This is a genomic window from Streptomyces sp. KL116D (assembly GCF_030766975.1).
In the GTDB taxonomy this organism is placed as follows: domain Bacteria; phylum Actinomycetota; class Actinomycetes; order Streptomycetales; family Streptomycetaceae; genus Streptomyces; species Streptomyces longispororuber_A.
On record NZ_JASERH010000155.1, the window covers coordinates 1 to 45,062 of the forward strand.

At 71.0% G+C, this 45,062-nt stretch carries 14 protein-coding genes and 30 pseudogenes; 22 read left to right on the forward strand and 22 right to left on the reverse strand.

Annotated elements, in window-relative coordinates:
• Positions 1–478: pseudogene (locus RBJ77_RS61380) on the forward strand (4Fe-4S dicluster domain-containing protein); the annotation flags it as partial.
• A 397-nt stretch (positions 479–875) separates the two neighbouring features.
• Here the strand turns inward: RBJ77_RS61380 and RBJ77_RS61385 are convergent.
• The 4 genes and pseudogenes from RBJ77_RS61385 to RBJ77_RS61400 all read right to left on the reverse strand — a co-directional run bounded on the left by RBJ77_RS61385 (position 876) and on the right by RBJ77_RS61400 (position 3,933).
• The gene (locus tag RBJ77_RS61385) at positions 876–1,481 is read right to left on the reverse strand and encodes a DUF4132 domain-containing protein (RefSeq protein ID WP_372352851.1); all 606 of its coding nucleotides are present in this window, start codon (positions 1,479–1,481) and stop codon (positions 876–878) included.
• 118 nt (positions 1,482–1,599) lie between these two features.
• Positions 1,600–1,848, reverse strand: a pseudogene (locus RBJ77_RS61390) (DUF4132 domain-containing protein); the annotation flags it as partial.
• Positions 1,849–3,058: 1,210 nt separating this feature from the next.
• Complete coding sequence (locus RBJ77_RS61395) at positions 3,059–3,298, reverse strand: hypothetical protein (RefSeq protein WP_372352843.1); 240 nt, start codon at positions 3,296–3,298, stop codon at positions 3,059–3,061.
• A gap of 186 nt (positions 3,299–3,484) precedes the next feature.
• A pseudogene (locus tag RBJ77_RS61400) lies at positions 3,485–3,933 on the reverse strand (Lrp/AsnC family transcriptional regulator).
• A 149-nt stretch (positions 3,934–4,082) separates the two neighbouring features.
• Here RBJ77_RS61400 and RBJ77_RS61405 point away from each other — a divergent pair.
• From RBJ77_RS61405 to RBJ77_RS61430, 6 genes and pseudogenes are all read left to right on the forward strand, one after another.
• Positions 4,083–4,952, forward strand: a pseudogene (locus RBJ77_RS61405) (SMP-30/gluconolactonase/LRE family protein).
• Positions 4,953–4,988: 36 nt separating this feature from the next.
• Positions 4,989–5,455, forward strand: a pseudogene (locus RBJ77_RS61410) (VOC family protein).
• A 100-nt stretch (positions 5,456–5,555) separates the two neighbouring features.
• Positions 5,556–5,956, forward strand: a pseudogene (locus tag RBJ77_RS61415) (hypothetical protein); the annotation flags it as partial.
• 133 nt (positions 5,957–6,089) lie between these two features.
• Complete coding sequence (locus RBJ77_RS61420) at positions 6,090–6,575, forward strand: DUF393 domain-containing protein (protein WP_372352852.1); 486 nt, start codon at positions 6,090–6,092, stop codon at positions 6,573–6,575.
• Positions 6,518–7,218, forward strand: a pseudogene (locus RBJ77_RS61425) (TetR/AcrR family transcriptional regulator). The gene RBJ77_RS61420 and the pseudogene RBJ77_RS61425 overlap by 58 nt, the downstream one beginning before the upstream one ends.
• Before the next feature lie 57 nt (positions 7,219–7,275).
• A complete protein-coding gene (locus RBJ77_RS61430) occupies positions 7,276–8,241 on the forward strand; it encodes a D-alanyl-D-alanine carboxypeptidase (protein ID WP_372352844.1) in 966 nt (321 codons plus the stop codon).
• A 192-nt stretch (positions 8,242–8,433) separates the two neighbouring features.
• On the opposite strand, the pseudogene RBJ77_RS61435 reads toward RBJ77_RS61430, so the two are convergent.
• Positions 8,434–10,867 (reverse strand): annotated as a pseudogene (locus tag RBJ77_RS61435) (MMPL family transporter).
• A 159-nt stretch (positions 10,868–11,026) separates the two neighbouring features.
• On the opposite strand from RBJ77_RS61435, the pseudogene RBJ77_RS61440 reads away from it, so the two are divergent.
• From RBJ77_RS61440 to RBJ77_RS61450, 3 genes and pseudogenes are all read left to right on the forward strand, one after another.
• Positions 11,027–11,746 (forward strand): annotated as a pseudogene (locus RBJ77_RS61440) (response regulator transcription factor); the annotation flags it as partial.
• A 259-nt stretch (positions 11,747–12,005) separates the two neighbouring features.
• Positions 12,006–12,194, forward strand: a complete 189-nt coding sequence (locus RBJ77_RS61445; RefSeq protein ID WP_372345872.1) for a hypothetical protein — start codon at positions 12,006–12,008, stop codon at positions 12,192–12,194.
• A gap of 311 nt (positions 12,195–12,505) precedes the next feature.
• Positions 12,506–12,604 (forward strand): annotated as a pseudogene (locus RBJ77_RS61450) (hypothetical protein); the annotation flags it as partial.
• Positions 12,605–13,433: 829 nt separating this feature from the next.
• Here RBJ77_RS61450 and RBJ77_RS61455 read toward each other — a convergent pair.
• Together RBJ77_RS61455 and RBJ77_RS61460 are read right to left on the reverse strand one after the other, a co-directional pair.
• Positions 13,434–13,828 (reverse strand): annotated as a pseudogene (locus tag RBJ77_RS61455) (ATP-binding protein); the annotation flags it as partial.
• 194 nt (positions 13,829–14,022) lie between these two features.
• On the reverse strand, positions 14,023–14,286 hold the full coding sequence (locus tag RBJ77_RS61460; RefSeq protein WP_372352845.1) for a hypothetical protein: 264 nt from the start codon (positions 14,284–14,286) through the stop codon (positions 14,023–14,025).
• A gap of 1,532 nt (positions 14,287–15,818) precedes the next feature.
• Here RBJ77_RS61460 and RBJ77_RS61465 point away from each other — a divergent pair.
• Positions 15,819–15,992 (forward strand): hypothetical protein, encoded by a 174-nt coding sequence (locus RBJ77_RS61465; protein ID WP_372345873.1) that lies wholly within the window; start codon positions 15,819–15,821, stop codon positions 15,990–15,992.
• Positions 15,993–17,331: 1,339 nt separating this feature from the next.
• On the opposite strand, the pseudogene RBJ77_RS61470 reads toward RBJ77_RS61465, so the two are convergent.
• A pseudogene (locus RBJ77_RS61470) lies at positions 17,332–17,555 on the reverse strand (SCO4848 family membrane protein).
• A 794-nt stretch (positions 17,556–18,349) separates the two neighbouring features.
• Here RBJ77_RS61470 and RBJ77_RS61475 point away from each other — a divergent pair.
• Positions 18,350–19,039, forward strand: a complete 690-nt coding sequence (locus RBJ77_RS61475; protein WP_372352846.1) for a hypothetical protein — start codon at positions 18,350–18,352, stop codon at positions 19,037–19,039.
• A 302-nt stretch (positions 19,040–19,341) separates the two neighbouring features.
• Here RBJ77_RS61475 and RBJ77_RS61480 read toward each other — a convergent pair.
• From RBJ77_RS61480 to RBJ77_RS61495, 4 pseudogenes are all read right to left on the reverse strand, one after another.
• Positions 19,342–20,183: pseudogene (locus tag RBJ77_RS61480) on the reverse strand (YhjD/YihY/BrkB family envelope integrity protein); the annotation flags it as partial.
• Positions 20,184–20,462: 279 nt separating this feature from the next.
• Positions 20,463–20,884: pseudogene (locus RBJ77_RS61485) on the reverse strand (GtrA family protein).
• Positions 20,885–21,217: 333 nt separating this feature from the next.
• Positions 21,218–22,105 (reverse strand): annotated as a pseudogene (locus RBJ77_RS61490) (decaprenyl-phosphate phosphoribosyltransferase).
• A gap of 282 nt (positions 22,106–22,387) precedes the next feature.
• A pseudogene (locus tag RBJ77_RS61495) lies at positions 22,388–22,909 on the reverse strand (phosphatase PAP2 family protein).
• Between the two features lie 308 nt (positions 22,910–23,217).
• Here RBJ77_RS61495 and RBJ77_RS61500 point away from each other — a divergent pair.
• Together RBJ77_RS61500 and RBJ77_RS61505 are read left to right on the forward strand one after the other, a co-directional pair.
• Positions 23,218–24,608: pseudogene (locus RBJ77_RS61500) on the forward strand (FAD-dependent oxidoreductase); the annotation flags it as partial.
• A gap of 298 nt (positions 24,609–24,906) precedes the next feature.
• Positions 24,907–25,663 (forward strand): annotated as a pseudogene (locus RBJ77_RS61505) (SDR family NAD(P)-dependent oxidoreductase); the annotation flags it as partial.
• Positions 25,664–25,744: 81 nt separating this feature from the next.
• On the opposite strand, the pseudogene RBJ77_RS61510 reads toward RBJ77_RS61505, so the two are convergent.
• Both RBJ77_RS61510 and trpS read right to left on the reverse strand, forming a co-directional pair.
• A pseudogene (locus tag RBJ77_RS61510) lies at positions 25,745–26,321 on the reverse strand (2'-5' RNA ligase family protein).
• Positions 26,322–26,380: 59 nt separating this feature from the next.
• Positions 26,381–27,421 (reverse strand): annotated as a pseudogene (gene trpS, locus RBJ77_RS61515) (tryptophan--tRNA ligase).
• A 205-nt stretch (positions 27,422–27,626) separates the two neighbouring features.
• Here trpS and RBJ77_RS61520 point away from each other — a divergent pair.
• Positions 27,627–28,114 (forward strand): annotated as a pseudogene (locus tag RBJ77_RS61520) (RNA polymerase sigma factor); the annotation flags it as partial.
• A 2,280-nt stretch (positions 28,115–30,394) separates the two neighbouring features.
• On the opposite strand, the gene RBJ77_RS61525 reads toward RBJ77_RS61520, so the two are convergent.
• Positions 30,395–30,853 carry a hypothetical protein gene (locus RBJ77_RS61525; RefSeq protein WP_372352847.1) on the reverse strand — a complete coding sequence of 153 codons (459 nt, stop codon included), beginning with the start codon at positions 30,851–30,853 and terminating at the stop codon, positions 30,395–30,397.
• Positions 30,854–32,000: 1,147 nt separating this feature from the next.
• On the opposite strand from RBJ77_RS61525, the pseudogene rocD reads away from it, so the two are divergent.
• Both rocD and RBJ77_RS61535 read left to right on the forward strand, forming a co-directional pair.
• Positions 32,001–32,123: pseudogene (rocD, locus tag RBJ77_RS61530) on the forward strand (ornithine--oxo-acid transaminase); the annotation flags it as partial.
• An 85-nt stretch (positions 32,124–32,208) separates the two neighbouring features.
• Positions 32,209–32,981: pseudogene (locus RBJ77_RS61535) on the forward strand (aminotransferase class III-fold pyridoxal phosphate-dependent enzyme).
• 222 nt (positions 32,982–33,203) lie between these two features.
• Here RBJ77_RS61535 and RBJ77_RS61540 read toward each other — a convergent pair.
• Both RBJ77_RS61540 and RBJ77_RS61545 read right to left on the reverse strand, forming a co-directional pair.
• Positions 33,204–34,385: pseudogene (locus RBJ77_RS61540) on the reverse strand (glutathionylspermidine synthase family protein); the annotation flags it as partial.
• Between the two features lie 7 nt (positions 34,386–34,392).
• Positions 34,393–34,774, reverse strand: a pseudogene (locus RBJ77_RS61545) (hypothetical protein).
• A 204-nt stretch (positions 34,775–34,978) separates the two neighbouring features.
• Here RBJ77_RS61545 and RBJ77_RS61550 point away from each other — a divergent pair.
• Positions 34,979–35,870 (forward strand): annotated as a pseudogene (locus tag RBJ77_RS61550) (hypothetical protein).
• Positions 35,871–36,098: 228 nt separating this feature from the next.
• Here RBJ77_RS61550 and RBJ77_RS61555 read toward each other — a convergent pair.
• A pseudogene (locus tag RBJ77_RS61555) lies at positions 36,099–37,573 on the reverse strand (PLP-dependent aminotransferase family protein).
• A 46-nt stretch (positions 37,574–37,619) separates the two neighbouring features.
• On the opposite strand from RBJ77_RS61555, the gene RBJ77_RS61560 reads away from it, so the two are divergent.
• The 4 genes and pseudogenes from RBJ77_RS61560 to RBJ77_RS61575 all read left to right on the forward strand — a co-directional run bounded on the left by RBJ77_RS61560 (position 37,620) and on the right by RBJ77_RS61575 (position 40,046).
• Entirely contained in the window at positions 37,620–37,826 is a 207-nt protein-coding gene (locus RBJ77_RS61560; protein ID WP_372352848.1) for a hypothetical protein, read from the forward strand.
• Positions 37,827–38,280, forward strand: a pseudogene (locus RBJ77_RS61565) (carboxymuconolactone decarboxylase family protein); the annotation flags it as partial.
• A 138-nt stretch (positions 38,281–38,418) separates the two neighbouring features.
• Positions 38,419–38,562: a hypothetical protein gene (locus tag RBJ77_RS61570; protein ID WP_372352849.1), complete on the forward strand. Its 144-nt coding sequence runs from the start codon at positions 38,419–38,421 to the stop codon at positions 38,560–38,562.
• 758 nt (positions 38,563–39,320) lie between these two features.
• A complete protein-coding gene (locus RBJ77_RS61575; RefSeq protein ID WP_372352853.1) occupies positions 39,321–40,046 on the forward strand; it encodes a hypothetical protein in 726 nt (241 codons plus the stop codon).
• A 200-nt stretch (positions 40,047–40,246) separates the two neighbouring features.
• Here the strand turns inward: RBJ77_RS61575 and RBJ77_RS61580 are convergent, their stop codons facing one another.
• The 4 genes and pseudogenes from RBJ77_RS61580 to RBJ77_RS61595 all read right to left on the reverse strand — a co-directional run.
• Positions 40,247–40,417: a hypothetical protein gene (locus tag RBJ77_RS61580; RefSeq protein ID WP_372352854.1), complete on the reverse strand. Its 171-nt coding sequence runs from the start codon at positions 40,415–40,417 to the stop codon at positions 40,247–40,249.
• Positions 40,418–40,742: 325 nt separating this feature from the next.
• Positions 40,743–42,628: pseudogene (locus tag RBJ77_RS61585) on the reverse strand (ABC transporter permease subunit); the annotation flags it as partial.
• 527 nt (positions 42,629–43,155) lie between these two features.
• Positions 43,156–44,058, reverse strand: a complete 903-nt coding sequence (locus RBJ77_RS61590; RefSeq protein WP_372352850.1) for an ATP-binding cassette domain-containing protein — start codon at positions 44,056–44,058, stop codon at positions 43,156–43,158.
• Positions 44,059–44,074: 16 nt separating this feature from the next.
• Positions 44,075–44,948: pseudogene (locus RBJ77_RS61595) on the reverse strand (GMC oxidoreductase); the annotation flags it as partial.
• Between the last annotated feature and the right edge of the window lie 114 nt (positions 44,949–45,062).

Sequence of the window (45,062 nt, forward strand, 5' to 3'; positions counted from 1 at the left end):
CTCATCAAGCGACATCAACCCTGAGAAGCCGATCACGGTCGAGGCCATCAAGGGCCTCACCGTGCTGAAGGACCTCGTGGTCGACATGGACCCGTTCTTCCAGGCGTACCCGCGACGTCATGCCGTTCCTCGTCACCAAGGGCAACGAGCCGACGCGTGAGCGTCTGCAGTCCGCCGAGGACCGTGAGCGCTTCGACGACACCACCAAGCGCATCCTGTGCGCCGCGTGCACGTCGTCCTGCCTCGGTGTTCTGGAACGACGGCCAGTACTTCGGTCCTGCCGCGATCGTGAACGCCCACCGCTTCATCTTCGACTCGCGCGACGAGGCCGGGGAGCAGCGCCTGGAGATCCTCAACGACCAGTGACGGTGTGTGGCGCTGCCGCACCACCTTCAACTGCACGGACGCCTGCCCTGCGCATCGAGGTCACCAAGGCGATCCAGGAAGCGAGCGCGCGCTGATCACGCGCCGCTACTGACCTTCCGTGTCACACCTGCTGGTTCAGGGACCCCTGCTCCCTTCGGAGCAGGGTCCACGCCCGTTCTCAGCGGCGTATCTGGCTGAGGATCGGGGTCCGTGATCCTCGTGTCGTCGGCCAGCATCATCGCCTTGCTGAGCACCACCGCCAGGGTCCGGTCGCCCTCGAAGGGGAGGTAGCCGGCCTGCGGGCGGCGCCCCGCGCCGGACTTGGGGACGATGCACAGGTACTGGTCGGTCCGGCGTCATCAGGATGTTCCCCGAACCCAGGTGGATCTTGTACGTGTGCAGCTCTCCCTTGACGTGCAGGAAGCGGCCCTCGATCGTGCACCACCGGTCGGCGACGGCGAGCGGCACCAGCCGTTCGAGCAGCACGCGGCGGGTCTCCGCGCTCTGGTTCAGCTCACCGGAAGCCGTACGACGCCCAGTACTCGCGGGACCGGCCGCCGGGGCCGCCGTCCTGCCACGTCGGGTCGTTGCCCACACTGGCCACGCCCACGAACAGGGTCCACGTCGCGCAGGACTCTCGGACAGGACGAGCGGCGGGACGTCGGTGAGCGGCAGCGGCTCGACGGGGTCCGCGCCGTCGCTGCAGCCACTGCGGTACTCGCCGCCGTAGCAGTGCGCCGAGTTCTCCGGGGCGCCGATCGGGTAGAAGCGGACCTGGTCGGTGCGCAGCCGCAGATAGCTGCCGGACTCGGTGGTGTCCGTGCCGTACCCCTCCCCGTCCCCCTCGATCCAGTACTGGGCGCGCAGCCCCCACTGCGGCAGCTCGCGGGTGGCGGGCGGCGCCTCGTCGTCGACGCACAGCCGCAGCTTGCGCGCCAGCCGCGGACCGCGGCGAGGGAGTGGAACTGGTGCTGGCGGACGATGTGCGCCGCGAACCGGTTCGAGTACGTGCCCGTCGTGCGCTCGGCGTCGGTGAGCAGGTACACCTCGCGGTGGGCCTGCTTGAACGGCTGGGTGATCGCGTGCCGCTCCAGCCAGTCGCGCCAGGCGACGATCTCGGCGGGAGCTCGCGGTCGACGGGGGTGCCAGAGGGTGACCCTCGGTGCCGTCCGCCACCGGGTCGTCCGTGAGGGTCCGCAGGGCGCCGTCCGCGTATCCGGCGGGCGTGCCGTCGACCGTCCACAGCAGGCGGCGGGCGAGGGTGCCGACCAGCGGGTGGTCCAGGTAGCGCTCGCGCCAGGTGGCGTACGGCCAGCTGCGCCGGGCGAGGAACTGCCGGTCGAGGCGCTCGGCCTGGGCGCTGAGCATCTTGTCGATGTCCTTGGCGGCGGCCTTCAGTTCCTTGAGCTCGTCGGGGTGGTCGCGCTTGACGGCGGCCGGGACGGACTTGACCGCCTGTGCCGCTCGCGCCGCGCCACGCAGCGTGGGCCTCGGCGCCGCGGACCTCCAGCAGGGCGGCGCTGTCGCCGAGTTCGACCTCGAGGCGTCCGACCTCGGTCAGCCGTAGGCGGGCACGGCCAGCTCCTCGATCTCCTCACGGGTGAGGCCGAGGCAGCGGCGCGGGCTTCGAGGGCGGTGTCGAGGAGCTTGAGCGCGCCCCTTGTACGTGACGCGGGTGCCGAGCCGGGCCAGCTCGGCGGGGCGGCTTTCGCCGTCGATGCGCGCCAGCGCGTTGACCCCGCGTTGGCCACGCTTGGGGTTGACCGGCCGAGCCCTCGAGACCTTCTTGAGCGCGGTCTCGACGAGGGCGCCGAGGGGGCACGGGCGAGTGTCCGCGGGGGCGGGCAGCAGCGCGGGATCCAGGTGAGGGCGCGCAGGGCGTCCGTGTTGTACGCGTCGAACGTCGCGTTCGGGGTCGGCGCCCCAGCCGCGGTGCAGCAGCGGGCGGGTGCGGGGGCCGGCCCACGAGCCGCAGCCAGTGCGTCAGCCGCTCCCGGACCGCTTCGGTGTCGAGCGGCTCGATCAGCGCTGCGCGGCCGCGTCCCACTTGGCGGAGGGCGGGCGGCCGAGGCGGTCCTGGCGTGGGCGAGCAGCCACGCCACCCGTGCCGCGTTCGGCGACGTCGGCGAGGGCGGCGTCGGCCCAGGCCTCCGCCGGGGTTCAGCACGGGGTCGGTCAGTCGTCTCACGAGTGCTCCGAGTCCCTCGGGGACCCGCCACCGGGTCAGGCAGGTGCGCGCGGACGACCGCGACGAACTCCCCGGGGCGGGCAGCTCGTGCCCGTCGGCCAGTTCGAGCTCGGCGAGCCCGGAGCAGCTGGCGGTCGTCGTAGTGGACGTCCCTGCTCGGCGGCGAGCCGGATCAGGGGCGGGGCGCAGGTCCTGCGGACCGCCCGGCTCCCCGGTGCGCACCTCGCCGATGGCGCCCAGCAGCGCCACGATCGAGCGGCGCCCGGCCGCGCCCCCGTCCAGTTCGACGTACCGCCCGGCGAGCGCGTGCACCAGCCGCGCCCGGTACTCGTCCGCGCCGCGCAGCGCGTCCACGACCTTTGCGGCCCAGGTGACCCCAGTGGTCGTCGGCCATCGCGCCCAGCGCGAGGGAGTTCGGGCACGAGGGCCCTTCGGTCTCGCCCGCCCCGATCAGGTCGAGGATCACGTCGACCAGGAGCGCGTACTCCGCGGGTGACTCGATCATCAGCCACCCACCAGCGCGACGAGCTTCAGAAAGGTCACCTCGACGCCGAGCGGCAGCTCGATCTCCTCGTCCGGCTCCGTCACCTGGCGGTCGCCGACCAGCACCAGGAACCCGTTCCCCTCGAACGCCGCCAGGGCGCGGGCCGCCTGTGCCTCGGGGTCGATCCGGCGCGGCGTGCGCAGCGCGTACCCGTTCAGCACGCGCTCCGCGTCCTCGGGCTGGACGAGGCCCTGGAACACCTGGGGAGCGGGACCGCGCGTTGAACTCCGCGACCCTCCTGGAAGACCCTGCGCCGGATCAGCTCCCGCACCGTGAGCCGCTCCTCGGCTATCTCCAGGCCGAAGGCGGGCCCTGCCCCCTGATGTCGTCTCGTCGACGAACGTCACCATTCCCATGCCGAGGACAGTAGGGCCGGGCACTGACAATCAGCCGGCGGCGCCCGCCGTGACGCGCCCCCGCTCGAAGAACGTCTCCAGGGACACGGTGGCCTGCGTCCCGCTGACCCCTCGATCGCGTACAAGCGCCGCAGCACGTCCTGGAGTTGCCCGGTGGTGGCGGTGCGGACCTTGACCAGGACCGAGGCGCTGCCCGCGATGACATGGGCCTCCACGAGTTCGGGGATCGCCGCGAACGCGTCCGCCGACTCGCCCATCCACGCCGACGACTCGACCATCACGAAGGCGAGGACGCCCTGGCCGAGCAGCGGCCGGGTCCACGTCGACGGTCGTGCACCGGATCACGCCCCGCTCGCGCAGCTTCCGCACGCGCTCGTGCGCGGCGCCCGCCGAGAGGCCCGCCTCCTGCCGAGGGCGGCGTAGGAGGTGGTCGCGTCCTGCTGGAGCGCCGCGATGAGCCTGCGGTCGATGTCGTCCACGATCTGCATGGCGCAACCGTATCCCGTTCTGCCATAGTCGTCATCGACGGGATGAGATTCAGCACCGCACCCGTAGAGGATGATCGTCCATAGATACCGTCCCCGTGATCGTACGAGATCTGGACGAGCGCTTCCGCACCGGACGCTGCATGAACGGCGACGACCGGATGCAGGGTCCTGCACACCGGCGGCCGCTGGGTCGAGGGGCCCGTCTACCTGCCCGCCTGGCGGCAGTTGATCTGGAGCGACATCCCGAACGACCGGCTGCTGCGCTGGGACGAGACCAGCGGCGCGGTGAGCGTCTTCCGCCTCCCGCCGGGCGCACCAACGGCAACACCCTGGACCGCGAGGGCCGGCTGATCAGCCGCGAGCAGGGCGGCCGGCGTGACCAGGACCGAGCACGACGGACGGATCACCGTGCTCGCCGACCGCTGGGAGGGCAAGTGGCACTGAACAGCCCGAACGACGCGGTGGTGCGCTCGGACGGCTCGGTGTGGTTCTCCGACCCGGACTTCGGGATCACCAGCGACTACGAGGGGTTCCGCGCGGAGTCCGAGATCGGCGCGAACAACGTCTCACCGGATCGACCCCGACAGCGGCGAGGTGCGGCTCGTCGCCGACGGCTTCGGGGCGCCGAACGGGCTGGTGTTCTCGCCCGACGAGAGCAGGCTGTACGTCTCCGACACCCGGTCGGGCGTGATCCGCGAATTCGACGTGCGCGAGGACGGCACGCTCTCCGACGGCAAGGTCTTCGCCGAGATGCGGGACGGTACGGGCGGTTCGACAACATCCGCTTCGACGACGGCGGACGCCTGTGGGCCGCCGCCATGGACGGCGGCGTGCACTGCTACGACCCGGACGGCACCCTGCTCGGCCGGCTGCTGACGCCGGAGCCGGTCGCCAACGTCGCGTTCGGCGGGGCCAAGAACAACATCATGTTCCTGGCCGCGTCGACCTCCGTGTACTGCCTGATGACCGCGGTGACCGGGGGCGCCACGGATTCGCCGATGAACAGATGAGCGGGAATGTGCCCGATTCATGGCTAATCTGACGTTATGTCACCTCAGCTGGCTCCGGGCATCCTCGGCTTCGACAACGTCCTGCTCCCCGTCGGGGACCTGCCCGAGGCCGTCGCCTTCTACGAGCGCGCCGGGTTCCCCGTGAGTTCCGCCTCGACGAGGCCGGGATCGCGCTGCTCGGCGTGGGCAAGGAGACGCCGGGGCTGCTGCTGCGCGCCGAGGACGACTACGGGCACCGCCCGCCGCCGTGGCCCGCGGCCCGGCTGTGGCTGGAGGTGCCGGACGCCCGCGCCGCCGCCGACGCCCTGACGGCGGCGGGCGTCGAGCCCCTCGACCCGCCCTTTCTCCACCTCCACCGGGTACATGTCGTCGAGTTCGCCGACCCGTGGGGCAACGTCATCGGGTTCACCGACTACCCTCAAGCGCCCGGAGCTGGCGCGGAGTTGAGGGTTCCGCTTCCCCTCCGAACCACCCCGGAACCACCCTCCGAACCACCCCTCTGAGACGCCCGTCACGTACGACAACTCTCGCTTGAACGTGTTCAAAAACAGGTCTACATTCATGCCTGTCAGCGTTTTTGAACGCGTTCAGGGAGGGTGGGGCATGGACCTCACAGTTGTCGCTTACGTCGTCTACCTCGTCGTCAGCATCGGTCTGACCATCTGGGTGGCGCGCACCCTCAGCCGTAACGGCAGGGATCTTCCTGGCCGACGTCCCTGCACGGGAACGAGAAGCTCGCCGACGCCGTGAACCACCTCCTGGTGGTGGGCTTTTACCTGGTGAACCTCGGGTTCGTGGCGCTCTACCTGAGCGGCGACGAGGACATCGCCACCACCCGCGAGGTCTTCGAGGCCCTCTCGACCAAGCTCGGCGTCGTCCTCCTCGTGCTCGGCGTGATGCACCTGGGCAACGTCTACGTCCTCAACAAGATCCGGCGGCGCGGCGTCATGGAGCGCGAGCAGCAGCCGCCGGTCCCGCCGCAGGGGGTGGGGCCGCCCGGTGGCCGGGGCGTGACAGCGGTGGGAGCCCCGCGGGGGTGGCCGAGGACCGGGACGCCCGGGGGACGTCCCGGTCCGCCGGCTGACGGTGCTGTACGACGCCGAGTGCCCGCTCTGCACGTACCTGCGGAACTGGCTGGTGAAGCAGCGCCAGTTGGTGCCGCTGGACCTGGTGCCCGCGGGACACTCCGGGCCCGGGCGCTGTTCCCCCGGCCTCGACCACGCCGCCACCCTCAGCGACATCACCGTCATCGGGGACGGCGGGCAGATCTACCGCGGCGCCGCCGCCTGGATCGTCTGCATGTGGGCCCTGCGCGACCACCGAGGCCACGGCCCACCGGATGGTCACACGCCCGCCGGGATGAAGATCGCCAAGCAGGTGGTGCTGGGCGCCGCCAGGTACCGGGAGCACACCCGGGACCGGCAGGCCGGGGCGGCGCCTACCGCAGGGCGGACGGCTGGACGTACGACCCGAAGGACTGGCTGGTTTACGAGGCGTACGGCTACGGGGACGAGCCGCCCGCCTGTGACAGCTCCTGCCGCCCGGGCGATTAGGGCTCGGGGACCGTGGCGGCAGAGAAAGCCGAGAGCAAGGGCGCGAAGAGCGAGCAGACGCGCGCGCTGATCCTGGAGACCGCTGCGGCTCTTCCGGGAGCGGGGCTACGACAAGACCACGATGCGGGCCATCGCCCAGGAGGCCGGGGTCTCGGTCGGCAACGCGTACTACTACTTCGCGGGCAAGGAACACCTCATCCAGGGGGTTCTACTGACCGGATCGCCGCGGAGCACCAGGCGGCGGTCCGGCCCGTGCTCGACACGGAGCACCGATCTGGAGAAGCGGCTCGCGGGCGTGCTGCGGGTGTGGCTGGAGATCGCCGAGCCGTACCACGAGTTCGCGGCCCAGTTCTTCAAGAACGCGGCGGGACCCAGAGTCCCCGCTCAGCTTTCTCACCGGAGTCGGAGCACGCGCGGGAGGCCGCGATCGACGTGCACCGGGAGGTGCTGCGCGGCTCCAGGCGAAGGTGCCGGCCGAACTCGCCGGGATACTGCCCGAGTTGATGTGGCTGTCCCAGATGGGCCTCGTCCTGTACTGGGTGCTCGACAGCTCGCAGGACCGTGAGCGCAGCCGGCGGCTCGCCGAGCGGGGGCCCGGCTGACCACCCGGGGCGTGGCCCTCGCCCGGTTCCGTGCTGCGGCCGCTCGTCCTGGAGGTGCACGAGCCGTTCACCGACTCTCCTGCCGGGATGACCTCGCCCCCTGGGCCCTGACGGCCGGCGCCGGGACCCTCTTACCCGGTCCTCAGCGAGGGCCGGTACGGTCACGGGATGCCCGGTACCACTCGCACTCCGCCCCGCTCAGCCGTCGCCGCCCTCGGTCTGGGCCTCGGCGCGAGCGCCGCTCCGCCCTGCCCGCGCAGCGGGCCTCCGCCGCGAGCGCGGTCGGCGGGGAGCGGCTCGCCGCCTCCGGGGTGCAGGTGCGGCGCGGCGCGGGGGCGCCGAAGCTGCCGGCTCGCCGCGAAGGCGTGGCTGATCGCCGACGACGACAGCGGCGAGGTGCTCGCCTCGTACGACGCCCACCGTGCGCTGCCGCCCGCCTCCACGCTCAAGATGCTCTTCGCCGACACGGTCCTGCCGGAGTTCGCGCACGACCTGAGGCACAAGGTGACCGCCGAGGACCTGGCGGGCATCCCGGCGGGCTCCAGCCTCGTCGGCATCCAGGCCGGGACCACGTACACCGTCCACCAGTTGTGGCAGGGCGTCTTCCTGCGCTCGGGGAACGACGCGGTGCACGTGCTCGCCTCGATGTACGGCGGCGTCGACAAGACCGTCGCGGCGATGGTGGGCCCGCGCCGAGGACCTTCAGGCGGGCGACACGCACGTCGTCAGCCCGGACGGCTTTCGACCACCCGCAGGTCTCGTCCGCGTACGACCTCACGCGCTGCTCGCCCGCGCCGGACTGCGCAGCAAGGACTTCCCGCGGTACTGCGCCACGAAGGTCGCCGACTTCCTGCGGGCGGCGGCAAGACGTTCCAGATCCAGAACACCGACCGTCTGCTGACCGCAGGGCGTCACCCCGTACGAGGGCTGATCGGCGTCAAGAACGGCTACACTCGCACGCGGGCAACACCTTCACCGGCGCCGCGACCCGCGACGGCCGCACCCCGCCTCGTCACCGTGATGCACCCCAAGGCGGGCTACGAGGCGGTGTACGAGGAGACGGCCGCGCTGCCGACTGGGGGTTCGCGGCCGGTGACACGGTGCGGGCCGTCGGCGAACTGGTCACGCCGCTGAGCGAACAGCCGAAGAAGGCGGCCGCCGCGTCCCGGCGGCGGGCGCCCCGGCCGCCGCCGTGAAGTCCGGCGGCGGCGAGGGCTGGGCGCTCGGCGGATCCGCCGCGGTCGCGGCCCTCGCGGGCGCGGACTGCTGGCCCCGCCGCCGGGCGCGACCGACCGGCAGGCGACGGCGTAGGTTCCGCCGCCGGTCCTACGGCGTCGCGTCCACTTCGTCCGGCAGTTCCACGTCGTACACCAGCTGCTCGCCCACCGTGATGTGCCGGGCCAGTGGCGCCAGTTGACGGTCCGTCACCACCAGGACGTACGCCCCGGGCTCCGGCACGGACACGATGTACGACCCGTCGGCGAGCGAGCTGACCCGGTCCAGCTGGCGGCCGCCGCGCGAGATGAGGGTGACCGTGGCGCCGGCCAGCGGGTCCCCGTCCGGTGCGCGCAGGAACCCGTGCACCACGGTCGGCCCGCCCGGCCGCTCCACCGCGGGCGGCGCGGCCTGCGCGGGCACGGCGGCCTCCCGCGGCTCCACCGCCAGATGCGGCAGCCGGCGCTCCAGCCAGGTGGGCAGCCACCAGTTGGCGCGGCCGAGCAGAGTATCGCGGCCGGCACCAGCGCCGTCCGCAGGATGAACGCGTCCAGCGCGACCGCCGCCGCGAGCCCGATCCCCGCCATCGCGCCCTCCATGTCGCCGCTCAGCACGAACGCGGAGAACACGCACACCATGATCAGTGCCGCGCAGTTGATGACCCGGCTGGTCTCGGCGAGACCGACCCGCACCGCCCGCGCGTTGTCCTTCGTGTGCACCCACTCTCGTGCATCCGGCTCACCAGGAACACCTGGTAGTCCATGGAGAGGCCGAACAGCAGCGACAGCATGATCACCGGCAGGAACGCGGTGATCGCCCTTCCTTGCCGAGGCCGAGGGCCTCCGCCCCCAGCCCCACTGGAAGACCGCGACGAGGACGCCGACGGAGGCCGCCGCCGCGATCAGGTTCATCAGCGCCGCCGTCAGCGGCACCACCAGCGAGCGGAACGCGATCAGCAGGAGCAGGAAACCGAGCGCGATGATCGTGCCGACGAAGTACGGCAGCCGGTCCCCGGTCACCGCCGCGAAGTCCTTGAACACCGCGGTCACCCCCGCCGACGTGCGCCTCGACCCCGGCCCGCGGGATCACGTCGTCGCGCAGCCGGTCGATGAGTTCGTCGGTCTCGACGGACTGCGGCGAGGTGGTGGGCACGACCTGGACGACGGAGACCCCAGTTCGCGGGCTGGCAGCGGCGCGACCTGCGCGACGCTCCTCGGTCGTACGGATGCGCGCCGCGAGGTCCGTGGCGTCGGCGCCGCCGGGGACGACGACCTGGAGCGGGCCGCTGAAACCGGGCCCGAAGCCCTCCGCGAGGAGGTCGTAGGCCCGCCGCGTGGTCGTCGACTCCCTTTGTGGTTGCCCTGGTCCGTGGCGCCGAGGGCGCAGCGAGAGCACCGGGATCGCGAGGACCAGCATGACGACGACGGCCGCCGCGCCGACGGTCCGCGGCCGCTTCTGGACGAACGCCGACCAGCGCGCCGCGAGACCGCTCGCCTCCGGCGACTCGGGGCCGTCCGCGGCCAGCCTGCGGCGCTGGCGGCGGCTGAGGACGCGCGGCCCGAGCATCCCGAGGGAGGGCGGGCAGCAGCGTGATCGCGGCGAGGACGGAGAGCACGACCGTCAGGGACGTGGCGACGACGACGCCGTCGAGGAAGCGCATGTTCATCACGAGCATCCCGGCGAGCGCGATGCAGACGGTGCCGCCCGCGAACAGCACGGCGCGCCCGGAGGTGTTGAGCGACTGGACCGCCGACTCCTCCCGGGTCCAGGCCCCGCTGGATGCCGCGCCGGTGCCGGGTCACGATGAACAGCGCGTAGTCGATGCCGACGCCGAGCCCGATCAACGAGCCGAGCAGCGGGGCGACTTCGGGCACGTTCCATGACGTGGCTGAGCAGCGCCGTCGACATGAGCCCCGTACCGACGCCCATGATCGCGACGACGATGGGCAGCACCATCGCGAACAGCGAGCCGAACGCCAGGAACAGCACCACCGCGGGCGGCCACGATGCCGACGGCCTCCGACAGACCCTGCGGCGGCTCCTGGACGCGGGTGATCGCCTGCCCGCCCAACTCGACCTGGAGGCCGCCGCGTTCGACCGCCTGCGCGCGGTCGACGACGTCCTGGACGAGCTCTTTGGGCACCTCGTTGGCCTGCTCGGTGAAGGTCACCTGAGGGAAGGCGATGGTGCCGTCCCGGCTGATCTGGCCCGGCGCCTTCCCCGTACGGCCCGGTGACCTCGCCGACGCCCTTCAGCGCGGCGATGTCCTTCAGCGCGGGCTCGATCCTGGACCGTACGGCCGCGTCCCGCACGGAGCCCTCGCCGGTCTTCCATACGATGGTGTCGGTGTCGCCCGCGCTCTCCGGGAAGGCCTTCGCCATCAGGTCGTACGCGGTCTTGGAATCGGTGTCGGGCAGGGAGAACACGTTCGAGTAGTCGGTGCCCGCCACGGTGCCGCCGGGCCCCCGAGGCCGAACAGCGCCCCCAGCCACAGCAGCAGGACCACGATGCGGTGCCGAAAGCACCACCGTGCCAATGCCGTCACGTCGCTCGCTCCTTGTCGATCGTCGGGTGGCCGTCCCCCGGGCGTGGGCCTCAGCATCCGACGGCGGGGCCGCGGAACGCCGCGCCCCGCCCATGACTCTCAAGGAACTCCAAAACGGACAGGGTCGGCCGGATCGGCGACGAGGCCGATACTTGGCTCATGACGGTCAACGGCACGGACCCTGAACAGGAAACCCCTGAACAGGCGCCCGCGACGGTGCTGCTCGCTCGAGGACGAGCCGAGCATCGCCGACGTCTCCGCGATCGCGCTGCGCTACCACCGCTTCGAGGTCGCGACGGCGGGCACCGTGCGCCAGGCCCTCGCCCTCACCGAGCGGACCAGGCCGGACGTGGCCCTGCTCGACATCATGCTGCCGGACGGCGACGGCCGGGCCCTCGGCCGGGAACTGCGGGCCCGGCAGCCCGACCTGGCGCTGGTGTTCCTCACCGCCCGCGACGCGCCCGCCGAGGTCGTCGGCGCACTCGGCTTCAGCGACGACTACATCACCAAACCGTTCAACATCGACGAGGTGATAGCCCGGATCCGCGCCGTGCTGCGCCGCACCCGCGCCACCGACGTCCCGGCCGCAGCGGCCCCCGCTGACCTACGGCGACCTGGAACTGGACGAGGCGACGTACACCGCCCACCGGGCCGGCCGCACCGTGCAGCTGACCCCGACCGAGTACGCGCTGCTCCGCTTCCTCGTGCGCAACGGCGGTCGGGTCGTCCCCAAAGAACAACTCCTGCGCCACGGGCGGCAGTTCGAGCACGCGGCCACCGCCGAGTCGACGGTCGTCGAGCACGTACATCAGCTATCTGCGGCGCAAACTCGACGCGCTCGGCCCGCCGTTGATCACGACCCGGCGCGGCGTCGGCTACGAGCCTCGCGGCGGCGACGTGAAACGGCGGCGGCACGGCTCCCGCACTCGCTGCGCGCCAAGCTCACCCTCACGAACGTGGCGCTGGTCGCGCTCGGCATCGCCGCCGCGACCGCGGTCAGCCTGATCTCCATGCGGCACTACCTGCCTCGACAGCATCGACCAGGAACTGAAGTCGTCCCGCACCTCGATCCAGCACACCGGCATCACCCTCAAACAGGTCCAGGCGCTCAGCGAACTGGGCATCGCTCCTCGACAAGATGCAGCCGTCCGACGAGGGCGGGCAGGTGGGCGGGCTGCCCGGCGCCAAGTCGCTGTTCGTCGCCGTCGACGCCGACGGCGATCCCGTCGCCGTCGGCACCCTGCGGCCGACGCAGCGCAACGCGCCCTGGCCGACGCCGTCGACGACCCGCGGGCCCTCGCCCGCGACACCTCCGTGCGCGATCTGACCTCGACGACGATCCATTCCGCGTCGTCGGCGCCCATCTCGCCGACGACACCACCGTCCTCATCGCGACCTCCACGGCCGATCTGCAGTCCGGCATCCGCAAGGTGCTGCGGCTCGATCTCGCCCTTCGGCATCGCCCTGCTGACGCTGCTGGCCGTGCTCACCATGATCGGCGCGCACCGGAGACTGCGCCCCTGGAGGACATGGTGGAGACCGCGTCCAGCGATCGCCGAGGGCGATCTGACCCGGCGGGTGCCCTCGCGCCGCGACCCCGTCCAGGAGACGGAACGCTCCCGGCTCGCCCTCAACTCGATGCTGCACCAGGTCGAATCGGCCTTCGAGACGCGCGAGCGCACCGCGTCCCAGCTGCGCCGGTTCGTCGCCGACGCCTCGCACGAACTGCGCACCCCGCTGTCGGCGATCCGCGGCTACCTCCAGCTCTACGACAGCGGGGATGCTGCGCGACCCGGAGGAGCGGGCCCGCGCCTGGCAGCGGGGTGCTCGCCGAGGCCGACCGGCATGCAGCGGCTCGTCGACGAACTCCTCACCCTGGCCCGCCTCGACCCAGCATCCCGAACTCCGGTTCAGGAACGTCGACGTGAGCCGGCTGGTGCGGGACGCCGCGGACGACCTGCGGGTGCAGCAGCCGGACCGGCCGGTGACCGTGACCGCCGACGGGGCGGTGCTGGTGCAGGGGCCGACGAGTCGGGGCTGCGCCAGGTCCTGGGCAATCTGCTCGGCAACGTCCGCGTGCACACCCCCGTGGAGGCGCCGGTCGCCCTGGCCGTCACCAGGGAGGCCGGGGTGGTCCCGGCTGACCGTCGCCGACGGGGGCCCTGGCCTCGCCGCGGACGACGCGGCCCGCGTCTTCGACCGGTTCTTCCGGGCGGGCGGGGGCGGCAGGCAGCGGACTCGGAATGGCGATCGTGCACGGGGTGGTGGCGGCCCACGGGGGGCGAGGTGTCCGTCCGGACGGAGCCGGGCGCGGGGTTCACGGTGACCGTGTACCTGCCGGTGGGAAGGCCGGCGGCCACGGAGGGGCGCGACCTGCGGAACGGTCGGGGCCTACGGAGGGGGCGCGACCTGCGGAACGGTCAGGGCCTACGGAGGGGGCGCGACCTGCGGAACGGTCGGAGTCCTCGCAGAGGTAAGGGTCTGCGGAACGGTCGGAGTCCTCGCAGAGGTCGGGGTCTGCGGAGGGGGCTAGGGGGCAGGGCCCGGCTCCTTGGAACCCGGTCAGGGAACGCACCAGCGCCCACACGGTCTTGCCGTAACGGCCCCGGTGCCACACGCCCCACGCCCTCGGCGAGGGCGTCGACGAGATGCAGGCCGCGGCCGCCCTCGTCCTCCGCGGTGCGCGGAGGTCTGACCTCGGGATCACCCGTCGACTCGTCGGACACCTCGATGAAGCACGAGCCTTCGCGAGTACCGTCACTGCGACTCGAACTCGCGCTCACGCACGGGCCCGTGCCGTACCGCGTTCGTCGCCAGTTCCGACACGAGCAGGATCGCGATGTCGAGCGCGTCGGCCGGTCCCGTATGACCCCAGACCGCCAGATGATCGCGCACGCGCAGCCGCGCAACTCCTACCGAGGCCGGGTGCCGCGGCAGTCTGAACGCACTGCGTCGCAACACACGTAGCCACCTCCTCCCTCCGCCTGTTCGGAGCCCCCCTACCCGGGTCCACGCACACGGTGAACGCAGGTTCGGACATAGGGAACAGCGCCAGTCCCGACACTCTCCGTGTCGCGGCGGTCACAGTTCTCCGACGCTATTCGGCCAGATCCGGCCGGGCCCGACGGGCCCCCGCAGCCCGTCCGGCACCCCGGTCAGATCCAGCTCAGGGCTCCCAGAGCCGGAACGCCGGTTCCGTCGGACAGGTACTGGCCACCCGTGATGTCGTTCGTGCTCAGCACGTACTCCCTGCAGCTGCACAGGGGGATGATCGGGACGTCGTCGGCGACGAGTTGCTGGAGCCGACGAAAGTCCTTAGAGGTGTGCGACTGCGATCCTCCGTACTGTTGACTCGCCTGGATGAGTTCGTCTACGGGCTTGCTGCTGTAACCGTTGTGCATCCCGGATCCGGTGCGCACCAGCTGCTGCCGTGAACGTGTCGGGTCGGGGAAATCGGGCAGCCAGCCGACCGCGTACGCGTCCAGTTTCGCCGTGTGGCGCTTCCTGGAACTCGGCCCAGTCGTAGCGATACTTTCGTCGCCACCTCCGAACAGGCCCGACCTCCTCCAGCTGCCGCCGGATCTCCTGGGCCTCCGCCCTTGGACGCGGCGCCGCGCGCCCAGTACGCGAATCCTCGAACCGGACCGGCGTCGCTCGCCCCCGGCCCGCTGCAGCAACGCCCGGGCCCGCGCCGGATCCTGCTTCGTACGCGTCGAAGAACGCGGTCGTGTGCCCGGTGATGCCGCGCGGGATCACGGAGAAGAGCGAGGTCGACCGTCCCTTTGGTACGCCGACTCGACCAGCTCATCCCGGTCGATGAGGGCGGCCAGCGCCTGCCGCACCCGCCGGTCGTGCAGCGGTTTGCCCGCCCGACGTTCAGGACGAGGTTGCGCGTCTCGGCACTGTCGGCCTCGGTGAGCCGCTGGTCCGGGTCGCTGGGTGGACGGCAGGCCCGCGAGCAGCGCCGGCGGCAACTGGCGCGCCGCGACGTCGATCGATGCGTGCCGCTTCCACGCCGACCCAGAGCGGCGGAGTCGCTTTGAAGCCGCTGGACGGTCGCGTGGTCCGGCACCTTCGCGGGGCCCTGGTAAGCGGGAGTTGGGCACGAGCGTGGCCCGGCCGCCCGGGCTCCGTACGACTTCAGGTGTACGGGCCGGTGCCGCCGACGTCGTTGCCGGAGCGCAGGGCGTCCTCCCGGGCGAACGTTCCGGTCGACGATGGCGCCCGCGCCCGTGGCGACGCTTGGAGGAAGGTGGCGTCCGGCGAGGAGAGGTGGAAAGGTGACGACGCGGCCGCTCGCCTCCACCGAATCGAGGCGTGTCGCGAGGAGGACGCGGGACCGACCGGCGTGATCTTCCTGACCCGGTCGAAGGAGTACCTCACGTCCAAGCGCGGTCATCGCGCGACCGCTCGGGAAAGCGCACCCCGGCCCGCATCTCGCAGGCGGTAGACGCGCAGGCCCGACCCGACGGAAACGGCGAGCTCTGCGCGGCGTCCCGGCACGAGGACGTGCCGCCCGCGTCAGAGGTCAGCAGTGACTGGAACACATTGCTGTACAGCGCCCACGAGCTCATCGCGTCGTACGGCGCCTCGCCCGGATCGAGCGGCGTGCACGGCGTCCGTCGTCCCGACGGCGACCGGCTTTGCGCTGCGCTCGCTCCTGCGGCAGCAGCTGCCGCCAGCCGCCCAGGCCACCCGCCGCGACGAGCACCATGCAGGCGTCGCGATGAAGTCCTGCCAGCGAACCGTGCGCACGTCGAGTCCCTCCCCCGCCACTCCCCAGTGACGAGGCTCACTGAATCACGGGAGTTTGAGGTGTAGAGGGACTGGGTGAGTATTCGAGGTGCGAGACGTTCCGAGGGGATACGCGCAGGTGCAACCGGGTTTCCGGCCCTCTTTCACCGGGGCCTGGCGGCGGAGCCCGGGCGGGTACGGGATCATGCCGGGACCGGTGGTCGTCCGCGTTTGGGACGATCCTGGGCGTGAGGTGGGCGTGGTGGGCGTGGCGGGCGTGGCGGGCGTGGCGGGCGTGGCGGGCGTGGTGGGCGTGGCGGTGGGCGTGGTGGGCGACTCGGGCGTCCGGGAGGGGCTCAGGCCTGTTTCGAAGCGAGCTCGACGACCGTGATGTCGGAGGGCGCCGGCGGACCGGCGGCGCCCACGCACCTCCGCGCCCCGGCTCACGTACAACTGCGTGTCGCCGTAACGCTCCAGGCCCGCGAGTCGGATTGGCCGCGTCGGCGATGAAGCTGCCCGGCCAGAGCTGGCCGCCGTGCGTGTGCCCGGACAGCTGGAGGTCGACTCCGCGCTTCACGGCCTCGTGGATCATCACGGGCTGGTGCGCCAGGAGCACCGCGGCCCGCGACCGGTCACGGTCACCGAGCGTCCCTGGCGTAATCGGGACCGTCGCCGTAGTTCTCGTGACGTCACATTGACCCCGGCCAGGTCGAAGGCGCCCATCTCTTGACCCGCGCGTTCTCCAACAACGGCAGGCCGCAGGCCGATCCGCGCACGTCGCTCCACCCACGGCTCCGCACCCGAGAGGTACATGTGGCTGCCGGTGACGAAGAACGTGCCGTGCCTCGGGCTCTGAGCCGGGCGAGGGGCGCGACCGCGGGGCGAGGTTCTCCACGCTCCCGTCGACCAGAATCACCGACGACCGCGATCAGATCGAGGCTGCGCGTGGCGTTGATCGTGCCGACGACGCGTTCGGCGAACTCCCGGCCGAGCACCGGACCGATGTGGGATGTACTGCTGACGCGCGATCCTGGAACCCGTGGGCCGCACGCGGAAGTCGCCAGCGGAACGGTGACCCGCTGCACGCTCCGGCCTCCGCAACACGTACGCGCCCGTTCCCTCACGACCCCCGCGGCGGCAACGGGTCGCCGCGACACCACGGTGCGGGCCAGGAGAAGACGGCGGGTGGGGGGTGTGGGGTGGCCGGGGCGGTGGGGGTCGCTGAGACGGTGGGGTGGCCGGATCCGTGAGGGTGGCCGGGGCGGAAAGGGTGACCGGATCCGTGAGGGTGGCCGGGGATGTGCGGGTGGCTGCGGCCGCGGTCGGCTGCTCCCGCCGGGGCGGCGAGCGCCTTCCGGTCGAGCACGCGGCGCAGCAACAGCCGCACGACCTCCCCACCAGCAACGCAAGCGCAGATAGAGCAGAACGCCATCCACAGGAACCCGGGCCACGCCGGCACCGCTGCAGCAGGAACGAGCAGGCCCGCTCCGCGATCCACCGCGAGCGATCAGCACGGGCCGCCGCAGAGCACGCCGCACAGCCGGCGCGGCCACGGCCCCGCCGTGGTGTCCCGCACGTGACGCTGCTCAGGCGTAAGTAGCGGCCCGCGAACGCCGCAGAGGCGCGACGAGAGCGACCAGTACGAGACAACGACCACGGCGCTGTGCGCCCTTCCGCTCGGTCAGCCAAGAACGAGCCGGACGAACAGTGGAGACGAGCTACGGGACGCGTTACGGCCCTCGGGTCGGGGACGAGCTATGACGTACGGCGCAGTCGCGCACTCCGCGGAACCCGATGCCCCCGACAACCGTCCCCAAGACAAAGGGAGACGACGGCAAGCGTCAGATGGACCCAGAAGTGGGCGGTCGGATCCCCGGCGTCGTCGAAGGCGAGGCCGCTGCCGTCCTTCCACAGGTTCTTGACGAAAGTGATCCAGATGATCCAGCTCCCACACCCCGAAGGCGAGAAGGAACCGGGAGACGGGGCGGCTGGAGCTTCATACCTTCAGTATCGCCAGCCGCCGTCGCGCTGCCGCCGCCGGGGTGGGGACAGCGAGACACAGAACACCTCGACGGAGACTTACGAGCCGGGTACATGTACGTTTCCGACCGTGCCTGACTCCCATGCGTCGTACATGTCATTACATGAAGAGGTCCACGCGTCCCCGGCCCGCTCAGGTCGGCGCTGCTCACGACTTCCGCGGTGCTGCTCACCGCCTCCCGCTCTGTCTCCTGACCGCTGCCGTGCCCGCGTCCGCCGCGGACAAGCCGAGCAGCAGCCCGAGCAAGGGCGACGACGCGAAGAAGGGCGACCGCCGGCGAACATGTCGAGAGATCGGCGGCGACCAGCCTCGCCAAGCCGGGCACAGGTCAACCTCCCTGACCGGCGCCCCCGTCACTCAAGGACCTGACCGCCAAGTCCTGGATCGTCTCGGACGCCGGAGTCGGGCGACATCCTCGCCGCACACAACGCTTGCACTGGAGCTGCGCAGAGCACCCTCAAGATGCTCTTCGCGGACACCGTCCCGCCCAAGTTCCCTGAAGACGACCACGCACAAGGTCGTCCCCTCCGACCTGCTGCGCTCGGCATGGGCGGCGAGGGCTCCAGCCTGGTCGGCGTGAGCGGAGTGGCTTCACCCCACACGGTCCACGACCTGTGGCTCGGCGTCTTCCTCCTCGCTCCGGGCAACGACGCCGTGCACGTCCTGTCCGCCGCGAACCACGGCGTCCACGCAGACCGTCAAGGGACATGCAGGCCCACGCCGAGGAACTCCGGGCCTTCGACACGAACGTCGTCAGCCCCGACGGCTACGACGCGGGCCAGCACTCCTCCGCCTACGACCTCGCTCTCTTCGCCCGCTCCGGCCTGCAGAAGAAGGACTTCGCGAGTACGCCTCCACGGCCACCGCCAAGTTCCCGGAGTCGCAGAAGAGGAAGACCACCGGCCGCTTCGAGATCCAGAACACCAACCGCCTCCTCACCGGCGCACCCGGCCTCGACCCCTACAAAGGGCATCGCCGGCGTCAAGAACGGCAGCAACACTACCAACGCCGGCGCCACCTTCACCGGCGTCGCCGAGCGCAACAACCGCGTCCTGCTGGTCACCGTCATGAACCCCGACACCAAGGAGAGCCAGGTCGTCTACAAGGAAACGGCCCGCCTCCTCGACTGGGGCTACCAGGCCGACGGCAAGGTGACTCCGGTCGGCACCCTCGTCCCGCCGAAGAGCGCCACCTCGGCCGACTCGTGCTCCGGCCCCGCCGGCGCGGCTAGCCCCAGGGCGACGCGGGCCCGGACAAGCCGGCCGCCCACGCCCGCCGTCGCCACCGAAAGCTCCAGCGGCATCGGCATCGCGCCATCACCGGCGGCGTCCTCGTCGTCCTGCCGGCGCGGTCTTCGTGGTCCGCAAGAAGTGGCCGGCCCAGCCGGAAAGAGCTGAGCGGGGTCGAGTCGGGTCGGGCCAGGAGCGGCTTTCTGGGACGCCGGGGTTCTGGGACTTCAGGTTCCTGGGGGCAAGTGGCCGGATTTGGAACTCTGGGCTCGGCTCCGGCTCCGGCTCCGGCTCCGGCTCCGGCTCCGGCTCGACATGCTGAGCGGTTGGTGGCTCGACCTCAGCTCCCGGCCGGTGCGGGGCGGTTCGGACCGCCGACCGGGTCCGCCGGGCCTCCCTCCACCCCGTCGTCCCCGTCGGCGCGGCCTCCCCCTCCTCCGCCTCCAGCTCCGCGTCGCCCCCGGTCGATAGGCAGTCCACGCCGAGCAGAACAGCACCAGCTTCGCCGTGAAGTTGATCCACAGCAGCAAGGCGACCGGTGTGCCGAACGCCCCGGCCATGCTCTTCGCCGCAACGCCCTTCATATAGCCACCGAGCAGCATCTTCAGCAGCTCGAACCCGGCCGCCCCGATCAACGCCGCCGTGACCAGATCCCGCCGCGGCGGCTGCACCGGCAGCAGCGTCAGCACGTACAACAGCAGCAGGAAGTCCGCGAGCACCGCGACGGCGAACGCCGCGACCTGCAACAACAACCCGCCCCAGCCCTCCCTGTCGATCCCCACCTGATCCGCGGTCCAGCCCACCGCCGTGGACGCGACCGTCCAGAAGCCACCAGCGAGGCGAGCCCCCGCCCCACCGAGCCCCACCAGCACCCCGGCGTCCTTGAGGCTTGCGCAGAACCGGGTTCTCCTCGCCTGTCGGGCAACCCCACACGGTCCGCAGGCGGTCCCGCATCGAACCGACCCACCCGACACCGTCCGTCGAACAGCCAGCAAACGCCCGGCCACGACGGATCGTCCCCGCGTTGTCGACCAGCGCCCCGATGTCCAACTGGTCGGCGATCCCCGGGACCTGATCGCCGATCTTGGTCCTCGAGCTTTCTGCTGTTGGTCGGCACCGAGCGTGCCGGCCGCGACCGCCGCGGCCACTGTGAGCAGCGGGAACAACGCCGTAGCTGATGAACGTCGTCGCTGCCGCAAGCCGCGCCCACTTCACCCTCGTCCAGGCGCTCGCCAAGCGCGCCAGGCGATGGGTCTCGCATCAGCCGGGCGACGAACGGCCCGACCACCGGGAGTTTCTTCAGCCAGTCCATGATCCAAGCCTGCCCTACTGGACCGGTTCGACCGGTCTCGCATCCTTCGGCCCGGCCCCGTCCGCCCTCCGTCGAACGACCGCCCGTCAAACGACCCGTTCCCTGGACTGCTCAGCACGGCCCTGCCCACTCCGACTCCGTCTCGCCAACCCCTCTCTCCCCTGCCTTCTCCCGAACCGCCTCTCGGAACCGCTCTCGCCCGAACCGCTTTCGCCCGAGCCGCTTTCGCCCGGAACCGCCTTCTCTCACGACGGCCCTCTCATTCCGGTCCCACGCACCTCAGCCCGGGCCCTCGCCGGGCCGCCGCGCTCCGAAGACCAGGGTTTCGAAGTACCCCAGAAACCGCAGCACCGTCGCCAGTGCCATCCCCACTCTGCCTCCCGAAATCGTGTCCGCCGGGGTGAGGTGAGTCCGAGCCCGTAGTGCGACACCGCAATGCACAGCAGCTGCACCAGCGCCCCCGCCACATTCACCGCGAAGAACACCCCGTATTGGCGGAGCCGGGAGACGCAGTCTTTCTGCGGTACGTCCCCGGAGCGCGTTCCCCGCATACGCCACCGAGCAACCGGCCACGAACGACAGCGCTCTTGGCCGACAGCGGGTCCATCCCCACCGGCCCCCGCGGCCACACGAGGAGCAGGCCCAGGTCCACGCCGCATAGGCACAGACGCCGCCGCGAACCCCAACAACTCAGGCCCCATCCCCCGCAACCGCGCACACCCACACCCGGCCCCAACGCTCTCTCCCACCACCTCACCATCCACCCCAGCCTCGGGCCTCGGCTCCTGCGCCGCCTGCCGTCAACCCCTGCTCTCTCACCTCTGCCTCCGCCTCCGCCCGGTCCATCGCCCGAGCCTCGGCGTTTGCCCCTCAACTGCGCCTCCACCTGGGCATCCACCTGTGCCTCCACCTGTCCCGGCCGCCATCTCCACCTCGTCGACCTCTCGCCCACCTGTCCACCTCCTCGGCGCTCTCTCGCCGACCTCACCGTTCTTCTGCCTCGGCTTCCCCGCACAACAGCGCTCGCCGCCCTCTCACCAGTCGGCGACCGCGAGCCCGTACACCTGCCAGAAGCCACACCAGGCCGATCACCGCCCAGAGCCCGGTCCCGCAGCGCCACGTCCCTCCGGCTCGCCGTGCCCCGGTCGGCGAAGACCGCGGCTGTCTCAAAGGCACCGCGAGTGGATGAAGGCCACCACCGACAACTGCCGCCACGGCAACAGGCTGCTCCGCGCCACACCCCCTCCTCCATCGCCCACACCGCAGTACGCGAGCACGGCGACCCCGGCCGCAGAGCTGCCATCACGAAACGCAGATGGCCCTCGTCGATGTACTCGGTGAGCAGCGCCCGCGTGGCTGCTGGCTTTCTGCCATCTGCACGGCGCGAGTGCCGCTTGGCGGACACCATGAGCGGCGCCCCGAATCCCGCAGTGATCAGGAACCAGCGCGCGACAACGGAATCAGCGCCAAGTCTCCGCCGGATCATGGCTCTCATCAGGAATCCGGTGGTCACCACGACCATGTGTCGACGACGAGCACGTGCTTGAGGCTGATGCAGTACGCCAGTTGCACGCCGACATAGGCCGTCAACAGCGCGGCCGTCGCCGGATTGCACAGCACCGCCGCGGCAGCCGGCTGCCAGGAAGGCCAGGGCTCCCCGACCATGTAGGCGACCGGCCACGGGCACCTGCCCGGCAGCCACCGGCCTGTTCCGCTTCACCGGGTGCGCCCGGTCGGCCTCGGCGTCCCGCGCGTCGTTGATCAGGTACACCGCCGAAGCGGCCGCCGTGAACAGCACGAAGACAAGAGCCAGTTGAACCAGCGCGTGCCGTGCGAACAGTTGCCCGCCGCCGCGCCGCCACCACGAGGACGTTCTTCACCCACTGGCGCGGCCGTGCCGTCCTGAACAGCCCTGCGGCCAGCCGACCGACGTCGTCCGTTCACTGCCTGCGCCGGATCTCGGGGTCGCTCCAGAACTCGCCGTGGCCGTCCCACCGACCCGTGCCGCCCTCGACCAACCGCGCTCCGCTCCCGCCTGCCATCCCGTCCTCACCTTCCCACGTCCCGCGCTCCGTCCCCGCCCACCGCTAAGCGCCCCCGACCGCGCTCAACTTGTCGACCCTTCCAGCGACTTCGGCGACACCTGCGGCTTCAGCGACTTCTGCGCCACTCCGACGCTGCTCAGCCCCTCTCCATGCGCTCGGTCACCGCCCGGCACCCCCGGTCATCCACCGCGCGCCCAGCCGTGCGGTGAGCGCGCCTCAACGCCGCCCCTGCCGCGACATCGGAGGGGTAGTGCACCCGACGACCATCGCGCAAACACATCGCGGCGGCCAACGGCGGCACCAGCCGCGCCCCCCACCGGCCGCAGCGCTCCGTAGGCCACTGCCGCCGCGGCCGCCGAGGTCGCATGCGAACTTCGGGAACGAGTGCTTCCCCGCAGTCCTCCACCAACGGCTCGACACCGATCTCCGCCCCCGGTCTTGGTCTGCGCACCACACGCTTGACGCCCATGCTGGCCAGATGCGCCCCCCGCGGTGAGGGCCGTGCCACGCAGCCAGGCACCACGCCGCTCGCGGTCGGCCGCGCGGCCCCACAAGGCCGGCGACCAGCCACAGGGCGCCGTGCTCGCCGGCCCAGGACAGTGCACGTGCGGCTGTCGCCACGCGCCGGTCGGTGCCACAGTCGCGCAGTGCCGACAGCAATCGGCGGTCCATGTCGTCCATGTGGCTCACTCTGAATCCCCAAAACACCTACATCTTGGGCAATTTAGGGTGACACCCCATCAATCACCCATTTCGGTGAGGGGATCGCTAGGTTTAGGACGAACCTCCCTTCTTGTGGCGATACCGTCGCGCACATGGCTGCCGACCCTGTATCCACCCCCGCTTCCGTGCCCCGCGCCTGTCGCCGCGCCTCAGTCCGGTCCCACACCCCGTATCGGCGCCCAACTCAACCACGCCCGCGACGCCACCGCCATCTCCCCTGCGGCGCTACCCGTCCCGGCAGCCGCGGCCACACCCTCGTCCGCCACCTGCCGGCCGAGGCCCGCGCCACGGCAGCGCTCCCCGCGCCGCATCCTGGCTATGACTCGGTGCCGGTCACCGGCTGGGGCCGCACCGCGCCCACGTCCGCGCACCTCGTGCGTCCCCGCTCGTACGAGGACCGTCGCGGCCGTCCGAGTGTGCCGCGCCCGGCCGACGCGGCGGGATCGCACGCGGCCTGGGCCGGGCTCATGGCGACGCCGCTCAGAACGCTGGCGGCGCGGTCCTCGACATGACGGACCTCAACCGGATCCACGCCATCGACGCCGACGGCGGCACCGTGCTGATGCGATGCGGGTGTCTCACTGCACCGGCTGATGGAAGTCCTCCTCCCTCTCGGCTGGTTCGTCCCGGTGACCCCGGGAACTCGCTACGTCACAGTCGGCGGCGCGATCGGCGCCGACATCCACGGCAAGAACCACCACGTCTCGGGCTCCCTTCGCCCGCCACGTCCTCGCCCTGGAACTCCTCACGGCGGACGGAGAAGTCCGTGTCGTGGAACGCGGCACCGAACTCTTCGACGCCACGGCCGGCGGTATGGGCCTGACCGGGGGTCATCCTCACGGCGAGCATCCAGTTGCAGCGCGTCGAGACCTCACTGATGTCCGTCGACACCGAACGGGCCTCGGACCTCGACGACTTGATGGCCCGCCTCACCGCCACCGACCACCGCTACCGCTATTCGGTCGCCTGGATCGACCTGCTGGCCCGCGGAGCCGCGATGGGCCGCTCGGTACTGACCCGCGGCGATCACGCGCCCCTCGAAGCGCTGCCCATCCGAGCACGCCGATCCCCGCTCGCCTTCCGCCCGGGCCAACTGCCCGCCGCCCCTCGTTCCTGCCCGAAGGGCTGCTGGGCCGCACGACCGTCGGCCCGTTCAACGAGCTGTGGTACCGAGGCGCCCAAGGCCCGGGTCGGCGAGATCCAGAAGCTGTCGACGTTCTTCCACCCTCTCGACGGAGTCCCGCACTGGAATCGCATCTACGGGCGCAGTGGATTCGTGCAGTACCAGTTCGTCGTCGGGTACGGACAGGAGACAGCTCTTCGCCGCATCGTGCAGCGCATCTCCGGAGCGCGGCTGCCCCTCCTTCCTCGCCGTGCTCAAGCGCTTCGGCGACGGCGATCCAGGCTGGCTGTCCTTTCCACATGCTGCCGGCTGGACGCTCGCCCTCGACATCCAGCGAACCTGCCGGGGCTCAGCGTGTCCTCGACGAACTCGACGAGGAGGTGGCCGCTGCGGACGGGCGTATCTTCTCTGCCAGGACTCCTGGCTCGCCCGACCTGCTGTCCGCCATGTATCCGCGACTGGACATTTCCGCTCGTGGCGCGACTGGATCCGCACGGCGTGTTCTGCCTGGACCTGTCTCGCCGACTGAGTCTGGAACGACGGCGCGCACCGCGTGTCCCCTGCACCTGCAGACGCGAGCGAGCGCCCTCGCACTGACTCCGTGCTCCCACGCCGACCGGACCGCTCAGCGTCCATCAACTTTCCCGCACGCTCACTTGGCTTTTCCCGCGCCCCAGGCCCGGCCACTCGCGCGCTGCTGTCACTTCTGATACACCGCTCGCCGACCGGGTTCCCGATCCGGCCCTCGAATTTCCGCAGACCCGGCACGCGCGGCCGGCACCGGCGCCGACGCGTCGCCCATCGGCCCCGCCCCCATTGGAGTCTGGTTCTCATGAAGGACGCCTTTCGGCACCCCGCAGTCCCTGCTCATCCTCGGCGGCACATCCGAGATCGCGCTCGCGACGGCCCGCCGCCCGTCGCCCCGGCGCACCCGCACCGTCTCGGCTTGCGTGGACGCCCTCGCCGGCGCCGACAGTGCGTGGGCGGCGCAGCTGCGCGAGCTGGCGCTGACGCGCGCACCGTCCGGTTCGACGCGCTGACCCGGAGTCGCATCGAGGCAGACCCTGCGGCAAGGTCTTCGCCGAGGGCGAGCACGAGATGGTCCTGCCGCCTTCGGCACTCCTCGGGCGCACCAGTGCCCGCACGAGGGCGAGCCGATGCCGGGCCGCCCGCGTCGCGCAGACCAATCCACGGGCGCCGTCTTCGGCGGGGACTGGTCTCGCGCCCGGCGCTGCGCAGGGGGCACGGTTCGCTGGTCGTGCTTCTGTCGGTGGCAGGGCGAACGCGCCCGCCGCGCCAACTTCATCTACGGATCGAGCAAGGCCGGTCTCGACGCCTTCGCCCAGGGCTCTGAGACGCACTGCACGGCACGGGCGTGCACCGTCATGGTGGTGCGCCCGGCCTGTCAGCGGTCGAAGATGACGGCGGGCCTGGCGGAGGCCCCGATGGCGACGACGCCGAGAGCGGTCGCGCAGGCCATCGAGACGGGCTGCGGCGCCGCCGGAGACGGCGTGGGTGCCGGGACGCTGCGGGTGGTGATGTCGGCACTGCGGCATGTACCGCGGCCGGTGTTCCGTCGGCTTCCGGTCTGCATCGTCCAGAAGCTGCGCGCCACGGCGTACGGGGGCCGGTCGCGTGCCGTCGTGGCCGGTGCCGCTCGCCGGGCCTGATCAGCCGGCGGGCAGGCGGCGCCCTCGGGCCGAGCGGTCGGGACTGAGCGCGGGCTTACCGAAGGTGAAGTCCCGCAGCCTCCGCCAGACCCCGTCCGCGCCCTGCTCGTACAGGGCGAAGCTCCGTGCACGGCCACGCTGCTTCGTAGTCGGCGAGTTTCTCGAAGGCACGGTCCATCGCCTCTTCCGCGATGCCGTGCGCCACCGTGACGTGGGGTGGTACGGGAACTGCAGCTCCTGGGCGACCGGCCCGGAAGCGTCACGTACTCGCTTCTGGAGCCATGTGCAGGCTCCTCGGCACCCTCGACGACCCTGCACGAACACGACGGGCGACAGCGGGCGGAAGGTTCCCGTACCGGACAGACGCATCGCGAAGAGGCGCCCGGACGCGGCGACCTCCGCCAGGTGTGCCTCGGATCGCCGGCAGACTCCCGCCGTCCACCTCGGTCGGCGGGAGCAGCGTGATGCGTGGGGAATGCCGCGCGCCGCGGCGTCGCCGAAGCCCGCACGCCGCCCTGGAGCAGGCTGCCGTGAGGCTCGGGACCGCGATCGAAACGCCGATCGTTACGGTCCCCACGTCGTACTCCCTGTCGTCGTGTAGTGGGCATGCGGGCGGGACGTGCGACTGGTGCGGGCTCAGTGCTTGGCGGGCAGGAAGCCGACCTTCTCGTACGCCTGGGACAGCGTCTCGGCGGCGACGGCCCGCGCCTTCTCTGCGCCCTTGGCCAGGATCGAGTCGAGCGTCTCCGTCGTCCAGGTACTCCTGCGGTGGTCCGAACGGCGTCACGAAGTCGACCATGACCTCGGCCAGGTCCGTCTTGAGCGCACCGTACATCTTGCCCTCGTACTTCTGCGTCCAGTTCCGGGATACCGGTGCCGGTGAGGGTGGGAGTAGATGGTGAGCAGGTTGCTGACACCGGGCTTTGTCTCGCCGCGTCGTAAAGGCGGATCACGGTGTCGGTGTCGGTGACCGCGCTCTTGACCTTCTTGGCGGTTTGTCTTGCCTGTCGAGCAGGTTGATGAGGCCCCTTTCGGCGTCGACGCCGACTTGCTCATCTTGATCGACGGGTCCTGAAGGTCGTAGATCTTCGCCGTCCTCTTCAGGATGTACGGCGCCGGGAGCGTGAAGGTGTCGCCCGAAGCGGCCGTTGAAGCGCGTCGCCAGGTCGCGGGTCAGCTCGATGTGCTGGCGCTGGTCCTCGCCGACCGGGGACCTGCGTCTGGCCTGGTAGAGCAGGGGATGTCCGCGACCTGCAGGATCGGGCACGCAAACGAGGCCGACGGTGGGCGCGGTCGGCGCCCTGCTTGGCGGACTTGTCCTTGAACTGCGTCATGCGGGCTCGCCTCGCCGGAAGCCGGTGTGAGGCAGTCTTCGCGACCCAGGCGAGCTGAGCGTGCTCGGGGACGTGGCTCTGCACGAGGGTGCACCGGTCCGGGTCCAGCCCGCGGCCAGGGAAGCTAGCGGCTGCGAGCCGGGTGTTCGCGCGCAGCTCGGCGGGGTCCTGCGGAACGGTGATCGCGTGCAGGTCCACAACCATGTAGAAGGCGTCATGGGATTCCTGCAGTGCCACCCACTGGCGGACCGCACCAAGAGTAGCTGCCGAGTGGAAACGAGCCTGCGGTGGGCTGGATTCCGGGAGAGAGCACGCGAGGACGATCAGAGAGCCATGTCCTCATTCTCTCAGGTGTCTCTCGCTGCTTGGGGACAGGTGTAGGGCACTTGCGCACGACAAGTGCGGAACCGATGGGCGATATCACGGGCCTGGGCGTGACGGTCTGCAGAGGAACTCGGGCGTGACAGGTGGGAACCGATCCCTCGTCGGCCGGTATCAAAGAGTGGGAGGACACAGAAGTCCTGGAGCCACGTCGTCGAGGAGGCGCGGTGATCGCCCGCGTGCGCGCCGGAGAGCCGGAGGCGTGCCGCGGTGCCAACTGCGCTCACCGGGATCGCCCTGCGGGCAGCCAGAGCGCTGGGCGCGGGGGCGGACGCGGAAGATGTCGTGCAGCAGTCCTTCTTCAAGGCGTATCGCAGTTTGGGCGGTTCAAGGACGGCTCGGCGTTCGCCGTGGCTCACATCGTCGCCAATGAGACGAGGAACACAGTGAGATCGGCGGGTCGGCAGTTCCGTCGCCGACCGGGAGGCCGCCTTGGCCGAGGCCGAGCCGCTGACTACCGGAGTCGGCCGACCTCGCGGTCGTGCACTCAGAGGAGAGCGCCGACCGAGCTCGCCGCGCTGGAGCTGCTGAGCGAGGAATCACCGCTCGTCGTCACCTACCGCCATTCGCTGGAGATGGAGGAGGAGACCGCGCAGGCGCTGGGCTGGCCTCGGGGCACGGTCAAACCTGGCTCAACCGCGCGCCGCGCAAGCTCGGCAGTTGCTGCCGACAGCGCACGAGCAGCCCCCGACGATGACGTCGCGGCTTCGGGAGGGAGGTGACGAGCATGGGCGAGTTGACGCGATGACGGCAGGGACTGCCCGAGGAGCTGCGTGCCCTGGGCCGCATGCTGGATGGAAGGTCCGGACGGCGCGGGGCGAGACCATGGCGGGAGCGCGTCCTGGCGCAGATCATCTCCGAAAGCGCGTCGCCACGCCTCGCCGTCGAGCCGCGCCTCGCGCGCGCGCTCATACGCGTCGGCTTCTGACGGTGGGCCCGCAGACGGTGGCGGATGCTCACGGCCACGCTCTGTGGGAGTGGCGGCGATCGCCGTGTTCACGCCTCCGTGCGGCGGTGCGGCCGTCGCGGATTGGTTCGGGTCTCGGCGGGCCGAGGTGCGCTACGACCCGTCGGCCACGCCTTCGTCCGGCGCTCACGTTCCTGGCTGTTTCGGCGTGCCCTGTCCCGGGAGCAGGCCGTGCGCCGGGCCGGTTTCGAACCGCTGGTCCGCACCGGCTGGGGCCGCCGATGGGATCACGGTCACCCGGGAGCCGGGCGACCGCACTCTGCTCACTCTGCGCTGGCGGGGACGTGCGGACGACACGGCTCGACGAGTTTCCCGCGCGGCTTTCGACATCGGCTTCTTCGCCAAGACGGTTCCGGTGCAGCCTCGATTGGGTCTCCCGTGTGGGCCAGGAGACGGGGCTGTGGTTCGCCCGCGAGCATCGGCCGAGCTTCTGATGCTGGACGGGGGCGGCGGCAGGGACAGGTCGGAGCGCGTCGCCGGTCCGACGTTGCTGTGGACGTCGCGCGGCGAGGCAGCCTCCACGCTGCGTCTGGAAGGCGTCACGTCCCGGTCGGAAGCTTTGAAGATCGCGAAGTCCGGGCGCGTGTCGAGCACTGTCGAGCACCAGGCAGTCCCTGCTTCATTTCTGTCGCCACCCGGCCCCGGGACTGTTTCTCCGGCTCTGTCCGCGGAACCTGCCCTGACCGTCTCGGCACCGGCGAAATCCCCGTGGCTTCTAAAAAGTGGTCGGGGCGAATCGGGAACCTGGGCGGCCCGGAGCGGTGTACCAGAAGTGAACCGGCGCGAGCCGCGCCGGCGGATCGGCCGAAGTCTCTGATGCACACGGCTAGGAGACCGTCCGCGCTGGTCACTGGCGCCCGCGGCCGCACTCGCCATGCGATCTTGTTGCGCGCTCACAGGCGTCGGCTATCGGCGGGCCGACGAGCGTCCTGGTCGTATCGCCGGGAGAGTTTCGCGGGAGAGCGCGGCCTCTCACTGTCAGCGACAAGGAGTACGGCCGGCTGACCAGCCCGCCTCGGCCGGCCGGATCAGAAGGGAAGAGCCGCCGCCCGGACTCGCCGTCGGAGCGCGCCAGCTGAACGTGACATGGATGATCCACGACGTGCAGCCATGGCGATTGGACCGTGTCTACCCGGACACCCCGGGCAGCAAGGAAGTTCCGGATACACATCGTCCACCGACATGCGCCGAGTCGTCGACCGGCCACTTGGCACAAGGCGGGAGCAGCCGGCCGCAGGGCCTCGCTGCGCAAGCTCGGGGTCATGGGTAAGAAGTCCGACGGAGTGCGCGGCGCCCATATTCCCCGCGGACCCGGACCAGAACTCCGGACCAGGAGACGGCCTCTCCCGCTGCTTCCCTCGGCAGCCACGACACAGAGTGGGGACACGGGACTGGTGCGGTGGGCGGCGCTCCGACTGCGCCGCAGCCATGGTCCTAAGCTGCGCTAGCGGCCCCTGGTGATCTCGTCTCTCCGCAGACCGTGGCCTCGATACGACAGCACAAGGACACCGGACCGCGCCAGTGAAACCACGGGACACAGCGACAGCCCGGTGTGAGCGGGTCCGCCGCCCGCAGACGCCGCAGTGGCACCGCCGCCTCCCGCCGGGAGTGACCTGGCAGGAGGCAAAGCGGACTGGTTCAGCTGAGGTCGACGCCCGGGTAGAGGGGGAAGCCGGTCAGCAGGTCAGGCAGGCGCCGCGAGACCTCGTCGGAGATCTTGGGGCCCAGCACGTGCTGGGCCTTGACGGGGCGCACAGTGGTGCCGGGCTCGGCGGCAGTGAGGGGACCTCGGATCGGATCAGGGCCGCGATCTCGTCCATCTCGGCCGTGCCCAGGCCACGCGTGGTCAGGGCGGCGCCGATGCGAATGCCGGAGGTGTACCAGGCGCCGTTCGGGTCGGCCGGAACGGACATTGCGGTTGCGTGACGATGCCGGAATCAAGAAGCGCGGACTCGGCCCGGCGGCCGGTCAGGATCCGTAGGAGGTGGCGACATCGATCTGATTGGAGGTGGCTGGTCCGCGACCGCCGGTGACCAGCGTGGCACCGCGTCGGATCAGGGCTCTTCGGCAAGCGCAGCGGGCGTTGTCGACGACGGCCTGGGCGTACTTCGCGGAAGTCGGGACGGCGGGGCCTCCGCGGAGGGCGACGGCCTTGGCCGCCATGACGTGCGGCAGCGGGGCCGCCCAGCACCATCGGGCAGCGGTCGACCTGGGCGGCGAGCGAGTCGTCGCATCAGGGACCATGCCGCCACGCGGGCCGCGCAGCGACTTGCGTGGCCGTGGTGACGATCTTCGCGCGTGCGGCACCGGGTCGAAGTCACCGGTGAGGGACCTTGCCGGCGACGGTAGACCTGCGAAGTGCGCCATGTCGACCATCAGCGTCGCGCCGACTCGGCCGGGCGATCTCCCGCATGATGCGTAGTTCACGGTGATCGGGGGTAGGCGAGCATCCGGCGACGATGATCAGCGGCTTGAACTCGCGGGCCGTGGCGCGCAGGGCCTCGTAGCGTCGAGTGTTCGGGTGGCCGGGTCGGTGCCATAGCTGCGCTGGTCGAACATCTGCCGGAGATGTTGGGCCGGCGCCGGGTGAGGTGGCTGCCGGCGTCCAGGGACATGCCGGAGCATGCGCTGGTTGCCGAAGGCCTCGACGCAGCTCTGCCCAGTCGGCGTCCGACAGGTCGTTGACGCTGCGGACACCGCCCGTTCCAGGGCGGGTGCCTCGACACGGTCGGCGAGACGGCCCAGAAGGCGACGAGGTTGGCGTCGATCCCGAGTGCGGCTGGACGTAGCGTGCTGGGCACCGAAGAGCTCGGCGGGCGTGCTCGGCGGCCAGCGCCTCGACGGTGTCGACGTTGCGGCAGCCGGCGAAGCGGCGGGCCGATCGGTGCCCTCGGCGTACTTGTCGCCGGAACCAGTTCGCCCATCGTCAGCAGGGTGGCCGGAGAGGCGTAGTTCTCGGAAGCGATCAGCTTGAGCATTTCGCGCCGGGTCGGCGATCTCCTGGCCGATGGCGTCCGCGACCCGCTCCACGCCCCGAATGACGTCGAGGGCGCTGCGGAAGGCCACCGGACTCGGTGGACAAAGCGAGGAAGAAGTGGGGTGGGCTCTGTCATGACGGGACCTCCGGGACGTTCTCGTCAACTGAGCGATGTCGGACACAAGGGGCGCCGTGCACGGTTCGGCCCAGGCGCACGGCACACAGTTCACGAGCAGCGATGGTCGGTCCCATCCAAGCGCGCCAGTCATCACGGCCCTGGGATCACTAGTACCGGGCGCGCCTTTGGTGCGCGAGGTTTCCACGTCCAGGATGTGCGAGCGACGTAGATAGAAAGGGCCACAAACCCGTCTCTCTGCGCCGTAAGAGCCGCAAGGCTCACAGAGCCGTAAGAACGGAGATCCCGTGACTTCTGTGACTCTCTTCTTCCCGCAACCGGGGGACCGCACCGCTACGGAGAGCCTGGATCCGCTCCTCCGACGAGCACAGTGCGCACAACTACCATCCGCTACCCATCGTCGTCGCCACGGCGGGACGGCGCATGGATGACGGACGTCGAGGGGCGCCGCTATCTTCGACATGCTCGCCGGATACTCCGCGCTGAACTTCGGCCACGGGAACCGGCGGCTGATCGAAGCGGCCAAGGCCCAGCTGGAGCGGGTCACCCTGACGTCGAGGGCGTTCCATCACGACCGGTTCGCCGAGTTCTGTACGGAGCTCGCCGAGCTGTGCGGCATGGAGATGGTGCTGCCGATGAACACGGGGGCGGGAAGCGGTGGAGACCGCCGTGAAGACCGCCCGGAAGTGGGGGTACCGGGTCAAGGCGCCGGACGGCAGGGCCCGGATCGTGGTCGCCGCGGACAACTCCCACGGCCGCACCGGACGACGATCGTTCCCTTTCTCCACGGACCCGGAGGCGCGGGCGGACCCCCGGGCCGTACACACCGTGTTCGACATCGTCCCGTACGGGGACCTGGCGGCGCTTCGGGAGGCGGTCACCGAGGACACCGTGGCAGTGCTCCTGGAACCGATCCAGGGAGAGGCGGGGGTCCTCGTTCCACCGGCCGGGTATCTGGGGGCCGTCCGTGAGCTGACGCGCGAGCGTGAGGTGCTGTTCATCGCGGACGAGATCCAGTCGGGTCTCGGACGGACGGCGCGACGTTCGCCTGCGAGCACGAGGGTGTCGTGCCCGACATGTACGTGCTGGGCAAAGGCGCTCGGTGGTGGTGTCGTTCCGGTGTCGGCGGTGGTGTCGAGCAAGGCAGTGCTGGGCGTGTTCCGGCCAGGCGAGCACGGGTCGACGTTCGGCGGCGCAATCCGCTGGCGTGCGCGGTGGCCCTGGAGGTGATCGCGATGCTGCGCACGGGTGAGTTCCAGCAGCGGGCGACGGAGCTGGGCGAGCATCTGCACGCGGAACTGGGGCTGTTGACCGGCACCGGCAGGGTCACACGGAGGTACGGGGGCGCGGCCTGTGGGCCGGGCGTCGACATCGATCCGGCGTACGGGACGGGCGGGAGATCTCGGAAGAAGTTGATGGACCGGGGTGTGCTCGTGAAGTGACACCCATGGCTCCACGATCCGGGATCGCACCCCTGGTGATCAGTAAGGAGGATCTGGACTGGGGCTCGGACCAGCTCCGCGCGGTACTCGGCGCATGAACGGCAGCGCCCGGAGACACCGAGAGTTCCTTGACACCTGAAGAGTGATGACGTCCCGCGGCACCGTGGGCGCCGCGGCCGGGCCCGGAATCGATCGGTCCGGGCCCGGCCGGGCGCTGAAAGAAAGGATGACGTGGGGCAGGAAGCGGACGTACTCGTCCGCATCGATCCGCGGGCTCACGTGGATGCCGAGGCCGGCCGCTTCGTTCTCGACGACCCACGCGCCGGAGCGACTCGGCGGCTGCCGTCGAAGTCGGGCAGGGCCTCAACTCCTAGTAGCAGCAGGCTTCTTCACGAGCCGGGAGGTCGGTCGGTGTTGCGGCCGCTTCGTGAATGGTGACGCCGGCGCGCGCGCCCAGCAGAGGCTTTGGGCGACGTACCCCGTGGTGCCGGCGAGTTCACGGGCCGTCAGGTAGGCGGGAAGGAGGTTCGGATGGCCGGGGAAGAGTTCCCCACAGCACCGCGAGCAGCGCCTTGTTGGACAGCAGCATCTTCCAGGCGGGCTCGATCAGAGAGTGGTGCCGGTGCCGCCGCCGTTGTCGAGGTGCCCAGCACGTGCGGGGCGAAAGCGGTCGGTGGTGAGCCATTCCCAGGGTAGAGCTTGAAGCAGCTGCGGATGAAGCGGAGCTTCTTGTCGACGAAACGGCCCGAGAGCCGGTCCCAGCCGATGTCCTCCATGGAGATGGAGTCCGTCTCCAGCCCGGCCTGCTCCGCGGTCTCCCGCAGATAGGCGACGGTCATCAGGTCCTCGCCGAGTTCATCGCCGGCCGGTGGGCGAGAAGTAGAGGGCTGCCCGGCGGCAGGAGCGCCGCCCGCTTCTTCAGGCGTCGATCAGCCGTTCGTGAAGGAGTTCACTGATCGGCACCGGGAAGCGCTCCTCCATCCAGAACCACTGCGGGCTGGCTGCCTCGACCAGGGAGGTGGGGGTGTCGGCGTTGTACTCCAGGAGCTTCGCCGCTCCCGTGCGGCCGTCGAGTGGAGATCGAACCGGCCGTACACGGAGGGAAGTTCGGCACGCCGGTGCCAGGACTCACCGGATCAGTGACGCGAGCCGTGGATCGGTGATGCCGAGGTCGGTGAGGCGATCGTGGGTGACGAAGGTGCTCGGCCGCGGCCAGGCACATCTCGTGCAGTTCCTCGACGACCTCCTCCAGGGCCTCGACCTCGGGAGAGTGAACTCGTAGTAGGCGCTCGTCCCAGTACGGGCGCAGGAGTCGTCCGGGTAGCGGGTGAGGGGGTAGATGAGCCCTTGGCTCTCGACGGTCTGCCGCCAGCCGTCGCGGGGCTGAATGGTGTGGCGGCGCATCGCTGGTTCAGCCGCCCCAGGCCGAGCATCGAAAGCCGTCGCGGTCCACGGCCTCACTGCGGCTGAAGGTCCCGTAGTCCGGCGTATCGGGCCGCTGACGTCGGCGTCGTGGTACCAGTCGCCGTCGACCCGGCCGCTCTTTCAGTGCTGCCGGCGCTGCCGCCGGTTCCGGTGCCGGACTTGCGGCCCTTGCCGACCGTGCTCGACCGGAACCGTTCTTGCAGTACTGGTCGCTGACGATCTTGCAGCCGTTGACCACGTCGTAGCTGTCGCGGTCCACACAGCGCTGGTCCGGATCGGATCCACAGGACGTCAGGGCTGTGGCCAGCACGCCCATGCCGCCGAGCACGACCGTGCTGGACCGCAACGCGTCGCCTCTTCTCCGCCATCAGTTCCAACTCCCCCGTTTACCGCAGGCACCGCCGGGTGTGTGGCCGGCGGCTCCCTGCTCGGCCGTGGCCTGTCGTCCTCTGCCACGGCGCCGTCAGTGTTCGTCGGCGGTCGGCGTAGAAGAAGTGGGCAGCTCGCAACGCATACCGCTCCGCGGGCGGCCTCCGACTCCCTTCCTCTACAGTCGCTTTGTGCCTCTTGGAATGATTTGTGCGCTCGGCTCGGCGATCTGCTTCGGTACGGCGTCCGTTCTCCAGGCGATGGCCGCGCGGGCGGCGGAGCCAGGGAACAGGTTCGAGGGTGGACCCGGCTCTGCTGATGAGGGCACTGCGGCGGTGGCGCTATGTCGTGGGGCTCGGGCTCGACGGGCTCCGGATTCGTGCTGCAGGTCGTCGCGTTGCGGTCGATTCCCATCTACGCCGTGGGGGCGGCGCTCGCGGCGAGTCTGGCGGTCACGGCGGTGAGTCGCGGGCGCGGTTGCTGCGGGTCCGGTTGACCGGCGCGGAGTGGGGCGCGGTGAGAACCGTGTGTGCGGGACTGGCGATGTTGGGGCGGCGTCCGGGCGCTGGGGGGACGGGACCGGCTCGGACGCGCTGCGGTTCGCGATGCTCGGGGTCGCGGCCGGGGTGCTGTCGGCGGCGTGGCGGGGCGGCTGCCCGGGCGGGGCGAGCCCGTAGCGCCGGTCGGCCGGGTTGGGATTCGGGTGGTCGAGGTGAGTGTGCGGCTCATCGACGACGTGTCACCGGGAAAGCTGCTGACGAGATCCGGCACCTATGCGCTGTTGGTGCGGCGGTGCGGCGTTCTTGCTGCTGACGTCGGCGTTGCAGCGTGGATCGGTGACGGTGGCGACGGCAGGGATGGTCGTCGGGGAGACCGTGGGCCGGCCCTGGTCGGGGGTGGGTGTGGCTCGGGGACCGGACGCGACCGGGGTTCGAGTGGCTGGCGGTGCTGGGGTTTGTGGTGGCTGTGGCGGGGGCCCTGGCGTTGGCGAGGTTCGGGGAGGCGCCGGTGGCGGATGGCGTGGAGTCGGTTGGGGTGGTCAGTAAGGGGGCGTTCGGGTGGCTGCTTAGGAGAGATCGTTCAGTGGCTGCTTAGGAGATCGTCCGGGTGGCTGCTCAGGGGCAGTCAGCGCCAAGGGTCAAGCTCGACGGCCAACACCAAGGGCCACCACCAGGGCGAACACCAAGGGCCAACGCCAAGGGTCAAGCCGACGGCCAACACCAAGGGCCACCACCAGGGCGAACACCAAGGGGCCAACGCCAAGGGGCGAGTCCAGCTCAGGCCGGGGCACGGTCTCGAGCCCAAACCGGCAGACCTCAAGCCCTAGGGCAGTACTCGGCACAAGGCGTCCAGTGCACCGGACCAGGCGTGGTCGGGTGGGTGCCGTAACCCACCGCAGCGTCGGCCCGGGCGTCGGGAGGCGGCGGTGTCCTCGTGGCGGAAGCTGGACAGGCCGGCCACGCCCAGTCCTTGCCAGGCGGCGGCTCGGACCACGGACTGTTCGGTGCCGGGGGAGTTGGAGGACGGCGTGGAGACCGGCGGCGATGCCGGTGGCGTGGACGGCCGGGGCGTGTTCGGCCAGGGCTGCGACGAGTTGGTCGCGGCGACGTCGGTAGCGCAGGCGGGCGCCGCGCGAGATGGCGGTCGTAGGCGCCGGAGTTCAGGAACTCGGCGAGGGTGAGCTGGTCGAGACTCCGCACGACAGTCGATGCTGCCCCTGGCCTCGACCACTTCTGGGTCAGGGCGGCGGGCAGGACCATCCACCCGAGGCGTAGGCCGGGGGCGAGGGACTGCTCGCGGTACCGAGGTAGACGACCGGTCGGGGTCGAGGCCCTGCAGTGCGCCGACGGGTTGGCGGTCGTAGCAGAACTCGCCGTCGTAGTCGTCCTCCAGGATCAGGCCGCCCGTGCGGCGCCCAGTCGACGGCGGCAGCGCGCCGGTCGGGGTGCAGGGGCACGCCCATCGGGAACTGGTGGGCGGGCGTCAGCAGCGCTGCTCCCACGCCCGCCGCCCGCCCGCCACCCGCGCGTCGCCCCACCCGGCTGCCCCACCGAGCCCCTCGTGCCGGTCCCCAGTCGTCCAGTGCCCCGGGGTCCGTGCCCAGTTCGTCGAAGGGAAGAGGGCGGGTGCGCAGGCCTGTGCGGGTGAGGACGTCCCAGGAAGCGTCGAGGCCGTCACGACCCACTGCCACGTTCCGCACGCCGCGACGGCACAGCACATCGCCGAGCAGCATCAGGCCGTGGTGGAATCCGGCGCAGATGACGTGCGGTCGGGGTCGGTGTGGACGCCGCGGGGCACGGGCGAGGTAGCCGGCGAGGAGGTGCGCAGTTCGGGGCGGCCGCGGGGGTCGCCGTAGCCGAGAGGCTTCGTTCGGGGCGGAGGTCAGGGCGCGGCGAGGCGGCCTTGAGCCAGTCGGCGCGGGGAAAGGAGGCGAGGTCAGGGTCTGCCGGGGTGCAGGTCGTGCGCAGGCCACCCGAGGTGCGGCGGCCAGGGGGCGGGGGCGTGGGCTGCCTCCACGGGGCGTTCGGCCACCCGGGTGCCGGAGCCCTGGCGGGCGGTGAGCCAGCCCTCGGCGACAGGTCGGCGTAGGCATGGCGACGGTGTTGCAGGGCGATGCCCAGGTCCACGGCGAGGGTGCGCGAGGCGGGGAGCCGGGTGCCCGGGCCAGGCGTCCGCCGCGGACGGCTCGCGCAGGGAGCGTCGGTCAGGCCTTTGCGCAGGCCGGAGCCGGTGGGCTCGATGTGGAGATCGTACCGAGTGCCTGACCGGAGGGGCGAAGTGGCCCAGGAATCCACCATGGAAATGGACCATACCCCCTGGGCTAATGCGTTCGTAGGGTCGAGCATGACCACAGCGAACGAGAAGACGGGCAGCGCGACGACCGGCGCGGCCGCCGAGCGCGACGCCCACCACTGCGACGCCCACCACTGCGACGCCCCACTGCCGCCGCCCCCAGCAGCACGGCCGCACCCGCTGCCGCCACTGCCACGGCCGCTCCGCCGCGCTCGACGCGATGCCGCCGGCACCGGGTTCGTGCACGAGCACGCCTAGCTCGACTGGGCGCGGCATGCGCCCGAGGTCTACAAGGGCGATGGTCCGGCTCGACGCGGCGGCTCGTCAGGGCTGGATCGGTGACGTACCAGCTGGTGCTCATCCGGGCCTCGCAGCTCAACCACTGTGCGTTCTGCCTGGACATCCACTCCAAGGACGCGTTGGCGGCGGAGAAGTGCGGAGCGGATCATCCAGCTCAGCGCGTGGGAGTCCCAGCGCTACACGGGCGGGGGGTGGCGGCGCTCGCACTGACCGAGGCGGTCACCGTGCTCACGGACGGGTTCGTGCCGGACGACGTGTACGAGCGGGCGCGCGGGTGTGTACGGCGAGCGGGAGCTGAGCCAGTTGATCGCGACGATCGCGACGATCAACGCGTGGAACCGGTTCGGGGTCAGCACGCGCAAGGTGGCCCGGGCACTACAAGGCGGGGGACTTCAGGCGACCGCGCGGATGACGCAGTTGGACCCCAAGGTTCGGGACGCGATGGTCGCGTTCGGTGCGGCTACCAGGAAGGGCCTGGGTGATCCGGTCCTCGCAGAGCTGGTGATGATCCGGGGCGTCGCAGATCAATGAGTGCGCGTTCTGTTTGGACATGCACGTCGACGTCGCCGTGGAGAAAGAATGGGAGAGCGCGAAGCGAATCGCGCTGCTCAATGCCTGGCGCGAGGCCGGGAGTTGTACACAGCGAGCGGGGCGGGCGGCGCTGGCGTTGACGGACGCCGGCGGACCGTGCTGACCGAGGTTCGTGCCCGACGAGGTGTGCAACGGTAGGGCTCGCCGCCAAGCTAACTTCAGTGAGGCCGAACTGCGCCCATCTGACTGGGGGTGATCACCGTGATCAACAGTTGGAACCGGCTGATGGTGAGCCGTCGGATCGGAAGCCGGGAGGACCAGCGTGGTGGTAATCAGACCGGTCAGACAGGCCAGGCCGGTCGGACAGACCATGACGACCCGGCCGACCAGACCGACCAGACCGACCAGACGGGCCGGGCGTCCCAGGCAGCTCGTGGCCACCAGCGTGGCCGCAGGTCGACGCCCTGCGTGCGTTGCACCAAGCCTCGCTCCCCGGGTGACCCGCTGGTTCTGCGGGCCGTGGGACGCGGCGAGTGCGGGGTCTTCGGGAGGCCGGGTCTCTGCCTCTGGCGACGCCGAGTGCTTGAGTGGCCGCTTCTGCTCGGCTACGCTGCGGACGGGGAGACGCGCCGGCGGAGGAGATGTTCGCCGCGGTGATCTCGATCGTACCGTGCGGGCGGGGCGTCCGTACCGTGTCGGCGGGACATCGAGGGCGGGTACGGATCGCGCCGAAGTGGAGCGGCGGAGCGGCAAGCCCTCGAGCACCGGGGCCGCCGGGTGCAACCTGGAGGACTCGGCCCTGCGGCGGGCGGCCGGCGCTCGAGAATCCGCACCGGCAGGCCGACTGGCTGGTGCCGCCGAGGTACGGCGGCGGCCGGACCGATCGTGCTCAACGCGCGGATCGACACGTTCATCAGGGGCGTGGACGACCCGGTCGCGAAGGCGGTGGAGCGGGCTCGGCTGTATGTCGCGGCGGGCGTCGACTGCGTGTGTCCGATCGGGGCGCCGATCGACGCGTTGCCGCGGTTGCGGGCCGGAGGATCGAGGGGCCTGATCACCGTGGGGCGCCGGCCCGGCGGGCCCTCGTTGGTGGGAGTGGGGCGAGGCGGGGGCGTGATGCGGATCACGTTCGGGCCGGGGTTGCAGCGCAGGGCGGCAGCGGCGTTGGTGGGAGATCACTGGACGGTCTGCGGTAGCGGCGTTGCGGGAGATCGCGGACGGTCTGCGGTAGCGCGTGGCCCGGGTGGCGGCAGACGAGCGTGCCGGGTGCCCCCCGTCAGGAAAGGCACCCGGCACCAGAAATCTGCCCGCTCTCCGACAACCACGCCTCCGACGCGGTCGCCCCTCCCCGAAGCCCTACTTGGGCATCCACGCCTCCCACGTGGACCGGTGCTTCGTCGATCCACCGCTTCGCCGCCTCGTCCGGGACAGCTTCGGTCGGCGATCAGAGGGAGACCTGTTCTGGTCCTCCGTCGTCCACTGGAAGTTCTTCAGAAGGCCGCCGCCTTGCCGCCGTCCTTGGAGAAGTCGGCGTTGAGGCAATTTCTGCAGTGGTGTCTTCGGGTAGGCGCAGGCGACCTTCTTGGGTCGGCGTCGCAGCCCTCCTGTAGGCGGGCAGTTTCACCTCGGTCATCGGCACCTTCTTGAAGAGCCACTGGGGCTGGTACCAGCACGTCAGGAACGGCTTCTTCTGCTTGGCGAACTGCTTGATCTGGTGATCTGGGGCGGCCTGGAGCCGGAGAAGACGACCTGGTAGTCGAGCTTGAGGTTCTGGACCAGGCCTTGTCGTTGGTGACGTAGGACGTAAGCTGTCGAGGAAGTTGGCCCTCTTCGCCGCTCCGCGGTCTTCAGCTGTCGGCGTACTTGTTGAGGTTCTTCCAGTCCGTGACGTCCGGGTGCTGTTTGACGAAGTACGTGGGACGAACCAGCCGATGTGTCCGGTGACGCCGAGGTCGCCGCCTGTTCACGATGGTCTTCTTGTCCTGACTGGGCCTCCTGGGGTGGCCCCAGTCCTCCATGATCGCGTCGACGCGGCCCTGGCTGAGGCGCCTCTAGGTGGACCTCGTCGACCTGGACGCAGGTCGACGCGGTAGCCGAGTTGTGTTCCAGGAGGTACTGGGCGACGGCGACGTTGGCCTGGGCGCCGACCCAGGACTGGACGGAGAGGTCACGGTCTTGGCGCCGTGGGTTGGCGTACGGGGACGCCTGCTTGGTCATGTCGGCGGCGCCGCAGCCGGTGACGACGAGCAGGGCGCCCGCCCTGGCGACGGCCGCCACCGCCTTACGCGTGCGGGGGCGCATGCGGGGCGGGTGCGTGCGATGCCCATGGTCAGGTGCTCTCCTTCCACCGCGTGCGCGGCGTTCCGTCGGCTGGGTCACCCGGTCCAGCATCGACCGAGGCAGACGATCGCGGCGCCGGCGACGAGGCCGGGTGGCGAGGTCGCCCTGGGCGAGGCCGAAGACGACGTAAAGCCGAGTGCGTCAAGCCGCCGGACGAGGCCGCTGATGTCGACGGCGAGGACCAGACGACGCCCTGGTTGACTGGCGAGGAGCAGTGCCGGGCGGGCGAGGCGGGAGTTGGACCTGGCGCAGCTGCTGGCCGCTGGTGGCGCCCATGGAGCGGGCTGCCTCCATCGCGGCCCGGGTCGACCTGGCGCAGGCCCTGCGTGGTGATGCGGATGACGGCGGGCAGTGCGGCGCCAGACGACGGCCGCGGCGACGGCCGGGGCGCGGCCGACGCCGAAGAGGGCGACGACCGGGATCAGAGTAGACGAACTGCGGCATCGTCTGGAAGACGTCGAGGACGGGCGCAGGGTCCGTTCGAGGCGTTCGCTGCGGGCCGCGGCGGCGATGCCGATGGCGAAAGCCGATGACCAGGGTGACCGCGACGGCGGCGGGGACCTGGGAGAGCGTGTCGGGACGGCTGCCCAGACGCCGAGCACGCCGATCGCGGCCATGGCGAGGACGGCGGTCAGGGCGGTGCGCCAGGTGCCGATGAGCCAGGCCGAGCGCGGCGGACGATCAGCAGCATCGGACCACCAGGGCAGCCGTGGTCAGGCCGGAGCGCACCGGGTCGAGGACAGGTGGTGAAGTGGGCGGCCCAGTCGGCGGTGCCGCCGATGTAGACACCGCGTAGAGGTGGTCGGTCATCCAGTCGACGGCGTCGTTGACGGGGTCGGCGATGTTGACGATCCACGCGTCGGGGCCAGTCGAGGCGGTCGGCGAAGCGGGCCGCGAGCGCGATTCCACCACGGTGCCGGCCGCGACGACGCCCCACCTCCAGGGCGAGGGCGGGCTTGTCGTCGCCCCGTCCCGCGCCCTGCCGCGCTGGTCACGCGGTCGGCGACGACGGCGAAGCAGCACGATCGGGATGCCGGCGGCGAGTGCAAGCCGGACGTCGACCGAGGCGAAGCCCGGTAGACGTGGTCGCCGAGGCCGCCTCGCGCCGATCACCGAGGCGATGACGGCCATGGAGAGGGCCATCATGATCGTCTGGTTGAGGCCGAGCAGGATCTCCTGGCGGGCCAGGGCAGGCGGGCGGTCACCAGGCGCTGGCGGGCGGTGGCGCCGAGGGAGTCGTCTTCCATGACGCCGCCGTCGGCGGAGCGCGCAGGCCGAGCGCGGTGAGGCGGGCCATGGGCGGTGCGGCGTAGACGACGGTGGCGAGGACCGCGGCGGGCACGCCGATGCCGAAGACGAGGACGACCGGGAGGAGGTACGCGTACGCGGGGGAAGACCTGCATGGTGTCGAGGACCGGGCGCAGGGCCCGGCATGCGGTCGCTCAGTCCGGCGGCGAGGCCGAACAGGGCGCTGATGACCACCGAGGCGAACACGGCGACGACCATGAGCGCGGTAAGTCTGCACGGTGGCACCCATGCCGAGGAGCCGCAGATCAGGAAGGCGACGCGGCGGACGCGGCGAGGCGCGCCAGCCGGCGACGCGCCAGGCGATGAGCCCGGCGGCGGCGGTCAATTCAGCTCAGCCGGCGGCGAGGAGCACGAGGTAGACGGCGCGTACGAGCATCTCACGATGGCGTTGCTGATGTGGCCGAAGAAGTAGGAGGAACAGCGGGTGGCTGTCGCGGTTGTCGATGATCCAGTCGCTGGCCTTGCCGAGAGCGGCTCGGTCAGGTCGACGGTGAGGGCGGCCAGGTCCCGCTGGACCACTTGGCGTCGACGAGCGGGATGATCACCGCCGCGGCGCAGACGGCGAGCAGCAGGAGCTGCCGAGGCCGCGGTGGCGGCGCAGACCCGCGAGGGGGCCCGCCCCGCGCTTGTCCAGCGGGTGGTGACGGCGGCCGTCATCAGACCGCCTCTCGCCCGCGGCCGCTCGGGGCGCCGCCTGGCGCCACCTCGGCCTCCGTCGCGGGCGTGCCGCCCCACCCGTGGCCGGTTCTTCGACCTCCGACCCGTCGGTCCCAGTGATCCTGTCGGTCCCAGTGATCCTAATGGTCCCAGTGATCCCAAGCCGGTCCAGTGATCCTGTCGGGACCCAGAGGTCCCAGCGCGATCCTGTCGGACCCGGTGGACCCAGCAACCCCATCAGCCCCGTCACCAGCCCCAGGCGGACTCCCAGCAGCCGCGATCAGGCGCTCGTGGTCGACGATGCCGAGGCAGCGGCCCCCGTCCATCACCCGCGCGGCGAACCTGCTGCGGGCCACCGCCTCGATGGCGTCGGACACGGTGGCGTCGGTGCGAGGGGGCGACGCCGCGTTCGGCCTCGTCGGCGTCGGTGGGCGCATGGCCCGCCGCACCGTCATGATCTGCTCGCGCGGCACGTCGCGGACGAAACGTCGCGGACGTAGTCGTCGGCGGGCGCGCCCGACGATCTGCTCCAGGCGCGCCGAGCTGGACGGTCTCGCCGTCGCGCATGAGGGCGATGTCCGGTCGCCGAGGCGCAGGGCCTCGCTTTGCAGGTCGTGGGTGATGAAGACCATGGTGCGGCCCTCTTCGCGGTGCAGGCGCATGACCTGTCCTGCATGTCGCGCCGGATCAGCGGGTCGAGTGCGCGCCGAACGGCCTCGCCGAAGAGCAGGACTTCGTCGACGTCAGCGGCGCGGGCGCGGGCGCGCCGACGCTGCTGCTGGCCGCCGGAGAGCTGGCCGGGGCGGCGCTGCTCCGAGCCCTCGAGGCCGACCTGCGCGACGATCCGGCGGCCTGAAGAAGCTGGCGCGGCGCTCGGCGCGGCCGCATGCCCTGATCTCTCGGGCGCGTAGGCGACGCTGTCGATGACGCGCGCGGTTGCGGCGAGCAGGCCGTAGTGCTGGAAGACCATGGCGGCGGCGGTGGCGGCGCGGGTTCGCGCAGCCGGTCCTTGTCCATGGCGGGGACGTCCTCGCCGTCGATCGACAGGAGTGCCGGAGGTGGGCTCGATGAGGCGGGTGAGGCAGCGCACGAGGGTCGGCTTGCGGAGCCCGGACAGGCCCATGACGACGAAGACCTCGCCGCGCTTGCGGACGTCAGAAGGAGACGTCGCGGACGGCGGCGCGGTGCAGAAACGGTGCGGGCGCGCAGGTCGGCCTGCGCCCAGGCCGGCGAGCTCGGCGGTCGCCGGGGACGCGGTCTGGCCTTGGCCGAAGACCTTCCAGGGGTCGCGCGGACCGCAGACGAGGGTCTGGCGCCGGGGCGCGGCTGCGCCGGAGCGGGATCTGCGTGGCACGTGTGCGTGGACGTGCTCATCGCGCACCACCGCCCAACAGCTCGGCGCGATCGCTCGCCCGGCCATCGAGCGCCGTACTTGCATCAGGGTTTCGACGGCGGGCGTCGGTCGGGAAGACGGGACGCGCGTCGGCGATCCGGATGCCGTCCAGCCCCGCGCACCCTCAGGTCGGGGGTCGACCACGTAGCGAGTTCGTCGCTCGTGGCGCGCCATCCGACAGGTGCCGGCCGGGTGGTAGGCGGTGTGTGGGCGGCCTTGCGGGCGTGCTCAGCTGAGCGCCTCGTCGCCCGCGACGTCCGGCCCAGGGCAGACCTCGCGCTTGAGCCAGCCGGCCAGCGCGTCCGCGCGATCTCGCGGGCGATGCGGATCCCGTCGACGAGGGTGCGGGCGTCGTAGGTCGCTCCTCGTCGGTGAAGTAGCGGAAGTCGAGGGGCGGAAGCTTTGAGTCGAGGTCGGCGCTGGTGAGGTAGAGCGCGGCGCGGCTGCGGCGGCTTGGGATGTTCGAGCGTCATCGACACGCCGTGCGCGGGCTTCTCGTAGCCGGGCCGCTCGGGGTTGTCGGTGAAGGGGATCTGCGAGAAGTGGAACATCAGGTCGGGCCCCGGCGCGTCCGGGTCGCGGCTGGACGAACAGGCCGCGTCGCTGTCCGCATCGGCGCTGTTGATGGGGATGGGCGCCGTCGGTCTTCCCGAGACGATGACCGACCCGGGATTGGTCGAGCAGGTTCTCGCCGACGCCCGTTGCAGGTCGTGCAGTCGGGGATGCCGAGGGCCTCCAGGTCCTGGCGCGGCGCCGATGCCGGAGTGCGCAGGAGCAGCCGGGGTGTCGACGGCGCCGGCGCAGACGATGACCTCGCGCCGGGCGGATATGAGCGCTTCCGCGCCGTCCTGCCGCGCACCCGCACTCCGCGGGAGGAGGAAGTGGCACGAAAAACGCGAAAGCGTTTCACGATAAATGCGAAAACGGCTAAACACCCAAATCTTATAACTGGAACGAAGTACTTG

Coding starts and splice junctions, on each gene's coding strand:
- RBJ77_RS61560 (WP_372352848.1), top strand. CDS start 37,620: ATGACCACAGCGAACGAGAAGACGGGCAGCGCGACGACCGGCGCGGCC.
- RBJ77_RS61475 (WP_372352846.1), top strand. CDS start 18,350: ATGCAGGCCCACGCCGAGGAACTCCGGGCCTTCGACACGAACGTCGTC.
- RBJ77_RS61570 (WP_372352849.1), top strand. CDS start 38,419: ATGCACGTCGACGTCGCCGTGGAGAAAGAATGGGAGAGCGCGAAGCGA.
- RBJ77_RS61430 (WP_372352844.1), top strand. CDS start 7,276: ATGCCCGGTACCACTCGCACTCCGCCCCGCTCAGCCGTCGCCGCCCTC.
- RBJ77_RS61445 (WP_372345872.1), top strand. CDS start 12,006: ATGCAGCCGTCCGACGAGGGCGGGCAGGTGGGCGGGCTGCCCGGCGCC.
- RBJ77_RS61580 (WP_372352854.1), bottom strand. CDS start 40,417: ATGGAGGACTGGGGCCACCCCAGGAGGCCCAGTCAGGACAAGAAGACC.